General features: G+C 41.9%; 36 protein-coding genes, 1 tRNA gene, 1 pseudogene and 1 riboswitch. Of the genes and pseudogenes, 16 read left to right on the forward strand and 22 right to left on the reverse strand.

Annotation, left to right across the window (positions count from 1 at the left end):
- Positions 1-230 precede the first annotated feature (230 nt).
- A complete protein-coding gene (locus H6G48_RS19950) occupies positions 231-857 on the reverse strand; it encodes a TetR/AcrR family transcriptional regulator (RefSeq protein WP_061432658.1) in 627 nt (208 codons plus the stop codon).
- Between the two features lie 285 nt (positions 858-1,142).
- On the opposite strand from H6G48_RS19950, the gene H6G48_RS19955 reads away from it, so the two are divergent.
- On the forward strand, positions 1,143-2,579 hold the full coding sequence (locus tag H6G48_RS19955; RefSeq protein ID WP_190722959.1) for an NADP-dependent isocitrate dehydrogenase: 1,437 nt from the start codon (positions 1,143-1,145) through the stop codon (positions 2,577-2,579).
- A 212-nt stretch (positions 2,580-2,791) separates the two neighbouring features.
- Here H6G48_RS19955 and H6G48_RS19960 read toward each other — a convergent pair whose 3' ends face one another.
- The 3 genes from H6G48_RS19960 to H6G48_RS19970 all read right to left on the reverse strand — a co-directional run bounded on the left by H6G48_RS19960 (position 2,792) and on the right by H6G48_RS19970 (position 20,096).
- On the reverse strand, positions 2,792-3,340 hold the full coding sequence (locus H6G48_RS19960) for a PEP-CTERM sorting domain-containing protein (RefSeq protein ID WP_190722960.1): 549 nt from the start codon (positions 3,338-3,340) through the stop codon (positions 2,792-2,794).
- 42 nt (positions 3,341-3,382) lie between these two features.
- A complete protein-coding gene (locus H6G48_RS19965; RefSeq protein WP_190722961.1) occupies positions 3,383-16,777 on the reverse strand; it encodes a Calx-beta domain-containing protein in 13,395 nt (4,464 codons plus the stop codon).
- A gap of 598 nt (positions 16,778-17,375) precedes the next feature.
- Entirely contained in the window at positions 17,376-20,096 is a 2,721-nt protein-coding gene (locus H6G48_RS19970; protein ID WP_190722962.1) for a valine--tRNA ligase, read from the reverse strand.
- A gap of 382 nt (positions 20,097-20,478) precedes the next feature.
- Between H6G48_RS19970 and H6G48_RS19975 the strand changes: the two genes are divergently transcribed.
- Both H6G48_RS19975 and H6G48_RS19980 read left to right on the forward strand, forming a co-directional pair.
- Positions 20,479-21,066, forward strand: coding sequence for a Uma2 family endonuclease (locus tag H6G48_RS19975; RefSeq protein ID WP_061431433.1), 588 nt, complete (start codon positions 20,479-20,481; stop codon positions 21,064-21,066).
- Between the two features lie 46 nt (positions 21,067-21,112).
- Positions 21,113-21,709: a Uma2 family endonuclease gene (locus H6G48_RS19980; protein ID WP_190722963.1), complete on the forward strand. Its 597-nt coding sequence runs from the start codon at positions 21,113-21,115 to the stop codon at positions 21,707-21,709.
- A gap of 231 nt (positions 21,710-21,940) precedes the next feature.
- Here H6G48_RS19980 and purN read toward each other — a convergent pair whose 3' ends face one another.
- From purN to pap, 3 genes are all read right to left on the reverse strand, one after another.
- Positions 21,941-22,579 (reverse strand): phosphoribosylglycinamide formyltransferase, encoded by a 639-nt coding sequence (gene purN / locus H6G48_RS19985; RefSeq protein WP_052276274.1) that lies wholly within the window; start codon positions 22,577-22,579, stop codon positions 21,941-21,943.
- Positions 22,576-22,860 (reverse strand): hypothetical protein, encoded by a 285-nt coding sequence (locus H6G48_RS19990; protein WP_002769454.1) that lies wholly within the window; start codon positions 22,858-22,860, stop codon positions 22,576-22,578. Before H6G48_RS19990 ends, purN begins: the two co-directional genes overlap by 4 nt.
- A gap of 116 nt (positions 22,861-22,976) precedes the next feature.
- Entirely contained in the window at positions 22,977-24,470 is a 1,494-nt protein-coding gene (gene pap / locus H6G48_RS19995) for a polyphosphate:AMP phosphotransferase (RefSeq protein ID WP_190722964.1), read from the reverse strand.
- 69 nt (positions 24,471-24,539) lie between these two features.
- On the opposite strand from pap, the gene galE reads away from it, so the two are divergent.
- Entirely contained in the window at positions 24,540-25,538 is a 999-nt protein-coding gene (galE, locus tag H6G48_RS20000) for a UDP-glucose 4-epimerase GalE (RefSeq protein ID WP_190722965.1), read from the forward strand.
- A 129-nt stretch (positions 25,539-25,667) separates the two neighbouring features.
- Positions 25,668-26,093 (forward strand): hypothetical protein, encoded by a 426-nt coding sequence (locus H6G48_RS20005; RefSeq protein WP_190722966.1) that lies wholly within the window; start codon positions 25,668-25,670, stop codon positions 26,091-26,093.
- A 179-nt stretch (positions 26,094-26,272) separates the two neighbouring features.
- Here the strand turns inward: H6G48_RS20005 and H6G48_RS20010 are convergent, their stop codons facing one another.
- Positions 26,273-27,244, reverse strand: coding sequence for an FkbM family methyltransferase (locus H6G48_RS20010; protein ID WP_190722967.1), 972 nt, complete (start codon positions 27,242-27,244; stop codon positions 26,273-26,275).
- A 162-nt stretch (positions 27,245-27,406) separates the two neighbouring features.
- On the opposite strand from H6G48_RS20010, the gene H6G48_RS20015 reads away from it, so the two are divergent.
- The 5 genes from H6G48_RS20015 (at position 27,407) to H6G48_RS26520 (ending at position 31,769) form a co-directional block, all read left to right on the forward strand.
- On the forward strand, positions 27,407-28,867 hold the full coding sequence (locus H6G48_RS20015; protein ID WP_190722968.1) for an MBOAT family O-acyltransferase: 1,461 nt from the start codon (positions 27,407-27,409) through the stop codon (positions 28,865-28,867).
- A complete protein-coding gene (locus tag H6G48_RS20020) occupies positions 28,867-29,826 on the forward strand; it encodes a hypothetical protein (protein WP_190722969.1) in 960 nt (319 codons plus the stop codon). Before H6G48_RS20015 ends, H6G48_RS20020 begins: the two co-directional genes overlap by 1 nt.
- Positions 29,823-31,085 (forward strand): NAD(P)/FAD-dependent oxidoreductase, encoded by a 1,263-nt coding sequence (locus H6G48_RS20025; RefSeq protein WP_190722970.1) that lies wholly within the window; start codon positions 29,823-29,825, stop codon positions 31,083-31,085. Before H6G48_RS20020 ends, H6G48_RS20025 begins: the two co-directional genes overlap by 4 nt.
- Before the next feature lie 76 nt (positions 31,086-31,161).
- A complete protein-coding gene (locus H6G48_RS20030) occupies positions 31,162-31,407 on the forward strand; it encodes a hypothetical protein (protein WP_002739747.1) in 246 nt (81 codons plus the stop codon).
- Entirely contained in the window at positions 31,407-31,769 is a 363-nt protein-coding gene (locus tag H6G48_RS26520) for a type II toxin-antitoxin system PemK/MazF family toxin (RefSeq protein ID WP_341275520.1), read from the forward strand. Before H6G48_RS20030 ends, H6G48_RS26520 begins: the two co-directional genes overlap by 1 nt.
- Here H6G48_RS26520 and H6G48_RS20040 read toward each other — a convergent pair.
- From H6G48_RS20040 to purH, 5 genes are all read right to left on the reverse strand, one after another.
- Positions 31,732-32,232 (reverse strand): endonuclease V, encoded by a 501-nt coding sequence (locus tag H6G48_RS20040; RefSeq protein WP_043996815.1) that lies wholly within the window; start codon positions 32,230-32,232, stop codon positions 31,732-31,734. The genes H6G48_RS26520 and H6G48_RS20040 overlap by 38 nt on opposite strands.
- Positions 32,229-32,360 (reverse strand): hypothetical protein, encoded by a 132-nt coding sequence (locus tag H6G48_RS26960; RefSeq protein ID WP_255520654.1) that lies wholly within the window; start codon positions 32,358-32,360, stop codon positions 32,229-32,231. Before H6G48_RS26960 ends, H6G48_RS20040 begins: the two co-directional genes overlap by 4 nt.
- A 384-nt stretch (positions 32,361-32,744) precedes the next feature.
- Positions 32,745-33,020, reverse strand: a complete 276-nt coding sequence (locus tag H6G48_RS20045) for a BrnA antitoxin family protein (RefSeq protein ID WP_190722971.1) — start codon at positions 33,018-33,020, stop codon at positions 32,745-32,747.
- Positions 32,983-33,258, reverse strand: a complete 276-nt coding sequence (locus H6G48_RS20050) for a BrnT family toxin (RefSeq protein WP_002785632.1) — start codon at positions 33,256-33,258, stop codon at positions 32,983-32,985. The genes H6G48_RS20045 and H6G48_RS20050 overlap by 38 nt, the downstream gene beginning before the upstream one ends.
- Positions 33,259-33,883: 625 nt before the next feature.
- Positions 33,884-35,419: a bifunctional phosphoribosylaminoimidazolecarboxamide formyltransferase/IMP cyclohydrolase gene (gene purH / locus H6G48_RS20055; protein ID WP_190722972.1), complete on the reverse strand. Its 1,536-nt coding sequence runs from the start codon at positions 35,417-35,419 to the stop codon at positions 33,884-33,886.
- A 356-nt stretch (positions 35,420-35,775) separates the two neighbouring features.
- On the opposite strand from purH, the pseudogene H6G48_RS20060 reads away from it, so the two are divergent.
- From H6G48_RS20060 to H6G48_RS20070, 3 genes and pseudogenes are all read left to right on the forward strand, one after another.
- Positions 35,776-36,342: pseudogene (locus tag H6G48_RS20060) on the forward strand (ATPase).
- 1 nt (position 36,343) lies between these two features.
- Positions 36,344-36,529 carry a hypothetical protein gene (locus H6G48_RS20065; RefSeq protein WP_103111104.1) on the forward strand — a complete coding sequence of 62 codons (186 nt, stop codon included), beginning with the start codon at positions 36,344-36,346 and terminating at the stop codon, positions 36,527-36,529.
- 286 nt (positions 36,530-36,815) lie between these two features.
- Positions 36,816-37,865, forward strand: coding sequence for a hypothetical protein (locus H6G48_RS20070; RefSeq protein ID WP_190722973.1), 1,050 nt, complete (start codon positions 36,816-36,818; stop codon positions 37,863-37,865).
- Between the two features lie 31 nt (positions 37,866-37,896).
- Here the strand turns inward: H6G48_RS20070 and H6G48_RS20075 are convergent, their stop codons facing one another.
- Together H6G48_RS20075 and H6G48_RS20080 are read right to left on the reverse strand one after the other, a co-directional pair.
- The gene (locus H6G48_RS20075) at positions 37,897-38,691 is read right to left on the reverse strand and encodes a TrmH family RNA methyltransferase (RefSeq protein WP_190722974.1); all 795 of its coding nucleotides are present in this window, start codon (positions 38,689-38,691) and stop codon (positions 37,897-37,899) included.
- Between the two features lie 62 nt (positions 38,692-38,753).
- Positions 38,754-38,837 (reverse strand) — tRNA-Leu (locus H6G48_RS20080).
- A gap of 191 nt (positions 38,838-39,028) precedes the next feature.
- Here H6G48_RS20080 and murA point away from each other — a divergent pair.
- Positions 39,029-40,342 carry a UDP-N-acetylglucosamine 1-carboxyvinyltransferase gene (gene murA / locus H6G48_RS20085; protein WP_190722975.1) on the forward strand — a complete coding sequence of 438 codons (1,314 nt, stop codon included), beginning with the start codon at positions 39,029-39,031 and terminating at the stop codon, positions 40,340-40,342.
- Between the two features lie 102 nt (positions 40,343-40,444).
- Here murA and H6G48_RS20090 read toward each other — a convergent pair whose 3' ends face one another.
- The 4 genes from H6G48_RS20090 to H6G48_RS20105 form a co-directional block, all read right to left on the reverse strand.
- On the reverse strand, positions 40,445-41,281 hold the full coding sequence (locus H6G48_RS20090) for an ABC transporter ATP-binding protein (RefSeq protein ID WP_190722976.1): 837 nt from the start codon (positions 41,279-41,281) through the stop codon (positions 40,445-40,447).
- 9 nt (positions 41,282-41,290) lie between these two features.
- A complete protein-coding gene (locus H6G48_RS20095) occupies positions 41,291-42,694 on the reverse strand; it encodes a CmpA/NrtA family ABC transporter substrate-binding protein (protein ID WP_190722977.1) in 1,404 nt (467 codons plus the stop codon).
- Between the two features lie 4 nt (positions 42,695-42,698).
- Positions 42,699-43,538 carry a nitrate ABC transporter permease gene (ntrB, locus tag H6G48_RS20100; RefSeq protein ID WP_108936655.1) on the reverse strand — a complete coding sequence of 280 codons (840 nt, stop codon included), beginning with the start codon at positions 43,536-43,538 and terminating at the stop codon, positions 42,699-42,701.
- A 107-nt stretch (positions 43,539-43,645) separates the two neighbouring features.
- A riboswitch (cyclic di-AMP (ydaO/yuaA leader) is annotated at positions 43,646-43,780 on the reverse strand.
- 173 nt (positions 43,781-43,953) lie between these two features.
- Complete coding sequence (locus H6G48_RS20105; protein ID WP_190722978.1) at positions 43,954-44,556, reverse strand: Uma2 family endonuclease; 603 nt, start codon at positions 44,554-44,556, stop codon at positions 43,954-43,956.
- Positions 44,557-44,788: 232 nt separating this feature from the next.
- On the opposite strand from H6G48_RS20105, the gene H6G48_RS26525 reads away from it, so the two are divergent.
- Together H6G48_RS26525 and H6G48_RS20115 are read left to right on the forward strand one after the other, a co-directional pair.
- Positions 44,789-45,748 (forward strand): PEP-CTERM sorting domain-containing protein, encoded by a 960-nt coding sequence (locus H6G48_RS26525; protein WP_242034705.1) that lies wholly within the window; start codon positions 44,789-44,791, stop codon positions 45,746-45,748.
- A 58-nt stretch (positions 45,749-45,806) separates the two neighbouring features.
- Positions 45,807-46,466: a PEP-CTERM sorting domain-containing protein gene (locus H6G48_RS20115; protein ID WP_190722979.1), complete on the forward strand. Its 660-nt coding sequence runs from the start codon at positions 45,807-45,809 to the stop codon at positions 46,464-46,466.
- Positions 46,467-46,697: 231 nt separating this feature from the next.
- Here H6G48_RS20115 and H6G48_RS20120 read toward each other — a convergent pair whose 3' ends face one another.
- The 3 genes from H6G48_RS20120 to H6G48_RS20130 form a co-directional block, all read right to left on the reverse strand.
- Complete coding sequence (locus tag H6G48_RS20120) at positions 46,698-47,108, reverse strand: type II toxin-antitoxin system VapC family toxin (protein ID WP_012268333.1); 411 nt, start codon at positions 47,106-47,108, stop codon at positions 46,698-46,700.
- Positions 47,105-47,410 carry a hypothetical protein gene (locus H6G48_RS20125; protein WP_002752790.1) on the reverse strand — a complete coding sequence of 102 codons (306 nt, stop codon included), beginning with the start codon at positions 47,408-47,410 and terminating at the stop codon, positions 47,105-47,107. Before H6G48_RS20125 ends, H6G48_RS20120 begins: the two co-directional genes overlap by 4 nt.
- A gap of 143 nt (positions 47,411-47,553) precedes the next feature.
- On the reverse strand, positions 47,554-47,858 hold a 305-nt coding region (locus H6G48_RS20130; RefSeq protein WP_242034706.1), incomplete at its 5' end, for an RpnC/YadD family protein.

Raw genomic sequence — 47,858 nt, forward strand, 5'->3', positions numbered from 1 at the left:
GATTTTTTCCCTGAAAATTAGGTAATTGACCACCTGAAAATGGGTAAAACCCCACACCCCACACCCCACACCCCACACCCTGCCCCCACGAAAAACTTTTTCAGCAGCCCCTACTTAAGTGGGTGGGTGGAATTAAATATAAAATGAACGTAGGTTGGGTTGAAGCATGAAACCCAACGCCCGCATGGGTTACGCTACCGCTAACCCATCCTACAAATAATTGTGCCTACCTACTTAACTAACACTCCATTCAGAAAAATTTCGGCAATACCTTCGGCCATTTCTTGTAAAGCTAAGGGGGAAGCATTACTATCTAAAATAGTTTCACTGGAAAAACCGGCAATTGCGAACATTCCTAGAAAAACTTGGGCGACAATTTTCGGATTCATGGGACGATAGATACCACGATCGATCGCTGTTTGAAAAAAAGCCTCGGCCACATCGGTCATTTTGGCAATTACTTCCGATTGAATTCGCTCTTTTAATTCGGGGTGAAATTGTGCCTCTATAAAACAAACTCGCAATAAATCGCTATTTTCTCGCATTCTCAACACCCTACGTCGCATCACCTGCGCTACCGCTTTATAACTGCCCATTTCGCTCAATTCCGTCAGCAAGTCGGTGAGAATATCCACCCATCCCCTAGTGGCCACTTCGATTAAAATCGCCTTTTTGTTGGGAAAATAACGAAATAAAGTTCCTTCTGCCACATTTGCGCTTCCTGCTAGGTCTTTGGTCGTGGTTCCTTCATAACCCTTAGCGGCAAATAAACGTAAAGCGGCCTGTAGAATACGACTACGGATATCTTCTTCCCCAGAATTGGTCTCAGCTAGGGAACGTCGAAAAAGACTTTGCATAATTATTGACAGCTAGAACGGGATAGAGCCATTGTCATCGATCAAGTCAGGTGTTTGCTCAAATGCTTCATAAAATTTTGAGTAATTGGGGTTAGAGATTGTTCAGGGGAATGGAGTAACTTGGCCTTGAACAACGAGCGCAGCAGCATAAATAGATTTCCTCTAGGTTGTTTTGAGTGGAGATACCAGCAAAGGAATCTTTAAGAAATTACCCAAAATCCCTGCGTATAGATATTGACGGCGCTAGACTCCCAACGTATAGATAAATACTGTTTCTGGAAGTCCATGACTGTGAGCTACGAAAAAATCACCCCACCGACAACAGGCTCGACAATTACTTTTTCTGACGGAAAACCTCTAGTTCCCGACGATCCCATCATTCCCTTCATTCGCGGTGACGGTACGGGAGTCGATATCTGGCCCGCAACCGAAAAAGTTATCGATGCAGCGATCGCCACAGCCTACGCTGGTCAAAGGAAAATCCATTGGTTTAAAGTCTATGCTGGCGATGAAGCTTGCGAAATCTACGGGACCTATCAATATCTACCCCAAGATACCTTGACAGCGATTAAAGAATATGGTATTGCCATCAAAGGTCCCTTGACCACTCCGATCGGTGGCGGCATTCGTTCCCTGAATGTGGCTTTGCGGCAAATTTTTGACCTCTATGCCTGTGTTCGTCCCTGTCGTTACTATGCGGGAACCCCTTCCCCCCATAAAACCCCGGAAAAACTCGATGTCATCGTCTATCGGGAAAATACCGAGGATATCTATCTCGGCATCGAATGGAAACAAGGCACGGAAATCGCCGATAAACTGATTAATTATCTCAACACGGAACTAATTCCCGCCACTCCCGAACATGGTAAAAAACAAATTCCCCTCGACGCGGGTATCGGGATCAAACCGATTAGTAAGACAGGTTCCCAAAGATTAGTCCGCCGGGCGATCGAACGAGCGCTGACTTTACCGAAACCGAAAAATCAAGTTACTCTCGTCCACAAGGGTAACATTATGAAATATACCGAAGGGGCGTTTCGGGATTGGGGTTACGAATTAGCTAAAAGTGAATTCCGGGATGTGTGCGTCACCGAGATGGAATCATGGATCCTCAGCAATAAGGAGAAAAACCCCGATCTGAGCATCGAAGATAACGCCCGCATGGTGGAACCGGGTTATGATGCCCTCACAGACGAGAAAAAAGCCAAAATCTGCCAAGAAGTGACCAGTGTTCTCGATGCTATCTGGGAAACCCACGGCAAGGGGCAGTGGCAAGATAAAATTATGGTCAACGATCGCATTGCCGATAGTATCTTCCAACAGATCCAAACCCGTCCCGATGAATACTCGATCCTCGCTACCATGAACCTGAATGGCGATTATCTCTCCGATGCGGCAGCGGCGATCGTGGGTGGTTTAGGGATGGGACCTGGGGCGAATATTGGCGATACTTGCGCTATTTTTGAGGCAACCCACGGCACAGCCCCTAAACACGCCGGTTTAGACCGAATTAACCCCGGTTCGGTGATTCTTTCCGGGGTGATGATGTTGGAATACATGGGATGGCAAGAAGCGGCCGATTTGATTAAAAAAGGCATCGCAGCAGCGATCGCTAATCGACAAGTTACCTACGATTTAGCGCGTCTGATGGAACCTCCCGTTAATCCTCCCCTGAAATGTTCCGAATTTGCCGACGCGATTATCTCCCATTTTGGGGATTAATTTTCCGGTTAGGGTAGCCTGAAAACTGCCCTATTTTTCGGAAAATCCCGTAACTACCGAGGTCTTGACAAATTAGGAAAAAACCAGAACTTCCCCCTTGAGAACTTGAGTTAAAACTTGTAGGATGTTTTGACCTTGTTTTCTGGCCGTAGAAATTAGAGAACGAATAAATCCCCTTGTTCGCAAGGGCGAACATCCGTTTTAACGGATGGCTAACCCTCGCTCATGATTTCTTGGTTTTCGCCTTTCAGTTTTCGCTTCAAGAAAACACAGGAGCTAAAAGTGGTCGCCAAGCCAAGTAGAGTAGATGGTTCTGGTACAGCAGTAGGAGGTTGCGACACATCCGTAACGGAGCCACTGACTACATGGCCATTAAAGTCACTGGTAATATTATTGAGAAGAATTGTCCCACCTGCTGTCGTTAAGGGAGAGTCAAAAACTAAAGAGAGACTATTCAACCCATTTAACCAGTCAATTGCTTGGATTCCACTGCCACTAGGAGTTGCCAAACTAATATTAATTACGTCAGCCGCCGTCAAAGTCAGTCCGTCAATCATCAGGTTACTGAAAGTAATATTAGGAGCCGTACTATTTTCATTATCAATGGTAAAACTTCCTGTAATCCCAGTAGCCGGATTGCTGTTAATACTACCATTATTAATCGTCCAGGTCAGTGCTTGGGCTGGCAGGTGAGGGGAAAAAGTGCTGGCTAAAAGTGCTGTCGTGGCAGCCAGAAGCAAGTTGGCTGGCTTAGTCTTCATTAATTGACTCCTTTGTCAGATCGGTTCGATTTGGGTGGGTAACTAGAGAGTGACAAACCATTGAGGATGAGCGTCAAATCCCGTAACAGGATTGCCGAGATTATCTGTTACTTGAGCTAATGCTTCGATGCCAGAAAGAATCTGATTACTATTAAAGCTCAATTGTCCGAAGTTTAGTCCACTTAGGGCAAAGAGATCGCCTTCGAGAGCATTGAAGTCGAGAATGCGATCGCTGCCATTCCCCGCTGCGAGGACAAAGCGATCGGCACCGCTGCCACCGGAGAGGATATCCAGTCCAGCGCCGCCGTCGAGGAGATCATCCCCTTCTTCTCCATACAGTTTATCGAAATCTCCCCCACCGTAGAGGCTATCGTTACCGATCCCGCCTTTGAGGATATCGCGTTGGTTGGAACCAATGATGAGATCGTCGCCACCGCCGCTTTCAAGGCGCTGATAGCCTAACTGGTTAGAGGCATCAAGGTAGTCATCTTGCTCTGTCCCTTGCGTGGTCCCACCACTGGGAGGAACAGTTATAGGAACTGGATTGAAAATATGAAGGATGACGGTAGTGATATTAGAGTCAGCTAAACTATCATTCACTTTGTAGGTAAAGCTATCGGTTCCAACAAAGTCAGTATTAGGAGTATAACTGAAGGAGCCATCTGAATTGAGAGTTAGATTTCCGTTGCTGGGGTTAGTTTCAATAACTGCTGTTAGAGGCTGATTTTCAGTATCGGTATCGTTGTTTAAAACTCCGGCTGCTGGAATGTTGAGAGTGGTGTTGCGGAGGGTATTGTAGCTATCTGGATTAGCTACGGGTGCGTCATTAATTGGATTGACGGTTAGAGTGACAGTAGTGATATTAGAATCAGCTAAACCATCATTCACTTTGTAGGTAAAGCTATCGGTTCCCACAAAGCCAGTATTAGGAGTATAGTTGAAAGAATCATCGGGATTGAGGGTGAGGATTCCTTTCTCTACTGGACTGACTAAATTGACTGTTAAACTATCATTTTCTGCATCCGTATCATTGCCTTTGATTCCAGGAGCATTAATGGTTAAAGTAGTGTCTTCATCGAGACTGTAACTATCTGGATTAGCTACGGGTGCGTCGTTAACTCCAGTGATGGTGGCAGTGACTGTAGCAGTGTCAGTGCCACCGTTTCCGTCGCTGAGAGTGTAGGTGAAGCTGTCGGTGGTAATTTCTCCGTTCTTTAAGGCTTCAAATTGACCGTTGGGATTATAAGTTAATGTACCATTGGTGTTGAGGGTTAATAGCGCACCGGAGGATAAAATAATCTGAGTGCCTACATTAGCCGTATTACTGTTAACAGCAGTAACGGTGAGAGAATCTTTATCTGGATCGCTGTCAGCACCACTTCCGTTGTTAATTAGCACGTTGCCAGTTAAGAGGGTATCTTCGTTAGTGGTGAGTGCATCATCTTGAGCGATTGGCGGATTGTTAATGGCTGTGATGATTGCGAAAGTTGCTGTTTTGGCTGCATCTCCACTATTTCCTGCGGGATCTTGAAGGGTGTTAGTATTGACAGTTAATTGATAGTTTCCAGTCGTTCTGGTTAACTCTGTAAGTCCTTTAATTCGATAAGTTGTACCAGAGAGATATTCAACGGTAACAGCATCAGTAATCAGATTTTCGCCATTATTGCGTTGTAAGGTAATGTCGGTATAGTCAAAAGTAGAGAGGTTGATCGCTTCCGAGAAACGAAGATCGATAGAATTAATTGGTGTAGCAATGGGAGTTTGGGGAATATTGAGAAATTCAAGTAAGGTAGGAGTAATGATATCGGCAAAGAGATTAAAGTTCGTCGTGGTGATATTACCTGCGGGATCGATAATTTGAATATCTAAGTTTCTGGTTCCCGATGAAGGTAACTGAATTGTGCTGCTGAATTGAGTATTATTAACGGATGCTTGTCCTAAGCTTTGATTGAGAGTACGATCGATCAAGAAGACGCTTAAACCCGTTTCGCTAAGAGATCCTGTGAGGTTTAGGGTAGTAGTGTTAACTAGGTTTTGACTGTTAGGGGTAATAGTTTTATTGCCTACTTTAAGGTTACTAGGTGCATCGGGTGGAGTGGTATCCATTACCCAAATTTCTGCTGCACTTCCTAGTCCTAAATTTCCTGATAAATCTTTAATTTCATTTCCATTAACTGTTAGGGTGTAAGTTCCTTCAGTTTGGGTTAAGTTATTCAGTCCATTAATCCGGTAGGTTGTATCATTAACTGGGGTAATTGTGACGGTATTATTAATTAGATTGCTGCCACTGTTACGGGTGAGGGTAATATCTTCCCAAGTGAAGGAACTTAAATCAATCGCTTCCGAGAGGGTGACATCGAGGGAAGAAACGGGAATATTGCGAGTATCAATCTGCAAGTCTCGAATATCTGTAACAGTGGGTGGAGTATTATCTGCATTTCCAGTAGCAGTTTTAACCCAAGTTTCACTGAGTAAACCTGTCCCCAGTTTACCGTCTAAATCCTTAATTTCATTAGCGTTTACGGTTAATTGATAGTCGCCATCAATGTTAGTAAGATTTTCTAAGCCTGTAACTTGATAGCGCGTAGTTGAAAGAGGAATAATAGAGACAACATTAGTAATTAAATTTGTCCCATTGTTGAGGGTTAAGCTGAGATCAGTATAATCAAAAGTGCTTGCTTGAATCGGTTCGGAGAAATCAATAGCGATTGCGTTTACCGCAGTAGAACGAGGATCGGGAGTAACATCAATAATATCTGTTACTGTGGGGCCACCAGAGGTGTAAATAATTGTATAGTTACTGTTGCCAGCGTTAGCGTTGTAGTCAAGTAGATGTAGAATATTTTCGTAGATAGGACGACCTGTAGCGGGGAAAGTTCGGTCAGTTGTCCAGACGTTATCTAATTTAATAGACGTTCCATCAGACCGCAAAACTTGAGCTATTTCTAAACTACCATTACTAGGATCTGCTAGGTGTAAATATGTCCAACCACTATTGACATTGACGATAATTTGTGCCTGTTGATTGTTGATGGTTGCTGTTGCATTGGTAAGGACGTTTACGGGTGCAGTTGTGCCATTGCTGAAGTAGAGAATATCAGGATAGAAGTTAGCGTCAAAGGTATCATTAACTAAGAAGTCAGGTAGGTTATCACTATCCACATTAACCTGATGGGTGAGTTCGTGAATTTTGACTTCTTTAATTAGGGATAGTTCCGGTTTGCCGAGATCGTTAATATGTTCAAAGGTGGCGTTATATTCGGTGAATTTACCCTGTAAAGAAGATTTGAATAACCAATCAGCAACGGCGGTTTTTCCCGCTTCAATATTGCCGAAATTAACGGTTAAGGAGGGGGTAATGGATTCTGTGCCGATTTGAGTACCGATGATATTAAAATCAATCAGTAAGCCTTTTTCGTTGTCGATAATCTTGGGTTGTGCCGAAGATATGTGGAGGTTTTTGGCTGTGCCTTTGCCTTGATTTTTAACTAAAATACCAAGGGAGAAGGGAACGGATGGTTCAATTTCAACTGTAAAAGGATCGTCAGCAAAGACATCTCGTTGATGGAAGTAATCGAGGTATAATTCTGCTTGTGGGAAGACAGTAACAGGAGTTGAAAGCAGAGGAACAGTGATATTATTGCCATTTTCTTTATAGCTTAAGCTGCCGCCGATGCTGTAAATAGTAGGTTCATTGGGTGCAGCGTTTCCTGTGGGAATAAATGTCCATTCTGCACTTCCTGAAGTGTTGGCTAATATTGTTCCTGTTCCATCAACTGCGGTAAGGTTAGAAAGGGTAGGGTTAGTGATACCAAATAGATTGTTAACGGTGTTTCCTTGACTGTCTTTGATGTTGATAGTAACGGTGATATTTTCTAGGTTATTGGTGTCGTTACCATTGTCAATTTTTAATGTTCCAAGGAATCCGGAACGAGTCATGATTGCCTCTTGGTTAATTTGCAGTTTAACTTGAGCGCAGACTGAACCTTGATTACAAGAATTAGATTGTATCTCTATTGGAACACTGCTAACAATAGGACTAATAGAACTAACTTCACCATTTCCAGGATTAAATCCGCCATTCACGGGATTAAATCCAACACCACCAAAACTGATAGGTATTGAGGACAGTAATGCACAATTTCCTTCAACATTATTGATAGCAATTGGTGTAGATTTCAAGACTAGGTTTGACCCACAGGAATAGTCATAAGTTAAAGAAGCAGGAATTCCACAGGAAACAACTCCATTGCTTGTATCCGCAATTCTCGTAATTCTTACCGGAACAGTCAGCGAACTTTTTGCGCCTAAAGTTCCAATATTTTCAATTAAAGGCTCAATTTTATAGAAAGGATGTTCACCAAAATTCAACCGAACATCATTGGCTGCAATTAATCCATGATTGGTAACTGTCATGTCAACTTGCATCATTTGGCCGACAACTTGCAGGTTTATTAAATCAATTAATGGCGGGTCAATTGTTACAGTGGGAATGGGATTAGCAATACTATCACTACTACCATCTAAAGCAGGAACGTGCGTTTCAAAAACACTTTCAATAGTGATGGTATATTTATCTTCAATTTCTGTAGGAACAACTCGCCATACATATTTAACCGTTTGACGAGATAAGAAAGATTCTATATCCTCGGTTTCTCCTGCTTTAATTTGAATTGTTTGAGTGTAAGAATCGTGGCTTTTAGCTTGAACTTCTAACTGATAATATCCTTCAGTAAGATTATCCCAAGATACCATTCCCGTTGCATCTGTGGTGATGCGTCGGACTTCGTTTCCGGTAATATAATCTCGGAGAATAATCGTAGCATCTTTTAATTTAGGTGCAGATTCGGTAAAGAATGTCAACTCATCGACAACAGTAATTTGTAAGCTACCAACTGCATCGGAAACCGCACGGAAACTGAAAGGTAAAGACAAATCGCCATCATTTCCGACGACATCTAAGACGAGATTGCCGTTATAAACCGTTAGCGGTAAATTTGCATCAGGAGTGAGTAATAAAGTAACTTTGCTTGACTCTCCGGGATTAAGAGAAGATAGAGTGACAGGTGAGACTAATTTTAACCAAGGTGCATCAGGAAGAATTACTTGAACGTCCCCAGTTGCAATTCCGCCATTGTTTGTTACTTCAAATTCAATGGGAGTTTGTTTTCCTCGTAACATCCCATTACTAAGAAGGTTAGTATTAGCAACTAAATGAGGAACAATGCGACGCAGATTAATCGTAACAGGAAGCGTTGTGCTTACGCCTTCTGCACTGGTGAGATTAATATTAAATGTGTCTTGAGTAATGGGTGAATTATTGGGTGCAGTAATGGTGTAAGTAATGGGTAAATTGCTATTCCCTGCTAAGGTATTGGCTGCATTAACTTGTATATTCCAATCTTGAGGCGCACCTTCGATGGTGTAAGTAATCCCTGTAATGGGAATATCCGTTAAATTTTGTAGGGTTGCTGTTGCATTAAAGGGTGAATCGGCATTAATTTGATAGTAAGCACCGCTTGTGTTAAAGCGCATTCCTAAGAGTTTAAAGCTATCTTCGGCGGTGGTGTCTTCGCTAGTGTAATTAGGGAAATAGGCATTAATTTGATATTGTCCCCCTTCTCCGGGTAAGGGTTGAAATTCCTTGACAAAGTTGCCATTTCCATCAGTAAAAGCGGTTAATTCGCGAACAGTCCCGTTATATTTAATGGCGATGGTGACAAATTCGTAGGGAACAGCAGAGTTATCACTATTACTGAAGGCTTTACCCTGTAAAATAACTTTGTTTCCTGTTACTCCAATTTCGGTATCAGTAGAAACAGTAGCACGATAGGCAGGAGTAATATTAATAGAGGTAATAGTGGTATTATTGTTTTCACCTAATCCGATCCCTTCATTAATAGTATTTGCTGTATCAGTTTGAGCGATTAAATAGTATTGTCCGGGAGTTTTGGGGATGAAAAATGGGAGATTACGTTCGTAGAATAAGCCTGTGGGAATTGTTCCAGAAAATTGATAGTTGTCTAAAAATATATCTTTGTTGGTTTCTAAGGTGGTATCAGTAGAAAGATAAATTTTATCTGTCCAAGTACCCTTTGCTTCACTTAATCCTTGATTGACAACTCGATAGGTGAAGCTGCCTTGTTTTCCAGTTAATAAAGGTGTGGACGCACTTAGATTAACTATTTTCAAATCGGGGACATTAATATCAGCAACGTTGATGGTATCTGTACCTTGACTAAAGCCTGTGGCTGTGGCAGTAATAGTAACAGTTTGAATGCCATCAGGGATGTTATCATTGACTGCATTTAGGGTAAAGGTTGCTGATGCTTGATTGGCGGGAATAATAACTTGATTGGGGACGGTTATTTCACTGGTATCATTGGAAGCGAGAGTAACAATTAAATCTTCATCGGTGACAATACTGCGAGTAATGGTTGCCGTTGCTGCGTTATTTCCTGCGTTTTCAGCAACAGTATCTTTATCAATCGCAAGACTTAAACTAGGAGTTAATCCGTTGTCAACAATGGTGAGAGTCGCTGTATTTTGACTGCCAATAGTTGCGCTACCTGTAGGGTTAACAAGGGTTAAATTGACGGTTTCATCTGGTTCGGAGATAATATCATTTCTGACAGGAATATTAATAATTTTGCTCTTTTCTCCGTCAGCAAAAGAGATATTAAGAGAAGTTTGGATGTAGTCATCAGGATAGGCTGCGCTTCCGCCGTCGAGATTAATGGTTGCACCAACAACACCCGTCAGTCTGCCAATGCGGTTGACGGTAACGGCAGCGATTGCGGTTCCATCTTCGCATATAGTAAAGTTAGGCGCACTAAATGCCAGTTGGACATCATCATCTAAGATGGTGACAGTGGCACTATTTTGATTGCCAATAGTTGCGCCACCTGTGGGATTTGTTAAAGTAATGGTAAAGGTTTCATTACTTTCAACTTGAGTATCATTTATGATAGGAACAAAGTTACTTCCTTGACTTCCTGCTAATTGAACAGGAATAATTTTACTTATTTCATTTTCACCTAAGATAACAGTAATAGGTGAACTGAGAAAGTCAGAAGTAGTGAGATGAAGTCCACAGGCGCAGCCTTTGGCAGTACCATTAGTAAAGGTGATGGTTGCTCCGACTGTTCCTGTTTTGCGTCCAGCACGAGTTACGATGATGTCAGTAACGGCGGTTCCATCTTCACTAACGGTATAGTTAGCGGCACTGAAGTTAAGCTGTACGTCATCATCAAGAATGGTTAAAGTAGCGGTTTTTTGTGTGCCTAAGATTGCGCCATTGGTGGGATTAGTTAGGGTAAGATTGATGGTTTCGGTATTCTCAACAAAGGTGTCATTGGTGATAGGAACGGTGACATTTTTTTCGGTTTCGCCGTTAGCGAATGTGACGGTAATAGAGGTTTTATCGTAATCGTCTGGGGTAGCTGTTCCGTTAGTCAAATCAATGGTTGCGCTAACTTCTCCTTGACTGCCACCTGTACGAATTATTTTGACTTGATTGACTGGTGTTCCGTCTTCGTTAACGTTAAATTGAGCGTTACTAAAGGCTAATATTCCGGGTTCAGGTACATCAATTAGGTTAATTATGAAAGATTGGTCATAGCTTAATCCACCTGAATCTTTACTACGGATGGTAACTGGATAACTGCTATTAGTTTCATAGTCTAATTTACTACCATCAGCGACAATTAATTGATTATTATTAATAGCAAAGCGTCCATCGGCGTTGTTAATTAATTCGTAGGTGTGGGTATCACCTAAATCAGGGTCAGTGGTGGTTAATGTGCCGATAATTGTTCCATTATTACTATTTTCTGGGATGTTGGTGTTACTAAGTTGAATAGCTGTAGGTATTTCGTTAAGGTTATTGACAGTAATATTAAAGGTTTTGACTAAATCTAAACCGCCTTTATCTGTAACTTTAACAGTGATGTTGTGGTTAGTGTTAGTTTCCGCATCCAGTAAGTTACTGTTAGCAACTCGTAATTCATTACCAACAATAGTAAAGCGACCATTTGCATTATCTAATAAGGTGTAAGTGAAGGTATCATTTAGGTCAGGGTCAGTAGTATTTAGAACACCGATAACAGTATTATTGGGACTGTTTTCGTCAACTTTATTGTTACTCAGTTGTAAGTCTGTGGGAGCATCGTTAACATTATTAATGGTAATGTTAAAGGCTGTTTCACTAGAAGTTATTGTTCCATCTGTAACCGTAAATTTAAAGTTATCGGATGTGGGTTCACTACCGTTATGTTGATAGGTTAAAAGACCATTATCTAAGTCAGCTTGGGTGAAAGTGTTACCTAGTTTTAAAGTAGTAGGAACAATTCCTGTTGTCCAAGTTGCACCATAAACTGTCCCATTATTATGATTGTTAGTAGAGTCTGTTACTGTATTTCCTGAACCTTCATTAAAGTTCCAATAGCCAACTAATCCGCCTTCAGTTCCAATTAATTGGCGGTTCATATCCGCTTGTATTTCAGCTTGAGTTCTGGCTTTATTCCAGATTCTAACTTCATCAAAAACCCCATAAAAATCTGCATCAGGAGGAACCCAATTACTTTTACCAATATACTGATTATAGCGAATAGTATTGACTACAGGGTAAATATTACCAGAAGCCTTTATTTGACCATTCCAGTAGATATAGGCATTGCCATTGCTATTAGTAACTGCGGCAACATGAGTCCATTGATTTTCAGGAAATATTTCATTGGTAATAATTTTTATTGTGCTACTACCTTGGTAGTTTTCCATAAACATTTGACCTGAACTGCCATACCAACCAAGTACAATATTATTATTTATTCTCCCATTTCCTAAATCAATAATTCTCTGCCAATAGCGATGAGAATCTTTAGCATAAACCCAAGCTTCAACTGTAATTGCACCTCCTATAGCACTAGCTGGTAAGTTTACATAATCACCACTTCCATCAAATGATAATGCCTTACCAGTCGAATTATTAAAAATTAACTGACCATTATCAGGTAAATCAGTTAAGGTGTAAATAATGTCTGTGGGTTGTTTATTCGTTTCAAAAGCTTTAAGGACAGTATTATTAATCAGTTTTGTTTGTCCTTCATCAAGAGTGATTCCCTGATTAATTTCGTTGTCAACAATAGTTAAAGTTGCTTTATCTTGTGTGCCAATAGTTGCGCCACTTGTAACATTTGTTAGAGTTATATTAATGGTTTCATTGCCTTCAAATTGAATGTCATCAACAATGGGAATAGTAATCGTTTTCGATGTTTCGCCGTTGGCAAATGTTACTGTAATCGGGTTATTATTGTAGTCATTGGGTGTTGTTGCAGTGTTGTTATTTAGGTTGATAGTTGCGCTAACTTGTCCATCAATGCCATTTGTACGATTGATGGTGACAACATTAACAGGTGTTCCGTCTTCATTAACGCTAAATTGAGCATTACTAAAGGCTAATATTCCGGGTTCAGGAACATCATTATCAACAATCGTTATTGTGGCTGCATTTGTTCCTAAAACTGCGCCACCAGTAGAATTATAGAGCTTAAGAGTAAAGGTTTCATTCCCTTCATAACTAGAGTCATTAGTGATAGGAACAGTGATAGTTTTCTGACTTTCTCCTGCATTAAAAGTTAATGTTCCATTGACAGCAGTATAGTCTTCTCCTGCTTTGGCTGTTCCGTCATTGGTGCTATAATCAACGGTAAAAATTTGATGGCTAATTCCTGTTAATTTAACCGTGAAAGTTGCTTGACTTTGAGATTCATTAATGGTGGTATCAGCGATAGAAATGGTAGATGTTCCATTGAGAACTTCGATAATTCCTTTTAATTGAGGAGGAAAATGAGAAGGCGGATTATTTGGCAAATCATACCATTTTTCGCTAGGACCAGGATCGTAAGGATCGTTAATAATCCCATAGTCCTCATTTCCTACATTATTTGGTTCTGTAACAGACCAATTAACATAAGTAACAGGTTCACCATTAATCCATTTCCAATCTCCTTCTTGTACTGCATCAGTAAATCCTATCCAAAATGATTCATTACTACCAAAAGCATTGACTAAAAACTGATTTTCTGCTGCATCATTAATGGTAACTAAATTACCTCCCATTGCTTGCGCTTGTGCTTGAGCGTCTGTCCAAGTTGTCGGCGTAGTTAGATAATAAGTAATTGGAGTGTCAACAATAGTTAAAGTAGCTGTTTTTTGTGTTCCTAATGTTGCGCCATTCGTGGGATTACTGAGGGTTAGGTTGAGGGTTTCGTTCCCTTCATAAGCAGTATCTTTGACAATGGGTATAGTGATATTTTTCTCGGTTTCACCGTCAGCAAAAGTGACTGTAATCGGTGCATTATTGTAGTCATTAGGTGCTGTTGCTGTACCATTACTAGGAGTAACAGTAACGCTGACTTCTCCCTGCTTATTCAGGCTACGGGTTAGGGTAATCTCGTTGATAGGTGTTCCGTCTTCTTTGACTGTATAAGTAGCTTGACTGAAAGCAATTACACCAGAATCAGCCACATCAATTAGGTTAATATCAAAGGATTTATCGTAGGTTAATCCGCCTTGATCTCGCGTCCGAATAGTGATAGTATGCTTTTGATGAGTTTCGTAATCTAATTTAGTTCCATCAGCGACAATTAACTGATTACCATTAATGGCAAAACGTCCCCCTGCATTATCAACTAAGCTGTAAGTAAAGGTATTATTTACGTCAGGATCAGTAGTGTTTAATGTGCCGATAACTGTGCCGTTGGGACTATTTTCATCAATGGTATTCTTGCTTATTTGGATATTTGTTGGTGATTCATTAACATTATTAATAGTAATGTTAAAAGTAGAAATAGGTGGGTCGCTGGTATTAAATTTTTGTACATAGATACCGTTTTCACTACCATCTTGATTTTCTGATGTCCAAGTAATGATAACAGAACTTCCATCTGCTAAGGTTGTTATGGCAGGAAACCATTGATTATTAGCCGTGTATTGATTAATGGCAAATTCATTACCAATCTTATTACAATTAGCGTCAAATTGCTGTCCATAAATACCATAACCACTACCATCTTGATTTTGGGATTGCCAAACAACAACAAATCCACCATTACCTAAAGCAGTTACAGATTGATAAAATTGATTTCCAGTAGTATAAGTATTAATTAGAAATTCACTGCCTATTTTATTACCAGTGGAGTCAAATTTTTGTCCATGAACACCATAACCACTACCATCAATACCATTTCCATTCCAGTTTCCAGAATCATAAGTAACAACAAATCCACCATCAGTTAATACGGCTATTCTTGGTTCAGAATAATCATAATAAGGGCTAGAATGAATTTGAAACTGATTGCCTAGCTTATTACCATTGTTGTCATAACGCTGTCCATAAAGACCCCAATGACCATTATTTTGAGGATAGGATTGCCAAGCAACGATTAAATCACCATTATTTAGGGTTATTGCGGCCGCTTGTATTTGGATTCCAGAAGTATAAGTATTAATTGGGAAATTAGTACCTACTTTATTGCCATTAGCACCATAGCGTTGTCCATAAATATTACCATCAACATCTCCTGATTCAGATGCCCAAGTGACAAAGAAACCACCATCATTAAGAGTTGTTACTGAAGGATAAGGTTCCCACCATTGGGTATCTTGAGTATAGGTACTAATTTGAAATTCACTGCCTACTTTATTGCCATTAGTATCATAGCGTTGTCCATAAATAGGATTACCACTTCCATCTTGTAATTTAGATGCCCAAACCACAACAAAACCGCCACTATTTAAAGCTGTAATTGAGGGGTTATATTGAGCATTTTGAGTGTAGGTATTAATTTGAAATTCACTGCCTATTTTATTACTATTAATGTCGTAACGTTGCCCATAGATTCCCCAATCACTGCCATCTTGTCCTTGGGATGACCAAACAATTACAAAGCCACCATCTTTTAAAGCTGTTGTTGATGATTGATGGTAGTTATCATTAAATCCTTGATTATTAGTTGTATAGGTATTAACCTGAAATTCATTTTTGACATCGGCAAGGGTAAATTTAAAGTTATCAGATGTGGTTTCACTACCGTTATGTTGATAGGTTAAAAGACCATTATCTATATCAGCTTGGCTGAAAGTATCACCTAGTTTTAAAGTTGTACTGGTGGGTACAATTCCAGTAGTCCAAGTTGCACCATAAATTGTGCCATTATTATGATTATTAGTTAAGTCTGTAACCGTATTTCCTAAACCTTCATTAAAGTTCCAATAACCGACTAATCCAGTTTCATTACCTGTTAATTGACGATTGATGTCAGCTTGAATTTCAGCTTGAGTTCTGGCTTTATTCCAGATTCTAACTTCATCAATTAAGCCATTAAAATAATTTGTATATCCTGTCCCTATATAGATAGGATTATTACTCGGTGTTGCTGAATTAAATATGGTGTATGTCTCATTAACTTTTACTCCATTTATATACCAACTAAGTTTTTGATTGCTAAAATCTCTTACAACTGCAAGATGAGACCACTGATTAATATTTAGACTTTGATTAGTATTAAATGCTTGATAATTTATTCCACTACTACCCCAGTCTCTACCAGTGACTCCATAATAGTAATGAACAGTTCCGTCAGCAGCCCAACTCACGTTTCCTTCAAGAGTAAGAGTTCCTTCGCCTCCCCAAGCTTTGTTAAAAGGATTTTGTCTGTAATTAAAATGATTTGGCTTAATCCATAGTTCAATTGTTTGATTTTCAGTAATTTGTAACGCATTAGGATTTCCTAAAGCGATATAGTCATTACTTCCATCAAATGATAATGCTTTACCAGTGGGATTATTGAGAATTAACTGACCGTTATCAGGTAAATCAGTTAAGGTATAGATAATCTCTGTGGGTAACTTATTAGTTTCAACAGCTTTAAGAACAGCATTATTAATCAGTTTTGTTTGTCCTTCATCAAGGATGATTACTTGATTAACTTCGTTGTCAACTATCGTTAAAGTTGCTTTATCTTGTGCGCCAATGGTTGCGCCGCCTGTAGCATTTGTTAGGGTTAAATCGAGGGTTTCACTTCCTTCAAATTGAAGATCATCTACAATAGGAATAGTAATAGTTTTAGAGGTTTCCCCATTATTAAAGATGACAGGGATAGAATTATTAGGATAATCATTAGGACGTTTAGCTGTTCCATCACTTAAAGCTATCGTCGCGCCAACTTGTCCATTACTTCCACCTGTACGATTAATGATGACAACATTAACAGGTGTTCCGTCTTCATTAACCGTAAATTGAGCATTACTAAATGCTAAAGTTCCAGGTTTTGGTATATCATCATCAATAATAGCGATTGTGACCGCATTTGAACTATGGGGAATACTTACATAGTCATCAGTCCCATCGAATAAGAGAGAATAATCGTTACTCATAATCTACCCCTTCTCTTAGCTGTGATTCCAAGCAAAACCGAGCGGAGATTAGTCGGAAACTAACCTACAAAAATCACCCACACTTTTACCAGATAATTGTGACTAGAACTGTTATAAAAACGTCGAGCTTGACTACATATACCCAGTCAATTGAGCGCAAATCAACTTCTTAGCTGTTCTGACACTATTATAGAAATCCTAGGGACAAAAGTTCAGTATAAATACTCAATCGCAACAAAAAGAAATAAACAATATTTTGATTGTTTATTTAGAAATGTAACAGAAAAAAATAAGGTTTTGGTCGTAGATACAGCGAGTCAAGGTTAGCTTTATTGTTATTGAGAAGGAATTTGAAATTGCTAACTTAATTCACCTAGTGGTGCAGAAAACTCCTGAAAGACTTGCTGGACAAGGAGTACGAGTTACATAGGGGGTTAAGAGGAGCAAGTTTGAGATGCTTAAGTTCCCCAAAGTCCTCCCTATGTTAGCTCCTCTCCTTTAACTTCAACTACTTGAGCAACTAAGTCAATGGATTAAGGGATAATCTCGATCGCAGTAGCTTTGATCTAGCCTACTGGACTTAGTTAGTACAGAATAACTATTGCAGGCGTTTTAAGCGTTCTTGGAGAATTTGGGCTTGTTTTTCGGCCTCTGCTAAAGCTTGCTTCGTTTTTTGGATTAAAGCTTCTGGAGCTTTTTCAACAAAGCTAGGTTTATTTAGGCGATCGCTCAAACTCTTGATTTCCCCTTCTACTTTAGCTAAATTTTTCGCTAATTTCCCAGCCAATACCGATATATCAACCAATCCGGACAGGGGGATGAGGATTTCTACCGTAGCGACAACACCAGCGATCGCCTGATTGACTTCCTCGGTTAATTTGGCCGTCAAAATTAACTTTTCGATCTTGGCCAAGTCTTTTAAGTACACTTGTCCGCGTTGCAGAATAGCTAATTCTTGACTGTTTTCTGTCTGTAAAATTGCCGTGATCGTTGCCCCCGGTTTAATCCCCGCTTCGGCCCGCAAATTACGCAACACCCGAATACTTTCTATTAATAACTCAAAAGTATTTTCTAAATCTAGATCGATCAGAGAACTATCAGCTATTGGATAGGTTTCTAAGGCCAAAACCTGCTGATTTTCTTGGGTTAAATTATGCCAAATTTCCTCGGTAATATGGGGCATAAAGGGATGTAATAATTTTAATGTCCCTGCCAAGATAAAAGCCAAAGTTTGGCGGGCTGTAGCACAGGAAACCGATTCTTTATCCTTCCATAAACGAGTTTTCACTAACTCGATATACCAATCACAGAAATCGCGCCAGATAAATTCGTATAGACCTTTTGCCGCTTCTCCCATGCCATAATTTTCTAGATAATCTCTAGTTTTTTGCACTGTTTGATGATAACGAGATAAAATCCAGCGATCGGCTAATTCTAAATTTTCTAAAGCTGGTTCTCCCAATTCTTCTGGGGTTTTTCCCTCCAGATTCATCATGACAAAACGGGAAGCATTCCAAATTTTATTGGCAAAATTTCGGGCCGCTTCTACGGATTCCGATTCATCGGTTTTACGGTTGTATTGCAGACTGATATCCTGTCCTGCTCCTGCCACTTCTCGAATTAAGGTATATCGTAAAGCATCGGTTCCATATTTATCAATTAAAATTAGGGGATCGATGCCGTTATTGGCAGATTTAGACATCTTTTTGCCGTTTTCATCCCTAACTAAACCGTGAATATAGACATCTTTAAAAGGCATTTGTCGCGTAAAATAGCCCGCCATCATCGTCATTCTGGCCACCCAGAAAAAGATAATATCAAAACCAGTGACGAGGGTTGTGGTGGGATAATAGGTGTCTAGATCAAGGGTTTTTTCTGGCCATCCCATAGTCGAAAATGGCCACAATCCCGAGGAAAACCAAGTATCTAAAACATCGGGGTCTTGTTGAATAATTATATCCTCTCCATACTCTTGTTTGGCCTTGGCTAAAGCGGAGGTTTCATCCTGAGCAACGACGAAGGGAGTATGGTTAGTAATTTCGTTGTTAGTTTCACTGATAATGTACCAAGCGGGAATTTGATGACCCCACCACAGTTGTCGAGAAATACACCAATCTTTTAGTTTAACTAACCAGTCGCGATAAACTTTTGTCCATCTTTCTGGCACAAAACGGGGCGAGTTTTCCTGATCTAAACAGGCTAAAGCTTTTGTGGCTAAAGGTTCAATTTTAACGAACCATTGGGTAGATAAAAGGGGTTCCACGGGAACTTTACCTCGATCGCTATAGGGGACGCTATGGCGATAGGCTTCAATTTTAACTAAAAAGCCATCTTCATCGAGTTTTTTAACGACATTTTTGCGGGCAACAAAACGATCTTGACCCGCGAATATTCCGGCATTTTCGTTTAAACTGCCGTCTAAATTCATGATATTAATAAAGGCTAAATTATGGCGTTTACCCATCTCAAAATCCTTAGGATCGTGGGCCGGCGTAACTTTGACGCAACCGGTACCGAACTCGGGATCCACTAATTCATCGGCAATAATCGGGATTTCTCGCCCCATTATCGGTAAAGTGACGGTTTTGCCGATTAAATGGCGATAACGGGGGTCTTGCGGGTTGACAGCGACACCAGTATCACCGAGCATGGTTTCGGGCCTTGTGGTGGCTACTTGAAGATAACCGCTACCATCGCTAAGAGGATAGCGAAAATACCAGAGATTTCCCTCAATGTCCTTGTTTTCCACCTCTAAATCGGAAACGGCCGACCGGGATTCGGGACACCAGTTGACTAAGTATTGACCGCGATAGATTAATCCGTCCTCATAGAGTTTGATAAAAGCAGTACGGACAGCATGGGAAAGTCCCTCATCCATAGTGAAACGTTCCCGCGTCCAATCGACGGATACCCCCAAGCGTCGCAGTTGATTAACAATGGTACTACCGGACTCCTCTTTCCATTGCCAAGCGCGTTCGAGGAATTTTTCCCTTCCTAGTTGATAACGGTCGGTTTTTTCGGCTTTTAATTGGCGATCGAGTATAGCTTGTACTGCAATACTAGCGTGATCTGTACCGGGCAGCCAGAGGGTATTTTTGCCGGTCATGCGTTTGTAGCGAACAAGTGTATCAATCAAGGCACTCTCGAAAGCGTGACCCATGTGGAGACTACCGGTAACATTGGGAGGGGGGATGACTATACAGTAGGTTTCGCCGCCTTTTTCGGGGTTTGCTGTAAATATTTCTTGATTTTCCCAATATTGCTGCCATTTCGTTTCTGTGATCTTGGGATCGTATTGCTTCGATAGTTCCGAGGTCATGATGGGGGGATTCTACAATTCTTAGTTCTTTGTCAATTGTCCCACATTTGGGAGAGATCAAATTCCTGTTTAGTTGCCAGCTAAAAAATTTTAAGAGTCCTATTAAGATAGCTGTTATCTTTTGCTCGGCTAAACCTAGCTAATTTCTGGTAACTTTTTTGTATCTCACCAGTATAATAATTGCTATAATCAATTGAGGGAGTCGATCAATAAGTGGGTAGGTATTAAAAACTTTCAGATGCCCCCCTTATTAAGGGTAGGGTTGATTCATGAATCAACCCTACTTAATAAGGGGGAGATCGGCACCCCCCTTATCAAGGGGGGCAGGGGGGATCGAACCTAAAATCCATTTTTAATTTAATTATAACCAGCTACTTAAATTATGACTATAGCAACAGATAAAAGTACCTATAGCTTTGCCGAATATTTAGAACTAGAGGAAACGGCAGCCTATAAAAATGAGTATCAAGATGGGGAAATCGTACCGATGACAGGAGGCACTACCGATCATAATAAAATTGCTCTCAATTTTGCCGCTTATTTAAAATTTGCCCTGAAAGGACAGAAATATAATATTTTTATCGGTGATGTGAAATTATGGATAGCGCAATATCGTCAAGCAACCTATCCCGATGTGATGCTAATTGAGGGAGAACCGATTTATTATGAAACTGGCAAGACAACTGTTACCAATCCCAGATTAATAGTAGAAGTCCTCTCAAAATCAACTCAAAATTATGACCAGGGTGATAAATTTCTCTATTATCGTTCGCTGCCGGAATTTCAAGAATATATTCTGATCAGTCAAAGTCGTCCCTATGTCATGCAGTATAACAAAACTCAAGAAAATAAATGGCTATTAACGGAATACGAGGGAGAAAATGCCAGTTTATCTTTAACTTCTGTCAATTTTGATCTCAGTTTTCAGGAAATTTACGAAGGAGTTACTTTTAATATAATCAATGATTAAACCAGTTGTCTAAACCAGCTTAAGTTAACCAAAGAATTAATCAATTATGACCATAGCCACAGATAAAAGTACCTATAGCTTTGCCGAATATTTACAACTAGAGGAAACGGCAGCCTATAAAAATGAGTATCAAGACGGGGAAATCATACCGATGACAGGAGGCACTACCGATCATAATAAAATTGCAGGTAATTTTTACTTTTATTTACGCCTAAAGTTACCCCAGTCTCACTATAAAATATTTATCGGTGATGTGAAAGTATGGATAGCGCAATATCGTCAGGCAACCTATCCCGATGTGATGCTAATTGAAGGTGAACCGATTTATTATGAAACTGGCAAGACAACTGTTACCAATCCCAGATTAATAGTAGAAGTCCTCTCAAAATCAACTCAAAATTATGACCAGGGTGATAAATTTCTCTATTATCGTTCGCTGCCGGAATTTCAAGAATATATTCTGATCAGTCAAAGTCGTCCCTATGTCATGCAGTATAACAAAACTCAAGAAAATAAATGGTTATTAACGGAATACGAGGGCGAAAATGCCAGTTTATCTTTAACTTCTGTCAATTTTGATCTCAGTTTTCAGGAAATTTACGAAGGAGTTACTTTTAATATAATTAATAAACCTCTTGCATAATTAATTTTTCATGGTTCAAAAACGGCAAAAATAAGGATTAAATAGCATAAAGTCTGTAAATAGACCATTTAACTGATTATTATTCATTCTTAATTCTCCTGACTCCTGACTACTGGCTACTGACTCCTAACCCCACCAACAAACTTTTTGCCGCAAACCCTATTTAACGATTTGCCTTGAATTTTCGTTTTTTTGCCAGTATTCTCGCCAAGGAAGTCCAGAAATCTATCTCTATAGGCTCAATTTCGCCGCTAAAGCGATCGCTACCGGGAAAATGCGATGTTCTTGCACTTGAATGCGTTCGTGGAGACTAGCCGCGGTATCATCCGGGAGAATGGGAACCACTGCTTGCATTAAAATTGGGCCACTATCTACCTCTGCGCGAGCGATATGCACAGTACATCCGGTCACTTTTACCCCTGCGGCTAAAGCTTGTTCCACGGCGCGCACACCCTTAAAACTGGGTAGTAAACTAGGATGGATATTAATCACGCGATCGGGAAAAGCATCTAGTAAAACCGGGGTGACAATTCGCATCCAGCCCGCCATAATTACCCATTTTACGCCGTATTCTTGGAAAGTTTCTACTATTGCCCGATCGAGTTCTTCTCTGGGTTTAAATTGACGATGATCGAGGAAAACCGCGGGGATATTGTAGTGAGCGGCTTTTTCTTTTACCTTGGCATCGGGATTATTGTAGATGAGGACAGAAATCCGGGCATTAAGTTGTTTTTTAGCGATCGCTGCTGCTAAAACAGCAAAATTGGAACCACTACCAGAAGCCATCACTCCTAAAGAGAGGGTTTCCTCTAGGGGAATATCGGCCAAACTAAGATCGGGAGAAATTAAACTGGGGGAAATTGTCATCATATTTTATAAGCGAGTTCGAGTGCATTGCAAAAGCTATTGAGGCGATTCAGCAAAGCATTATAGTAAGAATAAGCATCATCCCGTTCCTCTTGGAGATAGGCATACAAGGTTAGCTCAGGCTCTGAAGCTAGGTGATTTTTAGGGATATCGAAACCGACTTCGGTTAGGCGCGTCGATGCGATCGCAACTAGCAACGCCCCAATGGTATTGGACTCACCATTGTGAAGATCCCTCAGTCCGGGTAAGATGATCTCGGCCCCTGGCAACTCATTGAGATTCATGATTGTTTCTCCTCTGGTGGATATTCAAAACGTTCAATAAAGTTCTCGACTCTGCTTCTCAGCACATCACGGTTAAGAGAGGGTGAATCGAAAAAATCCCCATACCCCTATCTCCCTTATCCCCGTTGTTTCAAACCGGTTTCAATAGCGGCAATGACTGTTTCTATGACTTTAACGCGGGCGAAATACTTATCATTTGCCGCCACAATCGTCCAGGGGGCGACGGGGGTGCTAGTACGGGCTACCATGTGATTAACTGCCACATGGTAGAGGGGCTGTTTTTCTCGATTGCGCCAATCTTCATCGGTGAGTTTATGTTGACGATAGGGGTTAGTTTGGCGTTCGTTGAAGCGATTTAACTGTTCTTCGGGGCTGATATGTAACCAGAATTTGACTAAAACACAGCCTGAATGGGTTAATTGGGCTTCAAATTCGTTAATTTCTTGATATGCCCGTCGCCAATCCATATCTTTAGCGAATCCTTCCACTCTCTCCACTAAAACCCGTCCATACCAACTGCGATCGAATATACCGATAGTTTTGGCTGCGGGCAATTTCCGCCAGAAGCGCCAGAGATAATGATAGCGATGTTCTTCCTCCGTCGGGGCAGCAAAGGCAATCACTTGATAACTGCGAGGATCGAGGGTATCGGTTAAGCGTTTGATCGCACCTCCCTTGCCGGCGGCATCCCACCCTTCAAAGAGGACTAAAACGGGGATATTTGCCTGAAAAATCTTTAATTGCAGTTTTCTTAATTCTACCTGTGCCTCACGCAAACGGATTTTATAGTCTTCTTTTTCCAATTGGGCACTTAAGTCCACTCTCCCTAGATAATCGGGTTCCGTGGGCAGTAATTGCGCTTGGGGTGGTAGATTGGCAGGAGGTTCGATCGGTAATCGGCGCTGATCCAAAGCTTGAGCGATCGTACCGACTAATTGGGAGAGAACTTTTACCCGGGACCAACGTTGACAGTTGCCCTCCACCAATGTCCAAGGGGCGGCCCCCGTGCTAGTGTAGGTAATCATTTCCTCGGCTAAACTGGCATACTCATCATAACGTTTGGCCTGTTGCCAATCTTCCGGACGCACGCGCCAAGATTCTAGTTCATTTTCGGCGTATTCTTTGATGCGTGACTTTAATTCCTTTTGACTGAGGTGAATCCAGAATTTAGCGATCGCAATACCATCATCAAATAATTGTCGCTCAAAGGTGTTGATATCGCGCATGACTAGGGGAATCTGGGAGGAGGGCAATTTATTTAAGAGTCGATCCTCTAGTAGATGGGTGTACCAACTGTGATAAAAAATGCCGATACTGCCTTTTGCTGGCAGTTTTTGCCAAAATCGCCACAAAAACGGGTAACTTTCCTCTTGGGGGGAAGGGGTTAAAATTGGATGGACGGTAAAACCGCGAGGATCCATATAGTTAACCATTTTTTTGACTAAAGTTCCCTTCCCTGCCGCCGCCCAACCTTCCAAAACCACCACCACGGGTAATTTACATTCCCAACAGGACTTCTGTAGCGATCGCAGTTGTTGCATTAAATCTTTAATTTGTGATTGATAAGTTTCTTTGTCAAGGGAAAGAGATAGATCGAGGGGACTTAACATGATGGTCAAATAAAAGGAAAATTAGGGTATAAAGTTATAGACAAGTCAATCTCAAATAGGTATGATCGCGTGTCTCAAGTTAAACCTACCATTCTCGTTACTGGCGGTGCGGGTTATATTGGTTCCCATGCGGTTCTAGCGCTCAAAAATGCCGGTTATTCCGTCATCGTACTCGATAACTTATCCTACGGTCACGCCGAAATCATTAAGGATATATTAAAAGTTGAGTTAATTGTCGGTGATACTAGGGATCGATCGCTGCTGGATAATTTATTTGCCAGTCGTGATATTGCCGCCGTCATGCACTTTGCCGCTTTTATTGCCGTGGGGGAATCGGTGCAAGAACCGGCTATTTACTATCAAAATAATGTTAGTGGTAGTCTGACTCTTTTGCAAGCGATGATCGCCGCCGATGTGAAGAAATTTGTTTTTTCTTCCACCTGTGCTATTTATGGAATGCCGAAAGAAATTCCGATGACGGAAAATCATCCCCATCATCCCCTCAGTCCCTACGCTGCCAGTAAGGAAATGGTGGAACAAATTCTTCGGGATTTTGATCGGGCCTACGGTTTAAAATCGGTGGCTTTCCGTTATTTTAATGCTTCAGGAGCCGACCCCAGTGGTTTATTAGGGGAAGATCACCAACCAGAAACCCATTTAATTCCCCTGGCTTTATTAACTGCCCTGAAAAAACGGGATTCCCTGTCAATTTTCGGCACGGATTATGATACTCCCGATGGTACTGCTGTTCGCGATTATATCCATGTTAATGATTTAGCCCAAGCTCACGTTTTAGGCTTAGAATATCTCTTAAATGGGGGCGAAAGTAATGTGTTTAATTTGGGCAATGGTAACGGTTTTTCCGTGCGTGAAGTGATTGAAACAGCGCAAGCGGTAACTGGTTTAGATATTCCCGTCATCGAAAGTCCCAGAAGATCAGGTGATGCCCCCATTTTAATCGGCAGTAGCGATAAAGCTAAACAGGTTCTCGGTTGGCATCCCCAATATGCCGATCTCAAGGTAATAGTTGAACACGCCTGGAATTGGCATCAAAAAAGACACGCTTAACAGCGATCGAGTGCTAAACTTTAATCTTATAAGATTGAACAGTTCTATCAGTCGATAACAGTAAAAAACTGCTAGAGGCTGATAGTTTACCGCTATAAGCTTCCCTAGAATTCTCTCGAATACAATGCTATGAATAACAAAATAATCTTAATATTTATAGGCTTGACTTTTTTAGCAAGTTGTGCTGATAGTAAACAGTTTCAATGTCAAAAAATCTATCGGATTGCCAACGAAGTGGCCCAAGAAACCAAATCCTTAACCAACGCTCAAGGGACAGAAATTGACCAAAAAAGTTGGCTATTAGCCGCCGATAAAATCGAACAGGCCGCAGAAAATATGAAAAAATTAGCAGTGAAGGATACCGAACTAGATAAATATAAGACCGCTTTCGCTCAAGTTTACGAAGATTATGCCACTGCCACTCGTGAAATAATTCAAGTTATCGAAACTCGCAATAAAAACGGGGCAAAATTAGCACAGGAAAAGGTCAGAAAAGCTGGCCAATTAGAAAAGGAAACTGGCGAAGCTTTTAATACCTATTGTCAAGCACAGTAAGGCACTATTAGCACAGCTATTGTGGTGGGTTACTGAATCTTGACTTTTTACCCCAAAAATATAAGGTCTAATTGCCTATATTGTGGTGGGTTACTGAATCTTGACTTTTTACCCCAAAAATATAAGGTCTAATTGCCTATATTGTGGTGCGTTAGCGATAGCGTAACGCACCCTACGGATTAGGGTTTAATTGCGTACAAAGTGCCGACATTTTTACTGCGAGGCATCCTGGAAAAGATGATAAAACCGAATTCTTGCAGATGCTTAACTAAAGCATCGGGACCCTTTTTATGCCATTCCATCATGATAATTTTCATCTGTCCCAATTGACCAGTTGCCGCTAAAGAATCGAGGATTTCGTATTCGGAACCTTCACAATCAATCTTGGCAACTATATCGATGTCGGGATAATCAGAGGTAATACCTTTAAACACATCGGTGAAAGGTTTAAGAATTAAATCAGCTGTAGCTGTTTGTTTCGAGGCAAAAGGTTTTAATTGGTTGTCAATACCAGAAATACCAACACTACCTTTAACATTGTAATCGTATTCTACTTGAATAATTTCATCCCGAGCGCCGACTCCATAATCAAAAGCTTTAATCTTCTCCGCTAGATTAGGATTGAGGGCAAAATTTCTTAAAGCTTGGTCGTAGGTAGCCTTAAAAGGTTCGTAACTATAGACAGCTTTCACATTAGCTCGATTGGCAAAAAAGAGACTAGCAAAACCCGTATTCATACCAATATCGATCGCTACACAGGGCTTGTCATAGAGGAAATTATATACACCTAAAAGGAAAATTTCATGGGCGATATCTAAATCCTGTCCCGTCTCGATAATTAACTTAACTCCATCGATATCGATAATTAATTCCTGTTGCTCATCGATATAAAATTGACAATCAGCTAGAGCTTTTAAGGCGTTAGCTTTGTTAAAAACTTTACTAGCCAAGAGGAAATCTTGCTTATTTTTGCTTAAACTGATCCCTAAGGGTTTGTAAAAAAGTTGACCAGATTTAGCATCATATTCCACATAATTAGGATTAATATTATGCTCTGCCAACTGACTAGACCAATATTGATCGGCAATATGGGGATAAGTCTTAAATTGTCGATAGCGTTTATGTGCATCTAACAGTTTTTGATAAAGCATTGCTTGTCTAGCCTCGATTTTTTAGGATGGATGAAGGTAATTTTATGGACAAGTCTGACAAAGTTTGATAGGCTTGTCAAGAAAATCCCCCGTCTCTGAGCATCAGAAGTCAGGAAACCCATCTCAAACAAGGTAACACAGACCATCAGGAGTTAACACGCCTTGAATTACTCTGATTTTATATTTTGGTGGATATTAATCCTTTTTAGCGTTCCTTTCCTAACGGCGCGCTACCTGGCGAAGTCCTTCAATCTCTGGCGAGGTGTTTTTGATGGAGTCGGATTAGCGGCACTTTCCCTGATCCTGTTTTATTACGCCAGTCGCACCAGTTTCCTCGTTTTCATCGTCTCCCTAGCCTTTAACTACATTATGGTCTGGCTAGTGCTGAAAATGAGCGGCTGGAAAGCGAATCTCCTAGCCACTATCGTTATCGTCATCGATATTCTCGTCCTCGCCTACTTCAAGTATTTCGGCTTTTTTGTCGAGGAAATCATCGGATTATTCGTTTCTCTCCCCCCTAACTGGAAGGAACTTTCCCCAATTCCCGTGCCTAGCCAAATCCCGCCGGGGGTATCCTTCTATACCTTCCAGATGGTGGCTTTCGTGGTGGACTCCCTACGGGAAAAGAAAAAGAAACCCCTAGCCGTCCTCGATTATGTCAATTTTATCTCCTTTTTCCCCCAGATTGTCGCAGGTCCGATCGAGCGTCGCCGGGATTTATTACCGCAAATGGAGGGATTTCGCCTCAAATTTACAGGAGAAAACTTCGAGAAGGGTTTGCGTTGGCTTTCCCTCGGTTTATTTATGAAATTTGTCCTCGCCGATAACATTGCGCCCTACATCGAATTAGATAAGATGATCGACAATGCTTGGTATATCTGGTTTGAGGCCTTTTTATTCACCCTGAGAATCTATTTTGACTTCGGCGGTTATAGCTTTATTGCTGTTGGTTTAGCCTATTTTGTCGGGGTTAGATTAGAATTAAACTTTTTAGCCCCCTACACATCCCAAAGTATTAACGAATTTTGGCGACGTTGGCATATTACCCTTAGCACTTGGTTTCGGGATTATGTGTTTTTACCCCTGATGGGTTCCAATAAAAATTGGGCGCCTTTTTATCTATTCATTACCTTTACTCTTTCAGGTTTTTGGCACGGTGCGGCTTGGAATTTCGTCTTTTGGGGGGCTTACCACGGGGCATTATTATTATTACTGCGTTATCTGGGCCGACCTTTCTATGCTTTCGTCGGGAAATACGTTTCTCAGCCGCAAATTGTCTCCTGGGCTTTAACGCAATTGGCTGTCATTTTTGGTTGTCTCTTTTTCATGGAGATTAACACCAGAAGATTAATCGGCAAAGTGCTAGTTATTGCCAATCCTTTCAATTATTCCTTAGCTAATATCGGGGAGATTTTTAGTTCCTATACTCTCAATCAAGGAGCAGTTTTAAGCGTCGCTTTAGTTCTTGGTATCATTGTTTTAATCCTCGAACATCTGGCTATTGCCCAGAAAAAGTTTGAATATGAACTCTTGTTATCCCCTTGGCTGTCTAAAATATTGCTAGGTTTAACTATTCTCCTAGCTTCCACTAATACCGGTGACTTTATTTACTTTGAATTCTGATGAATACTAAATCCTTTAACCCTTTCCCCTGGTTAGCCTCTCTGGGAGTCGCTTGGTCCCTCGGCTTTGTTTATAATGTCATCTACGGCGGCGAATTAAGCTGGTTGCGGATGATGTACGAGGAAAAATCAGCGATCGCAGCCAAGGTCGAAGGACCGCGGCGTTTAATCGTCACGGCGGGATCGGGGGCGCATTATAGCATAAATTCGGAATTAATGGCCAAAGAATTGGGAATGCCCGTGGTTAACTTCGGTTTACAGGGGGATATCGGGTTAAATGTCATTGCCGCTATGATTCTCGAAAAAGCGCGCCAAGGGGACGTAATTCTGCTCATTCCTGAATATCTCATGCTCATGGATGAGGACGGTTTTAATCGCGGCGAAGGACTTTGGGGGTCCGCACCTTTTAGCGTCGCTATTGGTAAACCCGGGTTAGGTGGGATACCTTTAAAAACCATGATCGAGGACACTTGGTTATTAGGTATTCCGGGGATGCGTCCAGTCACTAAATCCACGGTTGATTTATTCACCAAAGGCAGAATGACGGGTTATCTTTCCGATCCAATGACTAATACAGGTGATCCGACTATAGTTAAGGAAAGAACGGGGAAATGGTGGCAAATGACTTTTAATACTCCTGCCTCTGCTCACTCGATTAAAGTTATTGAAAAGCTCAAGAAAGATTTAGAAGCAAAAGGGGCGACTTTAGTGGTTTCTTTGCCCTGGGTTTATGCAAAAAATGAGGGTAAAACCGTTGCTAATATTCGCAAATCTGCCGAAGAATTAAGTCGGGTTGTGCCAACAATTTATGACCCAAAAGACTTGAATATTAAGACCGATTCTACTATTTTTGCCGACACTCACTATCATCTTTTGCCCCCGGCGAGAATTATTCGTTCAGAACAATTGGTTTCGGAACTGAAACCCATCTTAAACACAACTGAGAATAAAAATCCATGAATAAACTTATAACTAAGATTTGCATTCTGGGGGGGGGTTTTGGAGGGTTATACACGGCACTCGCTCTGAGTCGATTAACAGCAGTAAAATCGGGTCAATGGCAAATAACTTTAGTCGAACCGAAAGACCATTTTCTCTTTACTCCCCTTCTCTATGAATTAATTACAGGAGAATTGCAACGCTGGGAAATTGCCCCCTCCTACCGTCAATTATTAACAGGAACTCAGGTTAATTTAAAACCTCAAAAAGCTAGTAATATTGACTTAAACAATCATCAAGTATATTTAGAAAATGAGGAAGTTATAGATTACGATTACCTCGTTTTAGCGGTGGGAGTGCGGAATCGTTGGCCGGCTATACTGGGGTTAGCTGATTATGGGCTAACTTTTCGGAGTTTAGAGGATGTAGAAAAATTACAAACAGCAATTCATGACTTAGAAACTCAAGGAAAATCCTCAATTAATTTAGCCATTATTGGCGGCGGTCCCAATGGGGTAGAATTAGCCTGTAAGGTAGCTGATCGTTTAGGAAAAAAGGGCCAAGTTCATCTAGTGGAAAAGAACGAGGAAATACTGCAAAACTTCCCTAAATCGGTGCGTATTGCTTCCTATCGTTCCCTTTTAGCCAAGAATGTTAGTCTCTATTTAAACACAGGATTAAAGGAAGTTGCAGCTAATTCCATAACCGTATTTAAAGATAATAAAAATGAGGTTATCCCCATTGATTTATTATTGTGGACAGCAGGAACCCAAGCACAAGATTGGATCAATAATTTAGATTGTCAGAAAACAGCACAAGGCAAATTATTAACCCGTTCCAGTTTACAATTAATCGACTATCCCGAAGTTTTTGCCCTTGGGGATCTAGCCGAAATTTATCCGAGTAAACAGGTAATTCCTGCCACGGCACAGGCAGCCTATCAAGCAGCCAGTGTAGTAGCCAAAAATATCTCGGCAGTGATCAGAAAAAAATCGCCCCAACCCTATTATTATCTCCATTTAGGTGATATGTTAACCTTGGGTAAACAATCAGCCCTTGTCTCCAGTTTTGGCCTTAATATTACTGGTAGATTAGCCGATATAATGCGTCGATTTGTCTATATACTGCGTTTACCCAGCAAACGCCATCAGTTGAAAGTGTTTCGACATTGGGCGAAAAAAATTCTTCTCCGACTCCGTTATTCACAGGTGTTATCTAATACTAAATCCGTTGAGTATAGGCTACATATCAGGAGAGGCAAAAGGCAAAAGGGAGAATAAATAATCAGTTCCAACCAGGTTGTTAGCCCTTACACAATTGGCTACAATAGCCCTACACAAGCTACGAGAGAAAAGTATGCCTGAATTAAAAATTAGCATTAGTGAGGCTGCTCACAAAACGCTGTTAGCACTCGTTGACTCCTCTGGGGATACGCTCCCAACAGTATTAGACAAAGCCATCGAAAATTATCGCAGATATGTTTTTCTAGTTCAAGCGAATGAAGCCTTCGCCGCCTTAAGGAAGAATGAGACTTTATGGCAAGAGGAAATTTCTGAAAGGCAGACATGGGAGCAAACTCTCGCTGATGGAGTAGAAGGGTAGTGGCAGAAATTACCAGAGGAGAAATATGGCTAGCAGACCTTAATCCAGTAAGGGGGCATGAACAGGCTGGTAAGCGTCCGTGTTTAGTGATTTCAGCAGACCTGTTTAATCAGGGTGCATCTGGCTTAGTTGTTGTTTTGCCAGTAACTTCTAAAGACAAAGGAATCCCTTTTCACCTAAAAATGGTGCGTTCCCAAAAATCGATCGGTGGAGCAGTAGGCTCCAGATTAGGGAACGCACCCTACAAGCTCGGCGTACTACAAGCTCGGCGTACTGCTACCCAGTGCCTTCGGCATCGCACTATGCAGTGCCTTCGGCATCGCACTATTTCAGTCTCCGTGCAAGACCATCAGCGGCCTTGAGCATCTTGGGTATTCGGAATTGCCCAGCCATTGATTGAATGTGTTGGGCAGCTACGTTGTATTCGATGCCGATTGCTGTGACAAAGAGAGGCCGCTTGCTGTTTGCGCGGAACACTTCGACCGCGTGTTCCGAATCACGATAACGGTTCTTGGCAACGCCGACGATGACGGCGGGTTGCGTCAGCGAACGGTGCAGATACGCACCCAAACCTGGCGTAAGGTCACGAGAGAGATGGCAATAGCCATCAATCACATAGGTGTGTACGTCGAACCCGATCTGCGTGATCACCCTCAGCAGCGGCGACAATTCCCGCCTGTAGAACTTTCCTGGTTCGTATGCCGCCACAGGTTCTTCGGTCGCCGTGCGGCTGGCAATTGGTTCCTCAGATTGCCATTCTTTGAACACAATTGCGGCAGCGTGTGCCGCAGTGTCGGTGTAATGGACATCGAGAGCAGCAATCATCGGAGGCCACCATCCAGAAAATGAACCGGCTTACCGGCAATTATTGCGTCGAGGCAGCCTTCCAATTGAATTGCTTCTGGTAGTTCTTGAGCTTTTTGTACAGGTTTACTTAGAAGTGTTGATAACATTTCTTCTCTTCTCTTGAAAACATCACTATATGTTAGACGGAAAGTTTCCATATATCACGCCGAATACACATTTGTTAAAAAAAAATCTTTCCGCCTATTACTCTCAAATGGAGCAATCGCAAGAAACTTTCCCTATATTACGCCCAAAAGCGTGTTAGCCAGATTAGTTTACTGCAAACAATCTACTTTAAAGAGACTTATCACAGAAGCCTTCTAGGGTTCTAGCAAAGATTCTTAGATATGACGGCACTTTGTCACAAAATTTCACTATTATTTCGGGTGCGGTGATTTGTTATAGCGGTTTTCAGTCTAATAAGGTATAGTAAATCCCTTGTTATGCCGCTGCAATCCTTGTTTTCAAATACAAAAACATGAATCTGCCTGTTATTGATGTGCCTCCATATACGCTCGTAGCAATTGATTGATCTGTGTTTGATAGCCATGCCCTTGAGACTTAAACCACTCTAATACATCGCTATCAATGGGGAGTGTAACTTGAGCCTTGGCTTTTGTAGCAGGTAAACCCCGCCGCACTACCGCCTTAGCAAACATTTCTGGCGTAATCTCTGGACAATCTGATAAATCAATATCTTCATCGCTCATCGCATCCAATCGTTGCCAATCAGTTTGAGAGTTGCTCGAAGTAGGTTCGTTGTTCATATTTCGTCGCTTTTCTTGCAGAAATAATACGGGTGCAATCCTCCCGTTCTGTATGGACAACGGCAATCACTCGCCCTTGCAACAAACCGAATGTGACAAAACGCTGCTCTCCATAACCGTAACGATCGTCCTCAACCGTTACAATATCCCCATCAAACACGGCTGGAACATCGGTAAAATCTATTCCGTGCTTACGAAGATTAGCAAGACGTTTTGCTTCATCCCATTCATATTCCATAACCGAACGACAGCTACAATAACCAATTGTAGTTATAAATTGTCGTTACAGCTATCCATGCCAAGCAATGTTTATCGTGAATGAATGCCCCGCAAGCAACTTCAAGCCACTGTCCTAACCGAGGACTTGCCGCATAACTACATATTACAGGTCAACTTTCTATATAACACTCTCCAGAGTAACGATATGGATCAACTTTCTGTACATCACCCCATTTAGGCGCAATCGCAAGAAACTTTCCCTACATCACGCCCAAAAGCCTGTTAGCCAGATTAGTTTACTGCAAACAATCTACTTTAAGGAGACTTATCATAGAAGCCTTCTAGAGTTCTAGCAAAGATTCTTTATCTGACTGCACTTTGTCACAAAACTTCACTATTATTTTGACACTCTTAATAGTTGGAGAGGAAACATTGATCGCTAAGTCTGGTCAATTTTTGTCCAAAGCATTTGAGGAAATGACCTGAATAAATAGCCAGACATGGCACTATTTTATTTGTTCCCCAAAAGCTTGACATCCTCGCACTTTTGGCAAATTTAAGACTATTGAATAGGGGAAATTAACTGATAATTAATACAAATTTGGGGTGCGTTAATTTAAGCAATAACACACCCTAACTTTGTATTAATGCAAGAAATGACGAATGCCTGTTAAGACCATAATTAAACCTAACTCATTAGCGGCATTAATTGAATCCTGATCTTTTAAAGAACCTCCGGGTTGAACAATTGCCTCGATACCAAACTGGGCCGCCGTGCGAACAGAATCATCAAAGGGGAAAAAACCATCACTAGCCAAATAGCCACCTTTAGCCGCTTCCCCTGCTTGTTCAAGGGCAATTTTCACCGAACCAACGCGATTCATTTGCCCCGCACCAACGCCTAAAGTAGTTTGATTTTTTGTCACCACAATAGCGTTAGATTTAACGTGCTTAGATACTTTCCAAGCAAACAGTAATTCCGCTAATTGTGCAGGGGTAGGTTGTTTTTCTGTCACCACGCGCCAATCATCCGGAGTTTCCACCACGTCATCGGCCGCTTGTACTAGAAAACCGCCAGCGATAACTTTTACTGTTTGTTTTTCTCCCCTGCTTAAATCCGGCAGTAATAAAATCCGCACTTTTGACTTTTTAGCGAGTATATCCCGGGCTTCGGGGCTACAATCGGGGGCAACCACGCATTCTAGGAAGGTTTTCGTTAATTCTTTAGCGGTTGCTTCATCTATGGCTTGATTTAGGGCAACAATACCCCCAAAAGCCGAGATAGCATCGGCATGAAAAGCTTTAGTATAAGCTTCCACTAAACTACCACCGATCGCCACTCCACAGGGATTAGTGTGTTTCAAAATAGCGGCAGCCGGTTCTTCCCTGCCGAATTCGGCGATTAAACGGCGGGCTGCTTCTAAATCGACTAAATTGTTATAACTTAGTTCTTTTCCCTGTAATAAGGTCGCTTTTCCCCAACCTTGAGCCATTGTACCACTGCCGTACCAAGTGGCACTTTGGTGGGGATTTTCGCCGTAACGCAGGGTTTGCAGGGCATTTCCCGCCAAATTAAAGCGAGTCGTTTCCCCGTTTAAGCTGGCGAAATAGGCAGCGATCGCACCATCGTAGGCATTGGTTAAAGCGAAGGTTTCCCCCGCCATTTTTTGACGGAATTCCAGGGAGATTTCGCCGTTATTTTGCCGTAATTGGCTTAAATACTGCTCGTAATACTTCGGGTTACTGATGACAGTCAAATGGGCGAAATTTTTAGCCGAGGCGCGTAACATCGCCGGACCGCCAATATCGATTTGTTCGATCGCCTGAGCGGTGGTAACATCAGGATTAGCGATCGTCTGTTCAAAGGGATAGAGATTAACCACCACCAAATCAAAAGGACGAATTTGATTAGCCTCCATTTCCGCTAAATCTGACTGCCAATCCCGTCTAGCCAAAATACCGCCATGGATGCGAGGATGGAGAGTTTTCACCCTTCCGCCCAAGATTTCAGGAGATCCTGTATATTCTCCCACTTTAATCACGGGAATTCCCGCCGATTGGAGCGTTTTGGCGGTTCCTCCACTGCTAATAATTTCAAAATCAAATTCTTCTGTTAGCTGACGGGCAAAGTCAACTATTCCGGTTTTGTCAGTGACGCTGATCAGCGCTAAACGTCCCATAGTAGTGATCTATAAGCAACAATCTCAGTATATCCCAGCCCTAACCCGTTAAAAATTAAAAAAAGTAGGTTAGTAAATAATCAGCTGCTTCTATATTTTCGTCTCTCAAATATCAACTTATGCCAAGGAAATTTGTAAACTCCTCCTTGAAAGATTTAGTCTGAATTGTTAAAAAATACAGGATTTTTCAGGGTAACGAATTCGATCGAGATTAGTGAAAACCTCTTGGCAACCGTCATCGCCAAATGTTCTCAGATTACCATCATCTAGGAGAGTAGCCACTTCTGGTAAACTGGTACCACTGGTACTTAGTTCGAGGTTATCTCAAAATAATCTGGAGGACGAGCTTTTCCCTCATGTCTGACGTTTATCTAATTGGTGGCCCCAATGGTTCCGGGAAAACCACCGTCGCTAAAAAACTTTTACCCAACTTTTTAGGCGTTATCGAGTACGTTAACGCCGATGAAATTGCCGCCGGACTCTCACCTTTTAATCCTGAGTCGGTTGCTATCCAAGCAGGACGGTTGATGTTAGAAAGACTGATAACACTGAAGTGCCAAGGAATAGATTTTGCTTTTGAAAGCACCCTGGCATCCTGACATTTTGCCCGTTTTTTGAGAGACTGTCAAAGTTCTGGCTATAGGCTCAATCTTATTTATTTTTGGCTACAAAGTCCAGAATTAGCTTTAGAGAGAGTTCACAGAAGGGTAGCCAGTGGCGGTCATAATATTCCTGAAGATGTGGTTCGTCGTCGTTATGAGCGGGGACGCATTAACCTCGTGCAGTTGTATTTACCTTTGTGCGATACTTGGGTTATCTATGATAATTCTGGGGATGAACCGCACTTAGTTGCTGCGTTAGGATTTAATCAACCTCCTATTATTTATAACCCAGACACCTTCCGAATCATTACCAGAAACTAAAATGACTGAACCAACCTTAACGGAACTGCATCAGAAAATCGATACAGGTGTTAGAGTCGCAATCGCAGAAGCAATTGAGAGACACCGCCTCTTAGGAGAGTCTATCAGCATTTTCAAAGATGGCCAAATTGTCACCTTAACAGCCGCGCAAATTCCGCCAAAACCTGCCAAAAAAACGGAAGTGTAAAAAATTGGTTGACTGTCTCAAATTTCACTATTCGCGGCAATTCTATCAAGACTAGAAACGAAAAATAAGCAATTTAGAAGGTTTAAGGCGGGATTACCCGGATGCTAATCTTAGTTTTAACGGAAGATTACGCTGTAGCTAATCCAATCTACTCAACTATATTTTTCGAGGTTCCCAAAGATTTTCAGTCGTGATACAATATTAGGCCGATGTCTATTACAGCGTTTCTCATAAAGATGAAGTGTAACCTGATTCGATATCGACGACCGACTCCTGACTACCTAAAATGAAAACTTCGTACCTCACCATTAAGATAACTGATATAAGTGCGAATCGAGTGGTTAAGTTCTCGATTATTTTTTTCTTATCTGCTATTTTTGCTAGTCTTAGTTCACAATTTTTGCTTCTTGCTTCTAGTTCACAAGCAATTGCTCAAACAAGTAATTTAAGCAACCAATCTTCTCCAACTTCCAATGAATTATTGAATGGAATAATTATTGCAATTGTTTCTGGAATAATTGGATTTCTTGCCAATTTTATTATTGAACTACTCAAGAAAAAAAGTGAACCAAGAAAGCAAATTTCTTATAGCAAGCTTGTCAAAAGCGGAATTATTGGCAATATTGAAAAAGATATCGAGAACAAAATTGGTATCTTGTACAATGGAAAGCCAGCACAAAATATGTTTTATGCACTTTTTGATATTGAGAATACAGGTAATCAACAAATTAAAAATCAAGAAATAAGATTTGAATTCACAAATATCGATGAAGTCTTAGATGTATTTTACTGTCCCCAAAAAATAGAACCTGAAATGGAGCTTAAAGAACTTACCGAAACCAGTCTTGGCAAGCATGAGAAAAAGTTTAGAATAGGTGTTATTAAACCACAAGAAAAACTAGGATTTAGATTTATTGTACAAGGACTGAAAAGTCAAGCTCTGGACTTCAAGCACCACACTAAAAATGATGATGATGTACGTTTTATCAAAATTGAAGAAAAAAAAGTTGCAGACGACATTGAACAGGTAAGAGTTTTCTTGACGAATTGTCTTTTTGCTTTTGTGTTGCTACCTTTGATAAGAACAAGTTTTTCTTCTATCTCCATTATTGATATTTTTATATCTCCCTTGCTATCATTAGCCAGTTTGTCAATTTTTGTTTTTTTAATACTTCCACGTCTTGAGGCATTTATAAAATCCGTTATTAATCTAGTATCAGCAACATCAAATAAACAGTCCGATGTACGATGCGGGGATATAGGAATGTTAGTTACTGGAGGTTCTGTAAACGTTGAAAAGCTTGCATTATCATCCGATGAAAATGAAGTAATATAACTGTCGGTTTTAACGGTGGATTACGCTGACGCTAATCCACCCTACTGTAGGATAATTGTCTTCTAGCTTCGTAGAGGATGACAGCAGTAGCGATCGCAACATTTAAAGATTCCACACCACCAAAGAGGGGAATTTTCACCGTTTCATCGGCTAAAGTCGCTAATTGGGGTGATAAACCGGCTCCTTCATTGCCTAATAATATTAAAGTCGGACGGGTAAAATCAATCTCCCAGTGGTTTTTTGTGGCTGTGGGTAAAGTCGCAATCGCTTTTACCCCCTGTGCTTGATATTTTTTCACTAAAGCCGATAAATCCGATTCTACCACTAGGGGCGATCGAAACCATTCCCCAGCCGAACTGCGGATCACTTTCGGGTTATCGATTTCGACGCTATCGAGACTTAACCAGATACCCTGTACTTCCGTAGCCACGGCAGTGCGGATAATAGTGCCGAGATTACCCGGATCCTGCAATCTTTCCAAAACTAAGCCCAATTGTAGCGGATTTTGGGGGACTGGATGAAGGTGATCACGGGAAATAGTGGCAATCACACCATCGGGATTAACCGTGGTTGCTAGGGAAGCGAGGACTTCCGGGGAAACTATCTCGACTCGTTTGGCTTGATTTGGAAGCTTCTCCGCTAATTCTCCCTGTCTTTGCTGCCACTTTTCAGTATAACAAACCGTCTCTAGGGAACAATTCAGGGCTAAAGCCGTCTCTAGTAAGTGCGTTCCCTCAATTAAGGACAAATTCTGCTCTTGTCGCTCTCTAGTGCGGTGTAGCTTGCGAATTTGCTTGATTAAAGGGTTTTGAACACTGCTAATCATAGCCAATCGGATTTTTCACCCCGCTAGGGCTGCCCTAAACAACTGCGTCTTGAGGGAGATAATGCGGAACTCGGGACTTGAACCCGAAAGTCTTTGCAGACACTAGAACCTGAATCTAGCGCGTCTACCAATTCCGCCAGTTCCGCATTTTTCTTTCACAATCTTTTATTATACTATCGGACAATCCATAAGTCAAGATAGTTCAGATAATTAAGACAAAAATCGCTTTTCGGGGTAGAATCACCAATAATTTCCTCAAAAATCTGATAAAATGCAGTGTCATTTTGCCGAAGCTCTCCTTAGCCAAGACTGCCAACCAAGATAAATGAATCATCCTATGACCATCGATACCGAGCATCCCTATTTAGAAATTCAAGGTCGTCACTCTCTCAAGGGTGAAGTCAAGATCAGTGGTGCCAAAAATGCCGCTCTAGTGATTATGGCGGGAGCTTTACTCTGCTCCGACGAGTGCCAGATTAGTAATGTACCTGCCCTGGCCGATATCGAGCGGATGAGTCAAATTCTCTCGGCTTTGGGCGTGCAAGTCCGTCGCACCGGAGATAGACTAGAGATTGATGGCAGAGACCTCAAACAAGCTCAAGCACCCTACGATCTCGTCTCCCAGTTGCGAGCCAGTTTTTTCGCCATCGGACCGATTTTAGCCCGTTTAGGAGAAGCAAAAGTTCCCCTCCCCGGCGGCTGCGCCATTGGGGCCAGACCAGTGGATCTGCACGTTAGAGGCCTACAGTCAATGGGTGCAGATGTATTAATTGACGGCGGCATGGTACACGCCCGCGTTAAGGGTAATGGTCGTCTGAAAGGCGCGAATATTTATCTGGATTATCCCAGTGTGGGAGCGACGGAAACCCTAATGATGGCGGCGACTTTAGCGTTCGGGGAAACCATTCTCGGTAATGCGGCCCAGGAGCCGGAGGTGATTGATTTAGCCAATTTTTGTGTTTCCATGGGGGCAAAAATTCGCGGTGCCGGGACCAATACAATTGTCATCGAGGGAGTTTCCCGTCTGCACAGTACCGATTACAGTATCATTCCCGATCGCATTGAAGCTGGGACTTTACTGATAGCCGGGGCGATTACCCGCTCGGAAATTAGTCTTTATCCCGTGATTCCCAGCCATTTAGCTTCGGTAATTGCCAAACTGCACGAAATCGGTCCGGAAGTGGTGGAAGATGGTCCTAATCGTCTCCGGATTATCCCTAAAGACTTAAAAGCCACCGATATCGAAACCCTGCCCTATCCCGGTTTTCCCACAGATATGCAGGCCCAATTTATGGCTCTATTAACTTTAACCGAGGGCAGTAGCGTGGTTAATGAGACGGTTTTTGAAAATCGTCTGCGTCATGTGGCCGAATTAAAGCGTCTGGGAGCAGATATCAAGGTCAAAGGAAATGTGGCTTTAGTGCGCGGTGTGCCTTTCCTCTCTGGAGCGCCGGTGATGGCCACGGATCTACGCGCTTCGGCAGCTTTGGTGGTGGCAGGATTGGCAGCCCGGGGGACTACTATTGTGCAGGGACTCCATCACCTCGATCGAGGTTACGATAATTTAGAGGGTAAATTAAGAGCATTAGGGGCAAATTTACGCCGGGTTGATCCTTTAGCCTTAGAATTGGCTACCCTGACCCAATCTTAATAGAAAAAGGGCGAAGCATTCGGGCAATAACCTATCGCTGAAACCGGAGATTTCCTATCCGAATGCTTCGCCCCTACAGATATTATCTGACTTTTTCACCGCCTATTCATCTGCCGTAAAATAACGCTCTAGAAAATCGAGAGCATGATTTCTTAAATCATAATATTCTTGAGTTTCTCGCATGGCGTGACGATCCCGGGGATGGGTAAAAGGAACCGTTAAAATCTCACCGATATTAGCATGGGGCCCATTGGTCATTAAAACAATGCGATCGGACATGAAAATTGCCTCATCTACATCATGGGTAATCATAATCACCGCTTGCCGGTGACTCTCCCAAATTTTCAGCACTTCCTGTTGTAATTTTCGCTTAGTTAAAGCATCTAAAGCCCCAAAAGGTTCATCCATCAATAGCATTTTCGGTCGAGTTACCAAAGCGCGAGCGATGCCCACCCGCTGCTTCATTCCGCCGGAGATTTCTTCGGGATATTTATCAGCAGCGGCCGTTAAATGCACCATAGCTAAATGTTCATTAACAAGGCTATTTTTTTCAACTTTACTAGCACTTTTAAGAACTTCATCCACCGCCAAGCGAATATTTTCTCGCACTGTCAACCAGGGCAAAAGAGAATAATGCTGAAAAACCATCATGCGGTCAGCCCCCGGTTTACGAATTAATTTTCCTTCTAAAGTGACCTGTCCCGAGGAGGCTTGTTCTAAACCGGCGATAATTTTTAAAAGCGTCGATTTGCCGCAACCGGAATGACCGATCACCGAAATGTATTCCTGGGAACTAATAGTCAGATTGACCCCATCAAGGACAACAAAATTGCTGCCATCAGCCTTAGGATAAGCTTTAACGATATTTTTAATCTCTAAAAATTCTTCCCCGGAAAAGGAACTTGAGAGCGGGTTAGGAACAGAGGAGAATTGGGTCATAATAATTAATTATCCCTGCAAATAAAAGAATTGAGGTGAATTGGCGCGAATTTCAAAACTGTTGAGATAACCGACGAGATCGCTAGGATCAAAAGCTTTTTGATCGATAAAAGCCCCCGGCGGTACGACGTAATAATCTTCGCTGGGACAAATAATACCCATATCGTCGGCGATTTGACGGTATAAATCGGTTTTCCAAGCTTTTTTAGCTACTTCTTCCGCATTTTTGGGTATTGCAGCAATCTGTCCCCAGCGAGCGGCCTGGGTGATTAACCAAAGACTTTCGGATTGCCAGAGAAAGGTAGAATGATCGTGATCGGCTTTGGCAATATCTTTTGGCATGGCGAAAAAAATTGTCGTCGCTAGATCCTCAACCAGACGTTTTCGATCATCGAAACCCCCATAGTTGTAATCCCCAACGATGCCGGGGCGGGTAAATTGTGGTTTTGCCCCTGTAAACGAGCGCCCGGAAATGATCGTCGCTACTTCCTCTCGATTTTCAGGTCGATCGCAATACTGACAAGCTTCAATCATCGCTTTGACTAAAGAGCGATAGGTTTTCGGGTTTTCTTCGATAAAAGACTCCATCACCGCTAGAATGCGATCGGGGTGTCCTTGCCAGATTTCCCGTCCCTGGGCAAAGGTAAAACCGACCCCTTCGTTACCGGTAATCGCCCTAGTGTTCCAGGGTTCGGCCACCATATAAGCTTGCATTGTACCAATACGCATATTGTTGACCATCTGCGGCGGCGGAATAATCAAAAGACGAAATTCTTCGATCGGATTAATGCCCATCGATGCCGTCAGGTAACGCAGGAAGTATTCATAGATGGAGGAACTCAAGACCGCTGCCCAGATGCGCTCTTCCGGGGGGATACTCTGGAAATAGGCTTGCAGTTGCCGGCCCGCTTGCTCAAGATCGCCATTATACTCTCGCCAAGGTCGAAGGCCAAAATCCCACATCGGCCGGTTCATGGTCATAGCGTTACCGTGACGATGAATAGTCATCGCCCCACACAGAGGGGCAACCCGCGCCCCTTCTGCCCCCGTCCTCGCATTGGTAATCGCCCCGGAGACCACGGGAGAAGCGTCCAAGCGTCCGAAGATAATCCCATCACGGGAATTCGCCCAACTTGCTTCCCGACTGAGGGTGACATTCAGTCCATACTTGCGAAAAAAGCCTTTTTCCCAGGCGACGGCGAAGGGGGCGCAATCATTGACGGGGACATATCCCACGGTGAGGTGAGGTTTTTCTAGGGTTTTCGGATCGATAATCGGGGTTACGGCTAGGGCTGCCTCGGTTAATCCCGTCGGGTTGCGACTGGCATTGATAGTACAGGCAGTCAGACTACCAGTAACCAAAGTCGTCCCCAATCCCTGAAGGAAGGTACGTCTAGATATGGGGGGAATCATGGTATTAACTGCCCGGTTTAGCGGGACGATGGGTGACAAGGACTTGTAAACGGCTAATTAGGTAATCGAGGATTAAACCGGTAACGCCGATGACAATCACCGCCAGAAAGACGGAACTAAGGTTTAAGCGATTCCACTCATCCCAAAGAAAAAACCCGATTCCCACACCTCCGGTTAACATTTCCACGGCTACGATGACTAGCCAAGCAATTCCTAAACTTAAGCGCAATCCCGTAAAAATGTAAGGCAAACTAGCGGGGAGGATAATTTTAAAAATCTGGCGATATTTGGGCATTTCTAGGACTCTGGCCACATCGATATAGTCTTTGGGTACACTACCGACTCCTAGGGCTGTATTAATCATGGTTGACCAGAGGGAGGTGATGAAAATCACAAAAATGGCCGAGGGTTCCGCGACTCCAAACATGGCCAGAGAGATGGGTAGCCAAGCTAGGGGAGAAACGGGGCGTAGAATTTGAATGATCGGATTGAGGATGAGCATAGCCGGCCGGGATAGCCCGATGAGAAACCCGACTGGAATAGCCACTAATGCTCCCAACAGAAAACCGATTAAGACGCGTCGCAAACTGGCCAGCAATAGCCAACCGATGCCGAGATTGCCCGGACCGCGACGATAGAAGGGATGGAGAATATAATCGAGATTGCTAGTCAAGGCCTGCCAAGGATTGGGCATCAATTCACTTCGGAAAGTCGCAATTACCCACCAGAGGGTAATCAGACCGATAAAACCCATCGCCGGATACAGTACCACATCCTTAAACAGCCAAGCTTTCGCTTGCCTGCCTGTGGCACGCCCAGCGACTAAAATAGCCGCAATATTCATGTTATTTACCCTTGTATAAGGATCGAGGTACAGATAATGAGCAGTACCAACCAAGAATCCTGAAAGAGCCAGAATATTTGCAGGAATATCTCCTATTCTGTTTCTCTTCAGTCTTCCCCCAATGCCGACGAAGTTAGCTGACGGGCTAGGACTGAGAGATGTCCTTTTCATTGACTGAAATTCGCCCCAAATTCGGTTCCTCCGCTTCAACAGACCACGGTTGAATTAGGCTGACTTACTCTATTTGCCCAGAATGATAACATATTCGATCGAGTTGTGGGAAAATCCCGGTCGCCTCTGATACTAAATCCTTTTTTAACAGTATGATTAACTCCCAATCCAACTTTAAAAACCCACTCCCCACTTCCCCAATTCATAATTCATAATTCATAACAGGAGTCCGCAGCGATCGCATTTACCAAATCTTAGCCATTACTAATACAAACCCCGGCAATTCTGGATCACCACTAATGGTTTCAGGAGCATTTAAAATCTCCGGTTCTCGATGGGGACGATAAATATAGACTTGGCGATTTTGGCGATCTATTAACCAACCCAATAAAGTACCATTGGCAATATATTCCTCCATCTTTTTCTGCAAACTGGATACCGTATCACTAGCAGAACGTAATTCAATGACAAAATCGGGACAGATGGGGGCAAAAGAGGCTTTTTGTTTTTCTGTTAAAGCATTCCAGCGTTCTAATTTAATCCAAGCAGCATCGGGTGAACGAATTGCGCCATTGGGCAGCGTAAAACCCGCACTAGAATCAAACCCAAGCCCCGTTCCATCTAGTTCTGACCAGTTCCCCAGTTGCAGAGCTATATTAAAATTGCGATTACCCGTATCTGAAAAAGCAGGAGGCATAACGATCACTTCTCCACTAGCACTGCGTTCAATGCGTAAATCTCGATTGGCTAAACAAAATTCATAAAATTGCTCCTCCGTCATCGGCATAATCCAAGGAAGATCAATCATCAAAGGAGCCGAGGTCGCTTGTACAAGTAGTGTCGTCATATTTTCGCCCTACTCAAGAATTACATGAGTTAACAACTGAATGCCCTTCAATCTTAACTTAGCTCTTGTCAACGGCATTATTGACTACTAAAAGATAGAAGGCGATCGCTCTTAACGTTGCTAAAGAAGCCTGACGGAGAGGAATGTAAATATTTAAAAAATGTAGCTTAGAATACAGTTCGGGGGGGGAAATGTGTATTGTTTTGCTATTCGCATTATCCTGATGTTTATCATGAAAAAGAAAAATATATTTGCAGTAGGTATTACAGTATTTACAACAGCTGTATCCTCTACTGTGTTTGCTCTCGCTTTTTTTCCATCTAGTGCTTTAGGCGAAGGTATTACTGAAGAACAGATAGTAAAAACTGAAGTCAATCTGCTATTACAGTCAATAATAATCAAAAATGACATTTTGCTGTTAGGAAGTCAATTGCCTTTCTATTCTAATAGTGTGTTTAGCTATTCATCTATAACAGATGATCGAGGCTGGACAGGTACTCTTACAGGAACTTATGCACTTCTTCCTATTAATGTAACTTATCGTGGAGTCTTAGTAGGCGATCCAGAGTTGGCTTTTGACAGTGAAGGAACAGTGGGAACAGATGTATGGAGTGGAAAGGGAAATGGAAAACTTGAGCTAAGTCCAAAAGATCCTATTAAGAAAACTGTCGGGGTGACAATTAATCCATTTAAACAGGAGTTAGGGGTTACAGGAACCGTTTCTAATGGGTTGGTAAGTGCTTCATTATCAGCACTCAAAAATTTTGATGAGAAAAAATTGCGTTTAGAAGCCGCAATTGGTGTACTTAGTGTAAAAGGAATTCTTCCTGCGCTAGCAGAAGCAGCATATAATTTTGACTTATTTCAAGATACTCTTAATTATGAAGATGGTGTAGAGGTAAGGACATTGTTTGGATTGTGGAATAGACGAAAGATAGTAAGTTCTGGAACTTTTTCTAACCCTGTTGTTATTGATCCAAGCACAGGTCAACCAGTTATTGATCCAGGTACAGGTCTGCCAGTTAGCAATCTTCCTATTACTAATAATGTTACCTTCCGACCTGTAGCTATCCCCGAACCCTCCTCAATCCTAAGCCTCCTCGCCCTCGGCACACTCGGCGCAGCCTCAACCCTCAAGCGCCAATTAAAGCCCACCAAATCAGCCGAGAAGGAAACGACAAAAGTAGGCTAATAGCCTTAAAGTAAAACCACAACCTTACACTAACAAGAACACTACTCAGGAGTAAAAAATGAAAAATTGGACTTTAGCCTTGGCTCTTGGAACTGCCGTAGTAAATACAGCAATAGGATTGGGAGTGAATCCAGTCTCGGCAGCGATTTGGGATGTATCTTTTACAATTGCAGATCCTCTGGGTACAGAATACTTCAAAGGACTGTTTATTACAGAGGATACACTAACCACAGTTTCAGGATTTACTGGGTATCGCGTCATCGATCTCGTCAATGGGACACAGGGGACAAACCCAATGGGTGGAAACCAGGCGGTATATTTGTTACCCGTGGGAGAACCTTTTCCACCTAATCGCGAAACATTAACTAATGACAATCTTTTTAATACACAAAACCTAACTTTTAGTCTGGGAGGAATAGCCTATCAAGAACTAGGTGGTGACGAAGTATATAACCTTTATTATGAGGGGGATTATAAAGGGTTTCCCTGGAAGAAAAAGATACCACCTAGTCCACCTCTCATCTTCGTTGATCAGCCTCCTAAGTTTCCTATCCCTGCACGGATTTTAACTGTTACAGATTTTCGTGCCACTTTAGTTCCCGAACCCACCTCAACCCTCAGCCTTCTCGCGCTCGGCACACTCGGCGCAGCCTCAACCCTCAAGCGCCAATTGAAATCCTCTAAATCCTCAGAAAAAGAAACCACAAAAGTCTCCTAAAACCATCAATAAAATCCGATAATTCCCCTTCATTAATTGGAGGGGTTTTTATCAGTTGTCATACTAAATCCGTTGAGTAACGCACAGAAAACGGGTTTCTCCGAGAAACCCGTTTTCTACTCATGTGTTCTGCGAGCGAGATTTGCCCATAATTCAGCAGATATACTACCATTAATGCTTGGGAATAGTTTTTCCTAGCTTAGGGGGATTGAAAGTTTAATTTTCCCTCTGTTATTCAAATAGAATTATGAAACCCTCTTGCTGAAAATGATTGTCGTGAGTTAACACTTGACTGATTTTTAAGCGCTGCATGACCGTCATTGAAATACAATCTGTCAGGCTATATTCTTTGTCTGGACGGCGGCGGTATAACTCGAATCCTTGCAGGAATGATTCTCGGTTTTGCGGAATGACTTGAAGGCGGGGATTCTGGAGCAGATCATCGATAAATTCGACAGTACGCCGCTTCCGATTTGCTCCCCGGACTGACATAAAATTCAGTAGCTCTACCAAAACTTCATCCGTCGTCACAAGTTTAACATTTTTGAGACTGGACGTAACTTCTCTGGCTCGTTGATGCCAATTATCTTGGGGATTGATTAAAGCAACCCAGTAGAAAGTGTCGGCAAAAATTTGTTTCATTGCCTTTTCTTGGGACTCCCATAAAGATAATGGTCATGCTCTTCTGCACCGTCAGATGGAAGCGGCTCAAGTTCTTCTTCAGGGAAGTTCAGATTCAACCTATCAACTATCTTTAAAATTGATTCTCCAGTCTCCTCTTGAGATATATCAGAAGCCATCAGATGAGTTTCCAGGGCATCTTTCAGTCGATTTAAAACGCCTTCTAGAGAGCTATCCTGGTAATCAATTGCTGCTAATTCAGGAGATTTGAGTGAATATCCGTCGGGATTCTTGGAGATGACAATGCTGATTTGATTGACCATAATCCTTCCTATCTCAGGCTAATCAAGAATTGGGACTTCTTTAGTCTAGCAAAATAAGCAGGACATTTAAGGTTCTTCAGGATTTGGAAATGATTGTTCATCGGGAATTTTAATTGTCTGTTTTTGAGATTGGGACTGAAAGTTTAATTTTCCCTGAATCTTTCTAACAGTTCTGAGCGAGATAAATTAGCCAGAGAAAGAAGTAACCCGGTGCGTTCCGAGATGGGAAGTTGGGCAATCTGTCCCACCAGACCAGATAATTCTGCATCTAGGGGGCCAAACCGTCCTTCCAGAAGACTGGTTATCAGCGATAGTTGTCCTTCTAAACTGCCTCGTTGTATCCCTTCTTGTATCCCTTCTTGTTTCCACTCTTCTCGTTGTTGTAAATAAGCTGGTGATAGGTTCATAATCTCCTCCTGTTCTTCGGTACTTAAATTATCTCTTAATT

The organism is Microcystis flos-aquae FACHB-1344 (assembly GCF_014698375.1).
Classification (GTDB): Bacteria; Cyanobacteriota; Cyanobacteriia; order Cyanobacteriales; family Microcystaceae; genus Microcystis; species Microcystis aeruginosa.

Bases quoted from the DNA above. Each gene is read 5' to 3' on its own strand.
- H6G48_RS20120 (WP_012268333.1), bottom strand. From the start codon at position 47,108: ATGAAACAAATTTTTGCCGACACTTTCTACTGGGTTGCTTTAATCAAT.
- ntrB (WP_108936655.1), bottom strand. From the start codon at position 43,538: ATGAATATTGCGGCTATTTTAGTCGCTGGGCGTGCCACAGGCAGGCAA.
- pap (WP_190722964.1), bottom strand. From the start codon at position 24,470: ATGTTAAGTCCCCTCGATCTATCTCTTTCCCTTGACAAAGAAACTTAT.
- purN (WP_052276274.1), bottom strand. From the start codon at position 22,579: ATGATGACAATTTCCCCCAGTTTAATTTCTCCCGATCTTAGTTTGGCC.
- murA (WP_190722975.1), top strand. From the start codon at position 39,029: ATGACCATCGATACCGAGCATCCCTATTTAGAAATTCAAGGTCGTCAC.
- H6G48_RS20105 (WP_190722978.1), bottom strand. From the start codon at position 44,556: ATGACGACACTACTTGTACAAGCGACCTCGGCTCCTTTGATGATTGAT.
- H6G48_RS19960 (WP_190722960.1), bottom strand. From the start codon at position 3,340: ATGAAGACTAAGCCAGCCAACTTGCTTCTGGCTGCCACGACAGCACTT.
- purH (WP_190722972.1), bottom strand. From the start codon at position 35,419: ATGGGACGTTTAGCGCTGATCAGCGTCACTGACAAAACCGGAATAGTT.
- H6G48_RS19975 (WP_061431433.1), top strand. From the start codon at position 20,479: ATGACTATAGCAACAGATAAAAGTACCTATAGCTTTGCCGAATATTTA.
- H6G48_RS20025 (WP_190722970.1), top strand. From the start codon at position 29,823: ATGAATAAACTTATAACTAAGATTTGCATTCTGGGGGGGGGTTTTGGA.
- H6G48_RS20125 (WP_002752790.1), bottom strand. From the start codon at position 47,410: ATGGTCAATCAAATCAGCATTGTCATCTCCAAGAATCCCGACGGATAT.
- H6G48_RS26960 (WP_255520654.1), bottom strand. From the start codon at position 32,360: ATGTTATCAACACTTCTAAGTAAACCTGTACAAAAAGCTCAAGAACTA.
- H6G48_RS20045 (WP_190722971.1), bottom strand. From the start codon at position 33,020: ATGAACAACGAACCTACTTCGAGCAACTCTCAAACTGATTGGCAACGA.
- H6G48_RS20090 (WP_190722976.1), bottom strand. From the start codon at position 41,281: ATGACCCAATTCTCCTCTGTTCCTAACCCGCTCTCAAGTTCCTTTTCC.
- H6G48_RS20020 (WP_190722969.1), top strand. From the start codon at position 28,867: ATGAATACTAAATCCTTTAACCCTTTCCCCTGGTTAGCCTCTCTGGGA.
- H6G48_RS26525 (WP_242034705.1), top strand. From the start codon at position 44,789: ATGAAAAAGAAAAATATATTTGCAGTAGGTATTACAGTATTTACAACA.
- H6G48_RS20040 (WP_043996815.1), bottom strand. From the start codon at position 32,232: ATGATTGCTGCTCTCGATGTCCATTACACCGACACTGCGGCACACGCT.
- H6G48_RS19990 (WP_002769454.1), bottom strand. From the start codon at position 22,860: ATGAATCTCAATGAGTTGCCAGGGGCCGAGATCATCTTACCCGGACTG.
- H6G48_RS20010 (WP_190722967.1), bottom strand. From the start codon at position 27,244: ATGCTTTATCAAAAACTGTTAGATGCACATAAACGCTATCGACAATTT.
- H6G48_RS19980 (WP_190722963.1), top strand. From the start codon at position 21,113: ATGACCATAGCCACAGATAAAAGTACCTATAGCTTTGCCGAATATTTA.
- H6G48_RS20075 (WP_190722974.1), bottom strand. From the start codon at position 38,691: ATGATTAGCAGTGTTCAAAACCCTTTAATCAAGCAAATTCGCAAGCTA.
- H6G48_RS20070 (WP_190722973.1), top strand. From the start codon at position 36,816: ATGAAAACTTCGTACCTCACCATTAAGATAACTGATATAAGTGCGAAT.
- H6G48_RS20065 (WP_103111104.1), top strand. From the start codon at position 36,344: ATGACTGAACCAACCTTAACGGAACTGCATCAGAAAATCGATACAGGT.
- H6G48_RS19955 (WP_190722959.1), top strand. From the start codon at position 1,143: ATGACTGTGAGCTACGAAAAAATCACCCCACCGACAACAGGCTCGACA.
- H6G48_RS20050 (WP_002785632.1), bottom strand. From the start codon at position 33,258: ATGGAATATGAATGGGATGAAGCAAAACGTCTTGCTAATCTTCGTAAG.
- H6G48_RS19965 (WP_190722961.1), bottom strand. From the start codon at position 16,777: ATGAGTAACGATTATTCTCTCTTATTCGATGGGACTGATGACTATGTA.
- H6G48_RS20115 (WP_190722979.1), top strand. From the start codon at position 45,807: ATGAAAAATTGGACTTTAGCCTTGGCTCTTGGAACTGCCGTAGTAAAT.
- H6G48_RS19950 (WP_061432658.1), bottom strand. From the start codon at position 857: ATGCAAAGTCTTTTTCGACGTTCCCTAGCTGAGACCAATTCTGGGGAA.
- H6G48_RS20095 (WP_190722977.1), bottom strand. From the start codon at position 42,694: ATGATTCCCCCCATATCTAGACGTACCTTCCTTCAGGGATTGGGGACG.
- H6G48_RS20005 (WP_190722966.1), top strand. From the start codon at position 25,668: ATGAATAACAAAATAATCTTAATATTTATAGGCTTGACTTTTTTAGCA.
- H6G48_RS20030 (WP_002739747.1), top strand. From the start codon at position 31,162: ATGCCTGAATTAAAAATTAGCATTAGTGAGGCTGCTCACAAAACGCTG.
- H6G48_RS19970 (WP_190722962.1), bottom strand. From the start codon at position 20,096: ATGACCTCGGAACTATCGAAGCAATACGATCCCAAGATCACAGAAACG.